The sequence below is a fragment of the Williamsia sp. MIQD14 genome (assembly GCF_051025635.1).
Lineage (GTDB): Bacteria > Actinomycetota > Actinomycetes > Mycobacteriales > Mycobacteriaceae > Williamsia_A.
Window position 1 is genome coordinate 395,829 of sequence record NZ_JBPFDG010000003.1, and the last position, 55,277, is coordinate 451,105.

Annotated in this window: 56 protein-coding genes and 1 pseudogene (2 of these 57 cut by a window edge); 29 read left to right on the forward strand and 28 right to left on the reverse strand. The window is 68.3% G+C overall.

Features of this window, described 5'->3' with window-relative positions:
• Positions 1–889 carry the 5' portion of an MFS transporter gene (locus ACQ7HM_RS13370; RefSeq protein ID WP_434216726.1) on the reverse strand. Its footprint begins 479 nt before the window's first position, so only the first 889 of its 1,368 coding nucleotides appear in the window; its start codon is at positions 887–889; its stop codon lies beyond the left edge, outside the window.
• A 94-nt stretch (positions 890–983) separates the two neighbouring features.
• On the opposite strand from ACQ7HM_RS13370, the gene ACQ7HM_RS13375 reads away from it, so the two are divergent.
• Positions 984–1,568: a TetR/AcrR family transcriptional regulator C-terminal ligand-binding domain-containing protein gene (locus ACQ7HM_RS13375; protein WP_434216727.1), complete on the forward strand. Its 585-nt coding sequence runs from the start codon at positions 984–986 to the stop codon at positions 1,566–1,568.
• A gap of 7 nt (positions 1,569–1,575) precedes the next feature.
• Here the strand turns inward: ACQ7HM_RS13375 and ACQ7HM_RS13380 are convergent, their stop codons facing one another.
• Entirely contained in the window at positions 1,576–2,031 is a 456-nt protein-coding gene (locus ACQ7HM_RS13380) for a carboxymuconolactone decarboxylase family protein (protein ID WP_434216728.1), read from the reverse strand.
• A 107-nt stretch (positions 2,032–2,138) separates the two neighbouring features.
• On the opposite strand from ACQ7HM_RS13380, the gene ACQ7HM_RS13385 reads away from it, so the two are divergent.
• Both ACQ7HM_RS13385 and ACQ7HM_RS13390 read left to right on the forward strand, forming a co-directional pair.
• Positions 2,139–3,155, forward strand: a complete 1,017-nt coding sequence (locus ACQ7HM_RS13385) for a pirin family protein (protein ID WP_434216729.1) — start codon at positions 2,139–2,141, stop codon at positions 3,153–3,155.
• Between the two features lie 5 nt (positions 3,156–3,160).
• The gene (locus ACQ7HM_RS13390; RefSeq protein WP_434216730.1) at positions 3,161–3,535 is read left to right on the forward strand and encodes a GNAT family N-acetyltransferase; all 375 of its coding nucleotides are present in this window, start codon (positions 3,161–3,163) and stop codon (positions 3,533–3,535) included.
• Between the two features lie 4 nt (positions 3,536–3,539).
• Here the strand turns inward: ACQ7HM_RS13390 and ACQ7HM_RS13395 are convergent, their stop codons facing one another.
• Positions 3,540–4,913, reverse strand: a complete 1,374-nt coding sequence (locus ACQ7HM_RS13395) for an NtaA/DmoA family FMN-dependent monooxygenase (protein WP_434216731.1) — start codon at positions 4,911–4,913, stop codon at positions 3,540–3,542.
• A complete protein-coding gene (locus ACQ7HM_RS13400; RefSeq protein ID WP_434216732.1) occupies positions 4,910–6,109 on the reverse strand; it encodes an LLM class flavin-dependent oxidoreductase in 1,200 nt (399 codons plus the stop codon). Before ACQ7HM_RS13400 ends, ACQ7HM_RS13395 begins: the two co-directional genes overlap by 4 nt.
• A 134-nt stretch (positions 6,110–6,243) precedes the next feature.
• On the opposite strand from ACQ7HM_RS13400, the gene ACQ7HM_RS13405 reads away from it, so the two are divergent.
• Positions 6,244–6,423 carry a hypothetical protein gene (locus tag ACQ7HM_RS13405; protein ID WP_434216733.1) on the forward strand — a complete coding sequence of 60 codons (180 nt, stop codon included), beginning with the start codon at positions 6,244–6,246 and terminating at the stop codon, positions 6,421–6,423.
• Entirely contained in the window at positions 6,420–7,538 is a 1,119-nt protein-coding gene (locus ACQ7HM_RS13410; RefSeq protein ID WP_434216734.1) for an LLM class flavin-dependent oxidoreductase, read from the forward strand. The genes ACQ7HM_RS13405 and ACQ7HM_RS13410 overlap by 4 nt, the downstream gene beginning before the upstream one ends.
• 77 nt (positions 7,539–7,615) lie before the next feature.
• Here ACQ7HM_RS13410 and ACQ7HM_RS13415 read toward each other — a convergent pair whose 3' ends face one another.
• Positions 7,616–8,443, reverse strand: coding sequence for a type IV toxin-antitoxin system AbiEi family antitoxin domain-containing protein (locus tag ACQ7HM_RS13415; protein WP_434216735.1), 828 nt, complete (start codon positions 8,441–8,443; stop codon positions 7,616–7,618).
• A 452-nt stretch (positions 8,444–8,895) separates the two neighbouring features.
• Between ACQ7HM_RS13415 and groL the strand changes: the two genes are divergently transcribed.
• The gene (gene groL / locus ACQ7HM_RS13420; RefSeq protein ID WP_045821695.1) at positions 8,896–10,521 is read left to right on the forward strand and encodes a chaperonin GroEL; all 1,626 of its coding nucleotides are present in this window, start codon (positions 8,896–8,898) and stop codon (positions 10,519–10,521) included.
• 37 nt (positions 10,522–10,558) lie between these two features.
• Here groL and ACQ7HM_RS13425 read toward each other — a convergent pair whose 3' ends face one another.
• The 5 genes from ACQ7HM_RS13425 to ACQ7HM_RS13445 all read right to left on the reverse strand — a co-directional run bounded on the left by ACQ7HM_RS13425 (position 10,559) and on the right by ACQ7HM_RS13445 (position 14,966).
• Entirely contained in the window at positions 10,559–11,074 is a 516-nt protein-coding gene (locus ACQ7HM_RS13425; RefSeq protein ID WP_434216736.1) for a hypothetical protein, read from the reverse strand.
• Positions 11,075–11,217: 143 nt separating this feature from the next.
• On the reverse strand, positions 11,218–12,333 hold the full coding sequence (locus ACQ7HM_RS13430) for an LLM class flavin-dependent oxidoreductase (protein WP_434216737.1): 1,116 nt from the start codon (positions 12,331–12,333) through the stop codon (positions 11,218–11,220).
• Positions 12,330–13,367 (reverse strand): ABC transporter substrate-binding protein, encoded by a 1,038-nt coding sequence (locus tag ACQ7HM_RS13435; protein WP_434216738.1) that lies wholly within the window; start codon positions 13,365–13,367, stop codon positions 12,330–12,332. Before ACQ7HM_RS13435 ends, ACQ7HM_RS13430 begins: the two co-directional genes overlap by 4 nt.
• Positions 13,368–13,395: 28 nt before the next feature.
• Positions 13,396–14,115: an ABC transporter ATP-binding protein gene (locus tag ACQ7HM_RS13440; protein ID WP_434216739.1), complete on the reverse strand. Its 720-nt coding sequence runs from the start codon at positions 14,113–14,115 to the stop codon at positions 13,396–13,398.
• Entirely contained in the window at positions 14,112–14,966 is an 855-nt protein-coding gene (locus tag ACQ7HM_RS13445) for an ABC transporter permease (RefSeq protein ID WP_434216740.1), read from the reverse strand. The genes ACQ7HM_RS13440 and ACQ7HM_RS13445 overlap by 4 nt, the downstream gene beginning before the upstream one ends.
• A 174-nt stretch (positions 14,967–15,140) precedes the next feature.
• Between ACQ7HM_RS13445 and ACQ7HM_RS13450 the strand changes: the two genes are divergently transcribed.
• The 3 genes from ACQ7HM_RS13450 (at position 15,141) to ACQ7HM_RS13460 (ending at position 18,319) form a co-directional block, all read left to right on the forward strand.
• Complete coding sequence (locus ACQ7HM_RS13450; RefSeq protein ID WP_434216741.1) at positions 15,141–15,809, forward strand: DsbA family oxidoreductase; 669 nt, start codon at positions 15,141–15,143, stop codon at positions 15,807–15,809.
• An 88-nt stretch (positions 15,810–15,897) separates the two neighbouring features.
• Positions 15,898–17,706 (forward strand): endonuclease/exonuclease/phosphatase family protein, encoded by a 1,809-nt coding sequence (locus ACQ7HM_RS13455; RefSeq protein WP_434216742.1) that lies wholly within the window; start codon positions 15,898–15,900, stop codon positions 17,704–17,706.
• Between the two features lie 46 nt (positions 17,707–17,752).
• Complete coding sequence (locus tag ACQ7HM_RS13460; RefSeq protein WP_434216743.1) at positions 17,753–18,319, forward strand: isochorismatase family protein; 567 nt, start codon at positions 17,753–17,755, stop codon at positions 18,317–18,319.
• On the opposite strand, the gene ACQ7HM_RS13465 is transcribed toward ACQ7HM_RS13460, so the two are convergent.
• On the reverse strand, positions 18,306–19,118 hold the full coding sequence (locus tag ACQ7HM_RS13465; protein ID WP_434216959.1) for a trans-aconitate 2-methyltransferase: 813 nt from the start codon (positions 19,116–19,118) through the stop codon (positions 18,306–18,308). The two genes, ACQ7HM_RS13460 and ACQ7HM_RS13465, sit on opposite strands and share 14 nt — an antisense overlap.
• 150 nt (positions 19,119–19,268) lie before the next feature.
• On the opposite strand from ACQ7HM_RS13465, the gene ACQ7HM_RS13470 reads away from it, so the two are divergent.
• The gene (locus tag ACQ7HM_RS13470; RefSeq protein WP_434216744.1) at positions 19,269–20,003 is read left to right on the forward strand and encodes a hypothetical protein; all 735 of its coding nucleotides are present in this window, start codon (positions 19,269–19,271) and stop codon (positions 20,001–20,003) included.
• Positions 20,004–20,024: 21 nt separating this feature from the next.
• Here the strand turns inward: ACQ7HM_RS13470 and ACQ7HM_RS13475 are convergent, their stop codons facing one another.
• Both ACQ7HM_RS13475 and ACQ7HM_RS13480 read right to left on the reverse strand, forming a co-directional pair.
• Positions 20,025–20,789, reverse strand: coding sequence for an acyl-[acyl-carrier-protein] thioesterase (locus tag ACQ7HM_RS13475; RefSeq protein ID WP_434216745.1), 765 nt, complete (start codon positions 20,787–20,789; stop codon positions 20,025–20,027).
• Positions 20,789–21,556: an acyl-[acyl-carrier-protein] thioesterase gene (locus ACQ7HM_RS13480; protein WP_434216746.1), complete on the reverse strand. Its 768-nt coding sequence runs from the start codon at positions 21,554–21,556 to the stop codon at positions 20,789–20,791. Before ACQ7HM_RS13480 ends, ACQ7HM_RS13475 begins: the two co-directional genes overlap by 1 nt.
• 208 nt (positions 21,557–21,764) lie before the next feature.
• Between ACQ7HM_RS13480 and ACQ7HM_RS13485 the strand changes: the two genes are divergently transcribed.
• The 6 genes from ACQ7HM_RS13485 to ACQ7HM_RS13510 all read left to right on the forward strand — a co-directional run bounded on the left by ACQ7HM_RS13485 (position 21,765) and on the right by ACQ7HM_RS13510 (position 27,246).
• Complete coding sequence (locus ACQ7HM_RS13485) at positions 21,765–22,439, forward strand: DUF4166 domain-containing protein (protein ID WP_434216747.1); 675 nt, start codon at positions 21,765–21,767, stop codon at positions 22,437–22,439.
• A gap of 64 nt (positions 22,440–22,503) precedes the next feature.
• Positions 22,504–22,941: an SRPBCC family protein gene (locus ACQ7HM_RS13490; RefSeq protein ID WP_045821824.1), complete on the forward strand. Its 438-nt coding sequence runs from the start codon at positions 22,504–22,506 to the stop codon at positions 22,939–22,941.
• Positions 22,942–23,103: 162 nt separating this feature from the next.
• Positions 23,104–23,619: a DUF6764 family protein gene (locus ACQ7HM_RS13495; RefSeq protein WP_434216748.1), complete on the forward strand. Its 516-nt coding sequence runs from the start codon at positions 23,104–23,106 to the stop codon at positions 23,617–23,619.
• Positions 23,620–23,702: 83 nt separating this feature from the next.
• Positions 23,703–24,629, forward strand: a complete 927-nt coding sequence (gene ppk2 / locus ACQ7HM_RS13500) for a polyphosphate kinase 2 (RefSeq protein WP_434216960.1) — start codon at positions 23,703–23,705, stop codon at positions 24,627–24,629.
• A 37-nt stretch (positions 24,630–24,666) separates the two neighbouring features.
• Positions 24,667–25,497, forward strand: a complete 831-nt coding sequence (locus tag ACQ7HM_RS13505; RefSeq protein ID WP_434216749.1) for a hypothetical protein — start codon at positions 24,667–24,669, stop codon at positions 25,495–25,497.
• A 288-nt stretch (positions 25,498–25,785) separates the two neighbouring features.
• Positions 25,786–27,246 carry a DUF222 domain-containing protein gene (locus tag ACQ7HM_RS13510; protein WP_434216750.1) on the forward strand — a complete coding sequence of 487 codons (1,461 nt, stop codon included), beginning with the start codon at positions 25,786–25,788 and terminating at the stop codon, positions 27,244–27,246.
• A gap of 167 nt (positions 27,247–27,413) precedes the next feature.
• Here ACQ7HM_RS13510 and ACQ7HM_RS13515 read toward each other — a convergent pair whose 3' ends face one another.
• On the reverse strand, positions 27,414–29,471 hold the full coding sequence (locus ACQ7HM_RS13515; protein WP_434216751.1) for a prolyl oligopeptidase family serine peptidase: 2,058 nt from the start codon (positions 29,469–29,471) through the stop codon (positions 27,414–27,416).
• Between the two features lie 25 nt (positions 29,472–29,496).
• Complete coding sequence (locus ACQ7HM_RS13520) at positions 29,497–30,453, reverse strand: cytochrome c oxidase assembly protein (protein ID WP_434216752.1); 957 nt, start codon at positions 30,451–30,453, stop codon at positions 29,497–29,499.
• A 150-nt stretch (positions 30,454–30,603) separates the two neighbouring features.
• Here ACQ7HM_RS13520 and lpdA point away from each other — a divergent pair, with 150 nt between their 5' ends.
• Complete coding sequence (lpdA, locus tag ACQ7HM_RS13525) at positions 30,604–31,992, forward strand: dihydrolipoyl dehydrogenase (protein ID WP_434216753.1); 1,389 nt, start codon at positions 30,604–30,606, stop codon at positions 31,990–31,992.
• Positions 31,993–32,038: 46 nt separating this feature from the next.
• Positions 32,039–32,935: a DNA-3-methyladenine glycosylase family protein gene (locus ACQ7HM_RS13530; protein WP_434216754.1), complete on the forward strand. Its 897-nt coding sequence runs from the start codon at positions 32,039–32,041 to the stop codon at positions 32,933–32,935.
• Positions 32,936–32,947: 12 nt separating this feature from the next.
• Here ACQ7HM_RS13530 and ACQ7HM_RS13535 read toward each other — a convergent pair whose 3' ends face one another.
• Positions 32,948–33,826, reverse strand: a complete 879-nt coding sequence (locus tag ACQ7HM_RS13535) for a glycosyltransferase family 2 protein (protein ID WP_434216755.1) — start codon at positions 33,824–33,826, stop codon at positions 32,948–32,950.
• A 263-nt stretch (positions 33,827–34,089) separates the two neighbouring features.
• On the opposite strand from ACQ7HM_RS13535, the gene ACQ7HM_RS13540 reads away from it, so the two are divergent.
• The gene (locus ACQ7HM_RS13540; protein WP_434216756.1) at positions 34,090–34,872 is read left to right on the forward strand and encodes a glycosyltransferase family 2 protein; all 783 of its coding nucleotides are present in this window, start codon (positions 34,090–34,092) and stop codon (positions 34,870–34,872) included.
• A gap of 33 nt (positions 34,873–34,905) precedes the next feature.
• Here ACQ7HM_RS13540 and ACQ7HM_RS13545 read toward each other — a convergent pair whose 3' ends face one another.
• The 4 genes from ACQ7HM_RS13545 to ramB form a co-directional block, all read right to left on the reverse strand.
• Complete coding sequence (locus ACQ7HM_RS13545; RefSeq protein ID WP_434216757.1) at positions 34,906–36,219, reverse strand: PucR family transcriptional regulator; 1,314 nt, start codon at positions 36,217–36,219, stop codon at positions 34,906–34,908.
• Positions 36,220–36,318: 99 nt separating this feature from the next.
• Positions 36,319–37,077, reverse strand: coding sequence for a class I SAM-dependent methyltransferase (locus ACQ7HM_RS13550; RefSeq protein WP_434216758.1), 759 nt, complete (start codon positions 37,075–37,077; stop codon positions 36,319–36,321).
• Positions 37,074–37,604, reverse strand: a complete 531-nt coding sequence (locus tag ACQ7HM_RS13555) for a carboxymuconolactone decarboxylase family protein (RefSeq protein ID WP_434216759.1) — start codon at positions 37,602–37,604, stop codon at positions 37,074–37,076. The genes ACQ7HM_RS13550 and ACQ7HM_RS13555 overlap by 4 nt, the downstream gene beginning before the upstream one ends.
• A gap of 18 nt (positions 37,605–37,622) precedes the next feature.
• Positions 37,623–39,086 (reverse strand): acetate metabolism transcriptional regulator RamB, encoded by a 1,464-nt coding sequence (gene ramB, locus ACQ7HM_RS13560; RefSeq protein ID WP_434216760.1) that lies wholly within the window; start codon positions 39,084–39,086, stop codon positions 37,623–37,625.
• 390 nt (positions 39,087–39,476) lie between these two features.
• Between ramB and aceA the strand changes: the two genes are divergently transcribed.
• From aceA to ACQ7HM_RS13575, 3 genes and pseudogenes are all read left to right on the forward strand, one after another.
• Positions 39,477–40,772 carry an isocitrate lyase gene (gene aceA, locus ACQ7HM_RS13565; protein WP_434216761.1) on the forward strand — a complete coding sequence of 432 codons (1,296 nt, stop codon included), beginning with the start codon at positions 39,477–39,479 and terminating at the stop codon, positions 40,770–40,772.
• A 180-nt stretch (positions 40,773–40,952) separates the two neighbouring features.
• Positions 40,953–41,834, forward strand: a complete 882-nt coding sequence (locus tag ACQ7HM_RS13570; RefSeq protein ID WP_434216762.1) for a 3-hydroxybutyryl-CoA dehydrogenase — start codon at positions 40,953–40,955, stop codon at positions 41,832–41,834.
• Between the two features lie 103 nt (positions 41,835–41,937).
• A pseudogene (locus tag ACQ7HM_RS13575) lies at positions 41,938–42,516 on the forward strand (rhomboid-like protein); the annotation flags it as partial.
• A gap of 44 nt (positions 42,517–42,560) precedes the next feature.
• Here ACQ7HM_RS13575 and ACQ7HM_RS13580 read toward each other — a convergent pair.
• Genes ACQ7HM_RS13580 through ACQ7HM_RS13595 form a run of 4 tightly spaced genes read right to left on the reverse strand, consistent with a single transcriptional unit; the run spans position 42,561 to position 45,443 of the window.
• The gene (locus tag ACQ7HM_RS13580; protein ID WP_434216763.1) at positions 42,561–43,433 is read right to left on the reverse strand and encodes a PPK2 family polyphosphate kinase; all 873 of its coding nucleotides are present in this window, start codon (positions 43,431–43,433) and stop codon (positions 42,561–42,563) included.
• A 5-nt stretch (positions 43,434–43,438) separates the two neighbouring features.
• A complete protein-coding gene (locus ACQ7HM_RS13585) occupies positions 43,439–44,287 on the reverse strand; it encodes an SDR family NAD(P)-dependent oxidoreductase (RefSeq protein WP_434216764.1) in 849 nt (282 codons plus the stop codon).
• A complete protein-coding gene (locus ACQ7HM_RS13590) occupies positions 44,284–44,628 on the reverse strand; it encodes a DUF4873 domain-containing protein (RefSeq protein ID WP_434216765.1) in 345 nt (114 codons plus the stop codon). Before ACQ7HM_RS13590 ends, ACQ7HM_RS13585 begins: the two co-directional genes overlap by 4 nt.
• Before the next feature lie 17 nt (positions 44,629–44,645).
• Positions 44,646–45,443 carry a TetR/AcrR family transcriptional regulator gene (locus ACQ7HM_RS13595; RefSeq protein WP_434216766.1) on the reverse strand — a complete coding sequence of 266 codons (798 nt, stop codon included), beginning with the start codon at positions 45,441–45,443 and terminating at the stop codon, positions 44,646–44,648.
• Positions 45,444–45,541: 98 nt separating this feature from the next.
• Here ACQ7HM_RS13595 and ACQ7HM_RS13600 point away from each other — a divergent pair, with 98 nt between their 5' ends.
• From ACQ7HM_RS13600 to ACQ7HM_RS13630, 7 genes are all read left to right on the forward strand, one after another.
• Complete coding sequence (locus tag ACQ7HM_RS13600; protein ID WP_434216767.1) at positions 45,542–46,867, forward strand: DUF445 domain-containing protein; 1,326 nt, start codon at positions 45,542–45,544, stop codon at positions 46,865–46,867.
• A gap of 123 nt (positions 46,868–46,990) precedes the next feature.
• Entirely contained in the window at positions 46,991–47,425 is a 435-nt protein-coding gene (locus ACQ7HM_RS13605) for a helix-turn-helix domain-containing protein (protein ID WP_434216768.1), read from the forward strand.
• Positions 47,426–47,484: 59 nt separating this feature from the next.
• Complete coding sequence (locus tag ACQ7HM_RS13610; RefSeq protein WP_434216769.1) at positions 47,485–48,183, forward strand: heparin-binding hemagglutinin; 699 nt, start codon at positions 47,485–47,487, stop codon at positions 48,181–48,183.
• Positions 48,184–48,289: 106 nt separating this feature from the next.
• The gene (locus ACQ7HM_RS13615; RefSeq protein ID WP_434216770.1) at positions 48,290–48,592 is read left to right on the forward strand and encodes a DUF2516 family protein; all 303 of its coding nucleotides are present in this window, start codon (positions 48,290–48,292) and stop codon (positions 48,590–48,592) included.
• A 150-nt stretch (positions 48,593–48,742) separates the two neighbouring features.
• On the forward strand, positions 48,743–49,663 hold the full coding sequence (locus ACQ7HM_RS13620; protein ID WP_434216771.1) for an AurF N-oxygenase family protein: 921 nt from the start codon (positions 48,743–48,745) through the stop codon (positions 49,661–49,663).
• A 46-nt stretch (positions 49,664–49,709) separates the two neighbouring features.
• Complete coding sequence (locus ACQ7HM_RS13625) at positions 49,710–50,471, forward strand: MerR family transcriptional regulator (RefSeq protein ID WP_434216772.1); 762 nt, start codon at positions 49,710–49,712, stop codon at positions 50,469–50,471.
• Positions 50,472–50,529: 58 nt separating this feature from the next.
• On the forward strand, positions 50,530–51,630 hold the full coding sequence (locus ACQ7HM_RS13630; protein ID WP_434216773.1) for an alpha/beta fold hydrolase: 1,101 nt from the start codon (positions 50,530–50,532) through the stop codon (positions 51,628–51,630).
• Positions 51,631–51,659: 29 nt separating this feature from the next.
• Here ACQ7HM_RS13630 and deoC read toward each other — a convergent pair whose 3' ends face one another.
• From deoC to ACQ7HM_RS13650, 4 genes are all read right to left on the reverse strand, one after another.
• The gene (deoC, locus tag ACQ7HM_RS13635) at positions 51,660–52,346 is read right to left on the reverse strand and encodes a deoxyribose-phosphate aldolase (RefSeq protein WP_434216774.1); all 687 of its coding nucleotides are present in this window, start codon (positions 52,344–52,346) and stop codon (positions 51,660–51,662) included.
• A 99-nt stretch (positions 52,347–52,445) separates the two neighbouring features.
• A complete protein-coding gene (locus ACQ7HM_RS13640) occupies positions 52,446–52,703 on the reverse strand; it encodes a hypothetical protein (RefSeq protein WP_434216775.1) in 258 nt (85 codons plus the stop codon).
• Between the two features lie 123 nt (positions 52,704–52,826).
• Complete coding sequence (locus tag ACQ7HM_RS13645; protein ID WP_434216776.1) at positions 52,827–54,314, reverse strand: cryptochrome/photolyase family protein; 1,488 nt, start codon at positions 54,312–54,314, stop codon at positions 52,827–52,829.
• A protein-coding gene (locus ACQ7HM_RS13650) for an LmeA family phospholipid-binding protein (protein ID WP_434216777.1) crosses the window boundary here: on the reverse strand, positions 54,311–55,277 show its 3' portion. 32 nt of this gene lie beyond the right edge of the window; only the last 967 of its 999 coding nucleotides appear in the window; its start codon lies beyond the right edge, outside the window; its stop codon occupies positions 54,311–54,313. The genes ACQ7HM_RS13645 and ACQ7HM_RS13650 overlap by 4 nt, the downstream gene beginning before the upstream one ends.

Sequence of the window (55,277 nt, forward strand, 5' to 3'; positions counted from 1 at the left end):
CCGACATCGAGATCAATACCCCGCCGGCGAGCGCGCTGTAGCCGATGACGAGCTTCATCGTGGTCGACGCGCGGGAGGCGACGGTCGAGGCGGCCGCGGCGCTGCCGAAGAAGGCGCACAGGATCGCCCCACCGGTCGCGTGGTTGGCGACGCCGAGGATCTGCGCGGTGATCGACGAGCCCAACGACAGGTAGAGCCCACCGAGAGACCACGTCGCGAGCATCGCCGGGACCGCCGAGAAGAAGACCGGACGTACATCGGACGGCACGGCGATACGTGGCGAGATGGTGCTCAGCGCATGCGATCTCGAGTCGAAACCCAGGAGGGGTGAGGTCTCGGGCAGGAACATGGTCGTGGCCAGCAGGGCCGTCAGGGCCACGATGAGGACGACGTAGACGATCACCCGCGGCAGCGGCGCGTACTCCACCAGCACGCCGGCGAGCACCACGCCCGTCGCCAGGCCGAGGGGTGGGGTGGCCGTGCTGACCATCGACCCCAGATGAGGGGTCGGGGCGAGGTCGACGAGGGCGGCGCTCACGGTGCCGACCAGTGCGCCGGTCGCGAGACCCTGCAGCACGCGGGCCACGATGAGCATGGTGACGCCGTCGGCGGTGAGGAACACGACCATGCTGACGATCAGCAGCACGACCGCGCCGGCGAGCACGGGTCGTCGCCCGATGTGGTCGGAGATCGATCCGACGGTGAGCAGAGTTCCCACCAGGGCGACCACGTACACCGCGAACACGATCGTCAGCGTGAACGCGGAGAACCCGAACAGCTGCTGATAGACGGGGTAGAGCGGCGACGGCGCGGCCGACGCCAGGAGCACCACCGTCGAGGTCAGGCCGACCAGCCAGAAGGCCACCGACCGTGGGATCTGTCGCTGCATGTCGTCACTCCTCACTTAAAGCAATGATTGTTGCTTTTGAGAAGGTAGCACCAATCGTCGACTTAAAGCCAGCCGATTTGCAATAATGGCAGACATGTCCTCCACCCGCACCTCTGCCCGTCGCCCCGGTGGCCGCAGCGCGCGTGTGCAGGCCGACGTCTACTCGGCCGTCGGCGCGCTGGTCAGCGAGGGTCATCGCGACACGTTGACCGTCCCGCAGGTCGCCGAACGGGCCGGGGTGAACCCGACCAGCATCTATCGCCGCTGGGGTGGTGTGGCCACCCTGCTCGAAGAGGTTGCCGTCGCCGCGCTGACCGGCGACGAACCGATGCCCGACACCGGCTCGATCCGCGGAGACCTCGAGGCGTGGGCGGGCATCATCGTCGCCGACATCACCCGCCCCGAGCGCATCGTCTACCTGCGGGCGATGGTGAGCGCACGCGAGGGGATGCCGGGCGAATGCCCGTGCTGGGAGACGCGCGACGGTCAGGCCGCGCAGATGTTGGCCCGCGCGGCCGACCGAGGTGAGTTCGTGCCCACCGTCGCGCAGGTGCTCAATCACGTCGTGGCGCCGCTGTACCACCACGTCGTCTTCGGGCTCCATGCCGACGAGGCCTTCGCGCATTCCCTCGTGGCCGACGTCCTGGCCATGGCGCCGGTACGGGTCGTCGCCGGATAGCGGTCCGTCACTGCCGGACGGGGTGTCGGCTGAGGATCGACACGCGGTTGAACGCGTTGATGGCGATGGCGACCCAGATGACCGCGGAGATCTGGTCGTCGGTCAGCGTGGCGCGGGCTCGTTCGTAGTCGATCTCCTGCAGATCGTGCGACGGCAGCGTCGTCACCGTCTCGGCCAGGAGCAACGCCGCCCGCTCGGTCGCGTCGAACAGTTCGGTGTCGCGCCAGGCCGGCAACGTTGCGATCCGCTGCACCGTCTCGCCCGCGGCGATAGCGCGGCGCGAGTGCAACTCGAGGCAGAACGCGCAGCCGTTGATCTGCGACACCCGGAGGTTGATCAACTCCACCAGGATGCGCGGCAGGTCGGCGCCTCGCGCCGTGTCCGACACCGCCGCCGCGACCCCACCCAGCGCCCGGTAGGCCTCGGGGGACTGCTTGTCGATGTAGACGTGCGGGTGGTCCATCGTGGCTCCTGTCGGTGACTCCTGGGTGAACACCGCAGGTGAGACCACCGGCGTATCGTTCACTCACGCATCAACATAGACGTGCGAGCGCGAACGGATGGGCGGCGATGAGCAATCTCGAACAGCACCCGGTGTCCCAGGAGTGCGTGGCCGATCCGCGGGGCGGTGTCGAGGTCATCACCGCACGCGAGGTGCCCTTGGGCGGTCCGCGCGCGATGCGCGTCCGCCGCACCCTGCCGCAGCGCCAACGGTCGCTGATCGGGGCATGGTGCTTCATCGACCACTACGGCCCCGAGGACGTGTCGACCTCGGCGGGCATGGACGTGGCCCCGCACCCGCACACCGGACTGCAGACCGTCAGCTGGCTGTTCACCGGCGAGATCGAGCACCGTGACTCCGCGGGTGTCCACGCGATGGTGCGCCCCGGCGAGCTCAACCTCATGTCGGCCGGGCACGGCATCAGCCACTCCGAGGTCTCGACCCCCGAGACGACGATCCTGCACGGCGCACAGCTCTGGCTGGCCCTGCCCGACGCCGTCCGCGACGACGACCACGGATTCGACCACTTCGCCCCCGAACCGGTCGCCGCGGGTGACGCCCAGATGCGGGTGTTCCTCGGCGAGGTGGGGATGAGTGGCGACGGCGAGCGGGTGCGGGCGGGATCGCCCGTGCGGACCGCGACCGCACTGGTCGGTGCGGAGATCGTGCTGCCCGCGCGCACCACCGTGACGCTCGAGGTCGATCCGACGCACGAACACGGGGTACTCAGCGACCGGGGCGACATCGCCGTCGAGACCGAGTCGCTCGAGATCGGCGAACTCGGCTACGTCGGTGTCGGGGCGCCGACCGTCGTCGTCGCGAACCGGTCCGACGAATCGGGTCGGGTCCTGCTCGTCGGGGGAGCGCCGTTCGACGAGGAGATCATCATGTGGTGGAACTTCGTCGGCCGCACCCACGACGAGATCGCCTCCTACCGCGCACAGTGGGAGGCCGGCGACGCCCGGTTCGGGACCGTCGAGGGCTATGTCGGGCCGCACCCCCGCATCCCGGCACCCGAGATGCCCACCACCACACTGCGACCGCGCGCCAACCCGGCGCCGCACGTCCGATCCCCGAGAGGCTGACGACCATGCCGTTGGACAAGACCGGTGCCCAGGCCGACATCGCCGACAACCCCGCGATGCAGCGATTCGAGATCTCCGTCGACACCGGCGACGGCACCCCGTCGGTCGTCGGCTTCGCGCTGTACCGCGACCGCACCGACGACTCCGGACATGCGCAGCGGATCTTCTTCCACACCGAGGTCGACGACGCCTTCGGCGGACGTGGGCTGGGCACGATGCTCGTCCACGGTGCACTGGAGGCCATGCGCGACAACGGAACCCGCGTGGTGCCGGTCTGTCCGCTGTTCGCCGCATACCTGAAGAAGCACGACGACTTCGCCGACATCGTCGACCGCCCCACCCGGCAGATCATGGACGACCTCCGCGAGCAGACCGCCTGAGAGTTCAGGCCTCGACGCGGGGCCGCACGTCGGCGAGCCCGAGGTGGTGTCGCAGGGTGGTGCCGGTGTAGTCCTCGCGGTGCACGCCACGCTCCTGCAGCAGAGGGACCACCTCGTCGGCGAAGCGGTCGAGACCCCCGGGTGTGATGTGCGGGACGAGGATGAAACCGTCGCACGCCTCGGCCTCGACGAACTCGATCATGGTGTCGGCGACGGTCTCTGCCGATCCGATGAACGACTGCCGGCCGGTGACCTCCACGATCAGCTCGCGAGTCGTGAGCTTCTTCGCCTCGGCCAACTGCCGCCACTCCGCTGCGACATCACGCGGATCGCGGTGGATGCGCACACTCGCCCGCCCCTTCGCGACGGTGTTCTCGCCCGGGATCGGATCGACGGTGGGCAGAGGACCGTCGGGGTCGTGATCGGAGAGATCGCGGTTCCACAGCTGCTCGAGGAACTTGATCGCGGTCTGACCGCTGACCTGCGCCAGGCGCACCTCGTGCGCGAGTTCGGCCGCGTCGGCGTCGGTGTCACCGATGACGAACGTCGTCGCGGGCAGGATGAGCAGCTCGTCGGGCTCGCGACCGAAGCGGGCGAGCCTGCCCTTCACGTCGGCGTAGAACTGTTGCCCCGCATCGAGGGTCCCGTGCCGGGAGAAGATGGCGTCGGCGGTCTCGGCGGCGAAGTCGCGGCCCTCGTCGGAGTCCCCCGCCTGGAAGATGACCGGGCGTCCCTGCGGACTGCGCGGCACCGAGAACCGGCCGGTGATGTCGAACTGGCTGCTCGCGTACGAGAACGCGCCCGCGTCGGGGCGTCGGAGGAACCGGCCCGTGGCCTTGTCGGCGACGATGTCGCTGTCATCCCACGAATCCCACAATCGCTGTGCGGCATCAAGGAACTCGCGGGCGCGGGTGTAGCGGGCGTCCTTGGCGAGGTAACCCCCGCGCCGGAAGTTCTGGCCGGTGAACTCGTCCCACGAGGTGACCACGTTCCACGCCGCCCGGCCGGCGGTGAGGTGGTCGAGGCTCGCGAACTGGCGTGCGACCTCGACCGGCTCGTTGAACGTCGAGTTGATGGTTCCGGTGAGGCCGAGGTGGCTGGTGACCTCGGCGAGGGCCGCGAGGACGGTGAAGGTGTCGGGGCGGCCCACGACGTCGAGGTCGTAGATCTCGTCGTTCTGCTCGCGCAGACGCAGCCCCTCGGCGAGGAACAGGAAGTCGAACTTGGCTCGTTCGGCGGTGCGCGCGAAGTGCACGAAGGACTCGATGTCGATGTGACTGCCCGCCTTGGGATCGCTCCACACCGTCGTGTTGTTGACGCCGGGGAAGTGGGCGGCGAGGTGGACCTGACGGGGATGGCTCTTCTCGGCGATGCTCATGCGGTCACCAGTCCTGCGTAGCGGTTGGCGGGGCGGGGGAGTCGGAGATGCCCGCGGAGGGTCGTCTCGGTGTAGTTCGTACGAAAGAGACCGCGTCGCTGCAGTTCCGGCACGACCCCGGCCACGATGGCCTCGAGATCCAGAGGCACGGCACCCGGTCGGAGGCGGACTCCGGCCACCCCGGTGGCCGGGTCGACGAGTTCGGCGATCCGGTCGGCGACGTCGGAGGGCGTGCCGACGACCACGGCGGCGTCGTCGGCGAACTCGGTGCCGAGCCACTCGTCGAGTAGGTCACGGTGGGCCCGGGCTTGCGCGCGCGTGTCGCCGAGGAACACGGTCAGGTCGGCCAGCACGCGCACGGCGTCGTCGCGGCCGGCCTCGACGCGTGCTCGGTCGATCTCGGCGACGATGTCGTGCGCATCGGTGGCGTCGGTGGGGGTGACGAACGCGAGGTCGGCCGAGCCGCCGACGAAACGGTGCACGTCGGCGGAGTGGCTCAGGGCCGCGATGATCGGCTGGCCCTGAGGTGGACGCGGCGTGATCGACGGTCCCCGGACCGAGAAGAACGCACCCTGGAAGTCGATGTAGTGCAGTTTGTCCCGGTCGATGAAGCGGCCGGTCGCGATGTCGCGGATCTCCGCGTCGTCCTCCCAGCTGTCCCAGAGGCGACGCAGGACCTCGGCGTGATCGGCGGCCTCGGCGAGCAGGTCGGGGATGGGTTCGGCGGTGGGGCGGCGCCCGAACAGCGCGGTGTCGTCGGGACGATTCGTGATCCGCAGGCGCACGCCGGCTCGACCGTACGACGCGTGGTCGAGGCTCGCGATGGCCTTCGAGACGTGGAACGGCTCGGTGTGAGTGGTGACCGCCGTCGGGACCAGCCCGATGCGATCGGTCGCGAGGGCGAGTCGGGCGGCGATCAGCGTCGAGTCGAGATGTCCCACCGCCAGATCCACGCGCCCATCGGTCACCGCGGTCGACGATCCCGACAGTGACGACGAGTCCGAGAGGGAGAACGAGTCCTCGATGGTCACCAGGTCGAGCAGTCCCTGTTCGGCGAGGCGCACCTGGTCGATCCAGTACTTCGCGCTCACCAACTCGGTGGGGCGGGCCGATTCGAGGCGCCAGGCGGCCGGGTGTCGCCCCGCGCCACCCAGCGCGACGCCGACGTGGATCGATTGCTCGGGGCTCGCGGACACGCGGACCTCACCTCCTGATAGCGGTTGTCATCGGGGCAACTCCAGGGTGCTGGTAGCGATTCCGTTCGCGCGAAGAACAAATCACGGTGAACACAACCGTCGCGAGATCGGCCGACCTGGCGCCCACTGGAGCCATGTCTGTCTCCATCGGTGTCCTGCGTCCGTCGTGGCTGACGCGGTTGCGACCGGTCGACCTGCTCTCGGCTGCTGCGGCGCTCAACCCCGACGCGCACGCGGAATGGCCGTCGACGCGAGCCGCCCTGGCCTCGCGCACCGACGAGGACTCCCGGACCGACCGACGAGACGAGCGATGACCGCCATCCCGTTGTCGGTGCTGGACCTCTCGCCGGTCTCTCAGGGCAGCACCCCGGCCGACGCGTTGCGGAACTCGGTACGGCTCGCGCAGCACGCAGAGAATCTGGGCTACAAGCGTTTCTGGCTCGCCGAGCACCACTTCGTCGCCGTCGCCAGCTCGTCGACGCCGACCGCGATCGCCCTCGTCGCCGCGGCCACCGACCGCATCCGCGTGGGGGCTGCGGCAGTCCAGATCGGGTTCCACACGCCGGTGTCGGTGGTGGAGGCCTTCGGCACCATCGATGCCCTGCATCCGGGCCGCCTCGACCTGGGGCTCGGACGGTCGGGTCAGCGGCGCGCCGAGGTGACGGCGGCGCCGTCGACACCGCGCTCGCCGGCTGTGACCGAGGATCGGTTCGTCGACGGGGTGTTGGTGCCCCGGCCCTTCTCCGCGACGAAGCAGCTCGGGTCGCCTCGAATGGCCGCGGCGGCGACCGCCCTGCTGCCGCCGCCGGCGCAACAACCCGATTTCGCCGAGGCCGTCGACGACGTCCTCGCGCTGCTCGCCGGCACCTTCGAGGTCGGGGGCGAGCACTTCTCGGCGGTGCCCGGTGAGCACGCCGATGTCGAGGTGTGGGTGTTCGGCAGCAGTCGGGGCCAGAGCGCCGAGGTGGCCGGCAGACGCGGTCTGCCGTTCGTCGCGAGCTACCACATCACCCCGTCGACGGCCCTCGACGCGGTCGCGGCCTACCGCGAGGCCTTCGTGCCGTCGGAGACGCTCGCCGAGCCCTACGTCGTGGTGTCGGCCGATGTCGTCGTCGCCGACGACGACGCCACCGCCCGCGAACTCGCCTCGAGCTTCGGGCCGTGGGTGCACAGCATCCGCGCCGGTGGTGGCGCGGTGGCTTATCCCGACCCCGCGGTCACCGAACCGCTCTCAGAATCCCGACAGTCCGTCGTCGACGATCGCGTGCGCACCCAGTTCGTCGGCGACGCGGCCTCGGTCGCCGAGCGGCTCCGCACCCTCGCCGCCGCCACCGGTGCCGACGAACTCGTCGTCACCAGCGTCACTCACGGCTTCGACGACCGTCTCCGCTCCCACGAGCTCCTCGCCAAGGAGTGGGGTCTGGCCTGAACGTGACTGAGATGTCGCCCTGAGCGGGCAGGCATCGCCCGATGGGCGATGCTGTGCAGCGGGGTGGCACATCTCGGTCACCGCCGGTGGTCACCCCGGCGAATGAGAGTCAGGATCGCGGCTTGGGTGGCGGGCCAGTCGTGGACGATCTGCCGGTAGCTCAACCGCAGAGGGAGGTAGCCCAGCTCGATGAGCGTCCGATCTCGTGCCCGGTCGTTCTCGTACCGCTCGGTCCCGGTGTGGTGTTCGCGACTGTCGCATTCGATCACCAGGCGATCCCCGACCAGCAGGTCCACGAATCCGACGCCCGCGATGTGGGCCTGCGGGGCGGCGCCGATGTTCCGTGATCGCAGACGCAGTCGCACCATCGTCTCCGTCCCCGATTGCGCGGCGCCGTCACACCGATCGACCAATGCGCGAGTTCGCGTGGGGGCGGGTCTCAGAGCGGTCGTGATCTCCTCGATGGTGGCGCGCCGGGAGTTCAGAGCCGAATCGCACACCACGACAAGCCCCTCGGCATCGAGACACCGCGCCGAGTAGGCGAGTGAGCACAGCAGATCGTCGACGGCTGAGGTCGGCGGCGGGATGGTTCCGTACACACGACATCCTGACGCGAGCCGTGCTCTGCGGTGGGCGGACCTCAGATGCAGCTTCGAGGCGTGCTCGGGAACCCAGAGTCCATGACGCCGCAGGGCGGACACACACGTGAGGACCCCGCCCGCCGACACGGCCTCGACCACCATCGGGTCGGCGTGGTGCGCGGCGAACCATCCGGGGCGGAGGCGGCGAAGGGTGCCGTGGCGCACGAGTCGCCGGATCTCGGGATCGCCCACAGCGAGGTCCGCCAGCTGCCGCCGGGAGACCACGCCGCGTGATGCGTGGATCGCCTGTTCGAGTTCGGACACGACGAGCAGTCTCGGTGACGCCGGACGCCGAAACCGGGCCCGACGGCGGTGACGGGCCTGTTCTGGGGACTCCCGCCGATCTGTGCACAGGCCGATGGCTGAGATATGCCTGTTTCCCGGCCACCATCGCTCCCGGGCCGTCGGCGTGCACGAGAGCGGCACATCTCAGTTGATCCCGTCGCGTACGGGAGGTGTGGATGTGGAGGTCGGGCCGGATTTCGCGTGCCCGTGGCGGGTTCCCGACACCGGTCTCCCCGTCGTCGCGCCGCCCGCCGCGACGACCTTGCACTCGCCATGGGCGAGTGCTAAAAAGGCAGTTGGCACTCTCGAACCGGGAGTGCCAGGTCGGAACGGTGAGATCGGGTCTTCACTGACACCCCCGGTCGTCCGTCGCGGGCACCGAGTCCGGCCAACGAACTTCAGTGTCACCCCCTATCGGAGGATCACTTCGCATGGCCAAGCAAATCGCGTTCGACGAAGAGGCCCGTCGCGGCCTCGAGCGGGGTCTCAACAGCCTCGCCGACGCCGTCAAGGTGACGTTGGGACCCAAGGGTCGCAACGTCGTTCTGGAGAAGAAGTGGGGCGCCCCCACCATCACCAATGACGGTGTGTCCATCGCCAAGGAGATCGAGCTCGAGGATCCCTACGAGAAGATCGGTGCCGAGCTCGTCAAGGAGGTCGCCAAGAAGACCGACGACGTCGCAGGCGACGGCACCACCACCGCCACCGTTCTCGCCCAGGCGCTCGTGCGTGAGGGTCTGCGCAACGTCGCGGCCGGCGCCAACCCGCTGGGCCTCAAGCGCGGCATCGAGAAGGCCGTCGAGGCCGTCACCGAGTCGCTGCTGAAGTCCGCCAAGGAGATCGACACCAAGGAGCAGATCGCTGCGACCGCCGGTATCTCCGCGGGCGACCCGTCCATCGGCGAGCTCATCGCCGAGGCCATGGACAAGGTCGGCAAGGAAGGCGTCATCACGGTCGAGGAGTCCAACACCTTCGGCCTGCAGCTCGAGCTCACCGAGGGCATGCGCTTCGACAAGGGCTACATCTCGGGCTACTTCGTGACCGACGCCGATCGTCAGGAAGCGGTCCTCGAGGACCCCTACATCCTGCTGGTCTCGGGCAAGGTCTCGACGGTCAAGGACCTGCTGCCGCTGCTGGAGAAGGTCATCCAGGCGGGCAAGCCGCTGCTGATCATCGCCGAGGACATCGAGGGCGAGGCGCTCTCGACCCTGGTCGTCAACAAGATCCGTGGCACCTTCAAGTCCGTCGCCGTGAAGGCCCCGGGCTTCGGTGACCGTCGCAAGGCCATGCTGGCCGACATCGCCATCCTCACCGGTGGCGAGGTCATCAGCGAAGAGGTCGGCCTCTCGCTCGAGGGCGCGGGCATCGAGCTGCTCGGCACCGCGCGCAAGGTCGTCGTCACCAAGGACGAGACCACCATCGTCGAGGGCGCGGGCGATTCCGACGCCATCGCCGGTCGTGTCTCGCAGATCCGTGGCGAGATCGAGAACAGCGACTCCGACTACGACCGCGAGAAGCTGCAGGAGCGTCTGGCCAAGCTGGCCGGCGGCGTCGCGGTCATCAAGGCCGGCGCTGCGACCGAGGTCGAGCTCAAGGAGCGCAAGCACCGCATCGAAGATGCCGTGCGCAACGCCAAGGCCGCTGTCGAGGAGGGCATCGTCGCCGGTGGTGGCGTGGCCCTGCTGCAGTCGGAGCCGGCCATCGACGGCCTGTCGCTCGAGGGTGACGAGGCCACCGGTGCCAACATCGTGCGCGTCGCGCTCGAGGCCCCGGCCAAGCAGATCGCGTTCAACGCGGGCCTCGAGCCCGGCGTCGTCGCCGACAAGATCCGCAACAGCCCGCTGGGTACCGGCCTCAACGCCGGCACCGGCGTGTACGAGGATCTCCTCGCCGCCGGCATCAACGACCCGGTGAAGGTCACCCGCTCGGCGCTGCAGAACGCAGCCTCGATCGCGGCCCTGTTCCTCACCACCGAGGCCGTCGTCGCCGACAAGCCGGAGAAGAACCCGGCCCCGGCGATGCCGGGTGGCGACGAGATGGGCGGCATGGGCTTCTGAGCCCCGCCGTCTGACTCACCAGACAACCGGAGGCCGGTCACCGTTCGCGGTGGCCGGCCTTCGGCGTTCCCGGGGCGTGTTCCCGCTCGCGCGACAGCAATCGACTCCCGCGACGGTGATCGCCGTCGCGGGAGTCGATCTCGGTCGCAGAAGCGAGGCGCAGCCCGAGGAGGCGCTGGACGGCGATCACGGCGAGGCGCAGGATCATCCCGGCGATGAGCAACACGGGAGTGGTCACGAGGCTGAGTCCGTAGAGCAGGAATCCAGACCCCAACGACACCACCGATGCGATGACCTTGATCGTCGTCACCGGGATCTGGGTCTCGTACACGCCGAGCAGACCGCCGGTGAGGAGCAGGACGGAGGAGATCGCGAACGAGCCGAGCCAGGCGGCCATCCCGATCGCGAATCCCCAACTGTCGGGCGGACCGTTCCTGATGAGCAGACCCGCGATCACGGCGACGATCGCGACGAGATGCAGTGCGTACCAGCACCGCACGACGCGCAGCCGCCGCTTCTCGTCGATGATCCGCTCGCGTCGTGTCCTGGACATGAACTCAGTTCACGCCGGCGCCCCGCCGAACGGAATACGACATCGGTCACATGTGCAGTTGCTCACCACTCCCACGACCGGTCCCGCCTCGCGCGACCGTTGCGACGGTCGCGGGAGACAGAGACGGTCGCGGGACGGCTCGGTCAGGCCGCGTGACGCGCAGCGGGTGCGGTGATCCCGCGTCGGTCGAGGATCGGGCGGACGCCCTCGGCGAAGTGGTACGCCTCCTCGAGATGTGGGTAGCCCGACAGGATGAACTCCGTGAACCCTGCATCGTGGTACTCGCCGATGAGGTTCGCGACCTCCTCGTGTGACCCGACCAGTGCGGTGCCCGCCCCGCCGCGGATGAGTCCGACACCGGCCCACAGGTTCGGGTAGATCTCGAGTGAATCGGTGCGACCACCGTGCAGGGCGGCCATGCGGCGCTGTCCTTCGGATTGTGATGACGAGTGCAGCCGATGTGCGTCGGCGATCTGGTCGGTCGGCAACTCGTCGAGCAACTTCTGTGCGACCGCCCACGCCTCGGCGGAGGTGTCGCGGCTGATGGTGTGCAGCCGGATGCCGTAGCGGAGCCTGCGACCCTCGGCCGCGGCCAGTGCCTTCACCCGATCGATCTTCGCCTTGGCGTCGGTGGGCGGTTCACCCCACGTGAGATAGGTCTGGACCCGACGCGCCGCGACGGACAGCGCCGGATCCGACGAACCGCCGAACCAGAACTCCGGCAACGGGTCCGGCGCCTGCGACACCTTGGCGTCGGCGACACGATAGAACTCGCCGGAATGGTCGACCGACTCCTGCGTCCAGATGCGGTTAACCAGGTCGAGGAACTCGTCGGTACGGGCGTACCGCCTGTCGTGATCGACCCAGTCTCCGAAGCGGCGTTGCTCGGCGTCGTCGCCACCGGTCACGATGTTGAGCAGCAACCGCCCCTCGGACATCCGCTGCAGGGTGGCGGCCTGCTGCGCGGCCAGCGTCGGCGGGGTCAGCCCGGGGCGGAACGCGACGAGGAACTTGAGTCGGCGGGTCGCCTGCAGCAGTGCGGCGGTCGTCAACCACGCGTCCTCACACCACGTCCCTGTCGGGGTGAGTACGCCCTCGTAGTCGAGGCGGTCGGCGGCCTGGGCGACCTCGGTCAGATAGCGCAGGGTGGGCGGCCGGAAGCCGACGGGCTCGACGCGATGCGACGACGCATGCGAGGCACCGACGATCGACCTCCCGTCACCGGCGGTGGGCAGGAACCAGAAGATGCGTGCGCTCACTGGATGGCCTCCTTCACGGTGGCGTCGTAGCGGGTGTCGACGAAGTCGGAGAACGGCTTGCCGGCGGGGATCTGCTTCGCGGCCACGAAGGCGTCGTACAGCTTCTGCTCGGAATCGATCACGGTCTGATCCAGGGCGACGGCCGGTCGTAGGCTGCGTCGCTGGGCCTGCTCGCCGGCGACCGGATCGATCTTCACCGCCGCCGAATACCTCGCCGACCACTGTTCGGGGTTGGCCACCGCCCACGCCGAGGCCTTGGCGAGCCGGGACACGAGATCGGCCAGCGCGGTGTTCTTCGCCGAATCGTCGAGAGCCTGCTGCGAGGCGATGCCGAATCCGTAACCGTTGGCGACACCCTCCGCGGTGGTCAGCGTCCGCGCACCGGTCTGCTGCTGCGCGAGTGCGGTGAACGGATCCCAGATGGCCCAAGCGTCGACCCGTCCGGCGGTGAACGCGGTCAGTGCGTCGGCGGGCTGCAGGGGGACGAGGGTCACGTCAGCCGGTGTCAGCCCGGCCTTCGTCAACTGCAGCAACAGGTGCCCGTGTGCCGAGCTGCCCTTGCCGAAGGCGATCCGCTTGCCGCGCAGGTCGGCGACGCCATGCGCGGTCGAGGTCCTCGGCACCAGGATCTGATCGCCGCTCGCGTCGTTGGTGTACGCGCTGACGACCTTGATGCGGGCATCGGCCGCGGCGCCGAAGATCGGCGGTGTGTTACCCGTGACGGCGAAATCGATGCGTCCCGCGGTCGCCGCCTCCACCTGCGGTGGGCCGGAGGTGAAGGTGGAGAACGACACCCGATACGGGGTACCGGTCAGCTGTCCCGACGCCTCCAGTAGGGCCTGGGTCCCGCCCTTCTGGTCGCCGACGTTCAGGGTGACCGACGACAACCGGCTCGCGTCCACCGTCGATGGCGCGGCCGACGACCCGGTGTCGGATTCCCGCGAGACGCACCCGGCGAGCGCGGAGACGACGACGACAAGGGTCAGCGACGACGCCGCGACAAGGCGCGAACGAGGTCGAGAGGTGAACAGCATGACTTCCTTTCGGTCGATCAGTGGTGGATCAGTGGACGCCGAGCGCCTCGAGCAGATGTGCCCGGAGCCCCGCGAAGGTCGATGTCCCGCGGTCGCGCGGACGGGGCAGGTCGACCTCGACCCGATCGACGATCGCGCCGTCGTCGAGGACGAGGACACGGTCGGCGAGGGCCACCGCCTCGTCGACATCGTGCGTGACCAGGAGGACCCCGAATCGATGCCGCTGCCACAGGTCGAGGAGCAACGACTGCATCGACAGGCGGGTGAGCGCGTCGAGTGCGCCGAAAGGCTCGTCGAGCAGCAGTAGTTCGGGCTCGCCGACGAGCGCGCGGGCCAATGCGGCCCGCTGCGCCTGTCCTCCCGAGAGCGTGGCCGGCCACGCCTCGAACTTGTCGTCGAGGCCGACCTCGACCAGCGTCGCCTCGGCGGCGCGCAGGGCAGCCGCCCCGGTGACCCCGGAGGGATTGAGTCCATAGGACACGTTGTCGATCACCGTGCGCCACGGGAACAGTCGGGGTTCCTGGAACGCGACGGCCGGTCGTCCGGCGACGTGGCCGGCGCCGGTGTGGTCGTCGGACAACCCGGCGAGGACGCGCAGGATGGTGGACTTGCCGGAACCGGATCGTCCCACGAGCGCGACGATCTCGCCCCGCGTGACGACGAGGTCCACACCGCGCAGGACGTGGTGGTCGGCGTACCACTTGTCGACTCCGCGTAACGACGCGACGACGGTGTCGGTGGCCGTCATCGGTCGGCCTGGTAGCGCACCGCGCGGGCCTCGAGGACGCGCACGACGCCGTCGGTGATGATGCCGAGCAACGCGTAGACGACGAGCCCGAAGATGATGGTGTCGACGCGGAGGAAGTCGCGAGCCTGGTTGATGATGAACCCGAGTCCGGCGTCGGAGTTGATCTGTTCGGCCACGATGAGGGTCAACCACGCGATGGCCAGCGACTGCCGGAACCCGACGAGCAGCTGTGGCGCGATGCTGGGCAGGATGACCCGTGAGAAGCGTTGTCGCCGGGAGAATCCGAGCACGGTGGCCGTCTCGAGATGGCGCCGGTCGATCTGCCGGATCGCGGAGAACGTGTTCAGGTACAGCGGGAACGCGACACCGAGCGCGACGAGCAGGATCTTCGGGGTCTCACCGATGCCGAACCACAGGATGAACAGCGGGATCAACCCCAGGTGCGGCAGCGCCCGCAGCATCTGTAGCGGCGGGTCGACGGTCGCCTCGGCCACACGCGACAGTCCGACCACCGCGCCGAGCGCGACGCCGATCAGGCCGCCGAGCACGAGCCCCTCGACCACCCGCGTCCCCGACACCACCAGCGCGTCGACCAGTTCGCCGGTGCGGACGAGTTCGGCGCCGGCGTCGGCGATCAGAGACGGGGCGGGCAGGATCCTTTCGGGGATGATCCGTAGCGCACTGCCGATCTGCCAGATGACCAGCAACGCGATCGGCGACAGGACGCGGATCACGGTCCAGCGGTGCCGTTGCCATCGACTCGGCGACGTCGGCCTCGGGTTCGGACCCTCCGCGACCGCGGTATCGGTGGTGACCGCCGCGGACGGCCCGGCGTGGGTGATGACGACCATGAGTCGACAGTCGCAACTCGGACATCCTGAGGCGAGTGTTCTTCTCAGCGTGGGCCCATGTCGTCTGCGGATTTGCCCGAGCGACCCCGTGGCGGTTATTCGCGCGACCGGGCGGAGCGAGCCGATGGCCCGGTGGTGCGGAATCGTGGGTGTGTCGGGGTGGTTGAGACGGACATGAGCAAACCCATCGACGTCGAGATCTGGTCGGATATCGCGTGCCCGTGGTGCTACATCGGCAAGCGCCGTTTCGAGCAGGGACTCGCCGGGTTCGACGGGCGTGACGACGTGACGGTGACCTACCGCAGTTACGAACTCGCGCCCGACACCCCGACCGACTTCGACGGCTCCGAGGTCGACTTCCTCGTCGGGCACAAAGGGATGTCGTCGGCGCAGGTCGAGCAGATGCTCGACGAGATGACGCAACTCGCGGCCGTCGAGGGCCTGGCCTACGACTTCGACGGCCTCCACCACACCAACACCCGGCTCGCGCATCGCGTACTCCATCTCGCGCGACGCGAGGGTCGCCAGCGCGAGTTGGCCGAGCGGCTGTTCGCCGCGTACTTCACCGAAGGACGCCATCTGGGCCGCCCCGAGGAGCTGGCCGACCTCGCCGCCGAGGTCGGTCTCGACCGCGCATCGGTGCTCGCGGCGCTGGCCGGCGACGACTTCGTCGCCGAGGTCGACGCCGACATCGCCCAGGCGCGCGCCCACGGCATCGCCGGCGTCCCGTTCTTCGTCCTCGACGGTCGCTACGGCATCTCCGGCGCCCAGCCCGCGCAGACGTTCACCTCCGCGCTCGAGCAGGTCGTCGCCGACCGGACGGATGCATCCGGCCGCAGCTGACGTCGTCGGTGTCGATCGGTCGGGGGCGAGGTGTTGCGTTCTCCGCGTGTTCATCTCGATGTAGTTGGTGAGGCTAATGTTCTCGACCATGCGTCTGACCCGCCTCGTCCCGCCCCTCGCCCTGGCGCTCGCGACCGCCCTCGCGCCCGGCGCGATCGCCGTCGCCGCGCCGGCGACCACCGCCACGACCACGATCGCCGCGATCCAGGGACCGGGGTTCACCTCGCCGCTGGCCGGACAGGCGGTATCCGGGGTGCCGGGAGTGGTGACGGCGGTCCGGACCGGGTCCCCGCGCGGGTTCTGGATGCAGTCGGCCTCACCCGATCGGGACCGGTCGACCTCCGACGGCGTCTTCGTGTTCACGGGATCGACGGCGCCGACGGTGACCGTGGGCGACGCGGTCAGCGTCGCAGCCACGGTGACCGAGTATCGGGCGGCGGCCGACCCCACCGACCTCAGCGTCACCGAGCTGACGTCGCCGACGGTGACGGTGGTGTCGTCGGGTAACGCGCTCCCCGCGCCGGTCGTCATCTCCCCGTCGACGGTCCCGTCCCGTTTCGCGCCGCCGATGGCGGGTGACGTCGAGCAGATCCGCCGCGCGGTACCCGCGCGATCGGCCCAGGAGTTCTGGGAGTCGCACGAGGGTGAGCGGGTGTCGGTGCCGGCGCCGCGGATCATCGCGCCGAGCAACACCTACGGCGACGTCTACATCACCTCGAAACCGAACTCCGACCGCACCATCCGGGGCGGCGCGCTGCTGTCGAGCTACGACCTGCCGACAGGTCGGGTCAAGGTCGCCGCCCTCGACGGCGCCGAGCCTCGCATGAACGTCGGCGACCGGTTCGCGGGTCCCGTTGTCGGGCAGGTGGACTGGTCGAGCTTCGGCGGTTTCACCATCGCCGCCCCGACGCTGCCCGTGGTGGTGCCCGGCGGTCTCACACCGACCGTGGCCTCGAAGCCCGACGCATCGGAGTTGTCGGTGGCGACGTACAACGTCGAGAACCTGGCGCCACGTGACCCGGCCGCGAAATACGCGGCGCTCGCCCGCGGCATCGTCACCAACCTCGCGAGCCCCGATGTGGTGGCCGTCGAAGAGGTGCAGGACAACTCGGGCGCGACCGATGACGGCACCACCGCCGCGAACACCACCATCGCGACCCTGGTCGACGCGATCGCCGCCGCCGGCGGTCCGCGGTATGACCACCGCGACGTCGACCCGAGCAACGACGCCGACGGCGGTCAGCCGGGCGGCAACATCCGAACGGTGTTCCTGTTCAACCCGTCTCGTGTCTCGTTCGTCGACCGCGGAGCCGCGACCGCGACCACCGCGACGACACCGCAGCGCGGGGCGGACGGCGGGGCGGAGCTCTCGGTGTCGCCGGGGCGCATCGCGCAGAGCGATCCGGCGTGGGCGAACAGCCGCAAGCCACTGGTCGGGCAGTTCACGTTCGGTGGTCGCACGGTGTTCGTGGTGGGCAACCACTTCGCCTCCAAGGGCGGCGACCAATCGGCCGACGGCCGTTTCCAACCGCCCACGCGCAGCTCCGAGACCCAGCGCCTCGCCCAGGCCCGTGTCGAGAACGCCTGGATCCGCAGCCTGCAGGCGGTCGACCGGCGCGCGCAGATCGTGGTGGCCGGTGACCTGAACGACTACCAGTTCAGTCCCGCCGTCCGCACCCTCGTCGGGGGCGGCACCGGGCTCGTCGACCTCATCACCACGCTGCCGCGAGACCAGCAGTACACCTACGTCTACTCCGGGGTCTCCCAGGTGCTCGACCACATCATCGTCAGCCCCGGTCTGCGCGCGCGGGCGCGGTACGAGGTCATCCATCTCAACGCCGAGTTCGCCGACCAGACCTCCGACCACGACCCGCAGGTGGTGCGCCTCCGTCCGTAGCCTGCGGAGGGCGGCCTTCGGACACCGCCGTCCGTAGGATCGGGTGATGGTCACCGCGTTGCTGATCGTCGACGTCCAGAACGATTTCACCGAAGGTGGCGCCCTCGGTGTCACCGGTGGTGCCGCGGTCGCGCGCGGTGTCACCGAGTACCTCGCCGACGCCGAATACGACATCGTCGTCGCCTCGCGGGACTGGCACGACGCCGACAACGACAACGGCGGTCACTTCGCGACGACGTCGGAACCCGACTTCGAGATCACCTGGCCGGTGCACTGTGTGGCGGGCACGCCCGGTGCCGAGTACCACCCCGACCTGGTCGCCGACGCGGTCGATCTGCATGTGCGCAAAGGGCAGGGTGTACCCGCGTACTCGATGTTCGAGGGCTCGACCGACGACGGTTCGGCGCTGGTCAACGCCTTGCGTGCCTACGGGGTCACCGACGTCGACGTCGTCGGTATCGCCACCGATTACTGCGTGCGGGCGTCGGCTCTCGACGCGCTGGCCGCCGGGTTCACCGTGCGGCTGCTGACGGATTTCATCGCGGGTGTCGCGCCGGCGACCTCGGCCGACGCGGTCGCCGAGATGGCCGACGCCGGCATCACGGTCGTCTGATCTCGCCGGCGTCGGCACCGGTACGTGCCACCACGAAGATCCGGCGGAACGGGAAGAACGTGGTGCCGTCGCTGCGGCGGGGGTAGGCCGCCGACAGTTCCGGGGCGAGGTCGGCGCGGAACGCCTCCCAGTCGTCGTCGACCAGCGCCGATCGCACCGGGGTCAGCGCGGTGCCGGTGACCCACTCGAGGACCGGATTATCGCCGGTCAGTCGCTGGATGTAGGTCGTCTCCCACGCGTCGACGGCGCAGCCGGCGTCGGCGAGCAGTGTCGCGTAGCCGGTGGGGTCGTCGACGGTGTCGCCGCCGCGGAAGTCGATCTGCGACAGCATGTCCCGCCAGCGGGGTGATCCGGCGACGGATCGGATGATCCGGTGCGACGGGAACTCGAAGTTGCCGGGTACCGCAAAGGCCAGGTGTGCGCCGGGATGCAGTTCGCGGACCCAGCGTCGTAGCAGTTCGCGGTGCTCGGGCACCCACTGCAGGGTCGCGTTGGAGATGACGACGTCGGTGTCGGGTGTGGGGTGCCAGTCACGCACGTCCTGTAGGCGCGCGTCGACGCCGCGATCTCGTGCGGCGGCGACCATCTCCGGGGAGGTGTCGGTCGCCTCGATGAGCGCATTCGGCCAGCGTGCGGCGAGTCCGACGGTGAGAGTGCCGGGGGCCGCAACCGAGATCGACGACCCGCCGCGGGGCGTCGGAGTCGATGCGCGCCAGCAGTTCGCCGTAGGGCCGTCCCCGGTGATCGGCGAATGCGAGGTACTGCGTCGGGTTCCACATGTCGGCCTCCCATCAAACAGTACGTCCGTACTGCTGAATTAACCGTACGCCCATACTGTGAGAATGGTGATGACGATTACGTAACGACACGAAACACTGTCGCTCCCCCCGGCGATCATCACGGTGACGGTACCTGCTGGTACCACGACGACTCGGAAGGGGAGACGATGATGAACACGCGAGCACAGACATCGATCGCGCTGGTGACAGGCCTGATCGCGGTGGCCGTGGGTGTGTCCGCCTGCGGGACCGACGATGCGACGCCGCGGTCGGCGACGGCGACGGTGACCGTCGAGTCCACGAACTCCGTCGACACGCTCTCGCCGGTCGAGTCGGGCAATGCGCCGGCGTCCACGGCCGACGCCACCGCCGAGGTCACCGACCCCGCGGCCACGAACGAGAGCGCACCTGCGAACACCGCAGCGCCGAAGCAGACCCCGGCACCGGCACTCGTCGGGCGGTACCCATCGGATGCGAACGTCGACGCGAACGGCTTCCGCGGAACCGGCGCGGGAGTCACGGCGTACTACTTCCAATCCCCGAGCGGGAACGTCCGTTGCGGAATCCATCCCGACGATCCGAAGCTACCCAGTGGCTGCCAGGCGACGACGTCGGTGTCCGGAGCGAGTGGGATCACCTGTCGCAACGACGGGGGCAGTCAGTACTCGCTGCAGTTGCTCGGCGACGTGGTCCTGAGGAAGTGCCTGAACCAACCGCTGTTCGTCGGTGGCTCCGGATATCTGGGCCAGGGGGTCGTCGGCGGCCGGGTGCTGCAGTACGGACAGATCATCTCCACCGGTGGGATCACCTGCGAATCGACGGTGTCGGGGATGTCGTGCTGGAGCGCATCGGCGGGATTCCTCCTCGCCCGGCAGTACAACGTCTACGAGGGTCAGGGAGTCTGACGGCCGTTCTCGGCTCTGGCCTCAGCGGGGCAGCGCGGTGATCGACGCGTGGGCACGGGAGTCGCCGTCGACCGAGAGCCAGATGAGGATGCCGCCGTCGGTGGGTGCGGTGGTGATGCGCACGTCCTCGCCGAAGGTGATCGGCTTGTTGTACTCGATCACCAGGCGGTAGGGGGTGCTCAGCAGTTCGGTGTTGTCGGGGAACACCTCTCGCAGCGCCTGGAGGTACACCGAGTTGTTCACGTGGTCGAGCCGGTCGGTGTCGGCGTGCCGCAGCACGAACCGCTGATCGGATTCGTTCTCCAGCGGGGTGTTCAGCCACGCCTTCCACCGCAGGCGGTGGTTGTCGGTGGTGGTGGCCAACATGTCGAAGAACTCGTCCTCGAGGCGACCCGGCGACTGGGTCTCCATGTTCATGTTGATCCAGAAGCCCTCGGTCTCGATGAGACCCCCGTTGTCGCTCGTGATGCGCACGCGCATGTTGCACCAGCGGGGCGAGATCCCCGAGCACCAGCGCGACAGGTGTACCTCGTCGGGCCAGGTGATGGGGCGGATGACGTCGATGACCGTGCGTCGCACGATCCAGAACTTGTGGGTCTCGAAGGCGCCGGCGTCGACGAGGTGCTGCGCCCCCGCCTCCTGCAGGTACCGGGCGATGCCGTCGACGCTGAGGCCCTCGTACTGGTCGATGTCGGCGCTCGACAGCGGCCACCCGGTGTCGAAGACGTAACCCTCGGTCGGGCGATCGGTCAGCGGGGTCGCCGCGAGCGGCTCGGTCGTCGACATCAGGACGCCAACGCGGTGATCGAGGCGTGCGAACGGGATTCACCGTCGACCGACAGCCACACCAGCAGTCCGTCGTCGATGGGCGCGGTGGTCAGGTGGACCTCCTGGCCGTACATGATCGGCTTGTTGAACTCGACCACGAGGCGGTGGGGGGCAGTGACGAGTTCGGCGACCTCGGGCGCGACCTCCGCCACGGCCTGCCAGTAGATCGCGTTGGTGACGTGGCCGAATCGGTCGGTGTCGCTGCGGCGGATCTGGAAGGTGCGCGGCGACTCGGCGGGCAGTGGTTCGGTCAGCATGGGTTTCCAGCGTAGGCGGGTGTTGTCGGTGGTCGTCGACAGGCGTGAGATCACGTAGTCGCTCATCCGGCCGATGCCCTCGGTCTCGATGTTGATGTTCAGCCAGAAGCCGACGGTCTCCACCCGGCCCCCGTTGTCGCCGACGATCTGCACGCGCATGTCGCACCAGCGCGACGACAACCCCGAGCACCAGCGCGACACGGTGACGGTGTTCGGCCAGCTGATGGGTTCGATCATGTCGATGACGGTGCGTCGCGCGATCCAGAACTCGTGGTCGCCGAGGGCGTTGCCGTCGGCGAGGTGCAGTGCGCCCGCCTCCTGCAGGTAGCGGGCAGCGGAGTCGTATCCGAGGATCTCGTTCTCGTTCATGTCGCTCGTGCGCACCGGCCACTGCGTGGTGAACACATATCCCTCCGACGGCAGGGGGTCGAGGGTCAGTGCGGACAGCGCATCGCTGGGCGACGACATGGACGGGTACCCCCGGATTCGACAAGACGTGTGGACCTCGCGCTGAAGTTACCCGTCGGCCGGTCGTGGTGGCGGCGGGACCGCTCTGCCGACCGCGTGGTCGACCCTCGTGAACGGTGCGGCCGGCCTGATGGTGTTCCTGTGACGGCTGGGGTGTCGCGGGAGTAGATTCACCAGTCATGTCCGGGTCGGGAGCGGTGGTGCGCGGATGACACCGGTGTATCGCGCCGCGTTGGGCTCGGAGTTCACCAAGCTGCACCCGAACATCCAGTGGCGGTACGGCGTCGATTCGACGTCGGGCGTCGCGCAGGTGACGAGCGGGATCGTCGAGTCGGTGTTCTGTACCTCGAAGCTCACGCCCCCGGTGCTGCGGTTCTTCCGCAAACGCAACGTGATGCCGACGACCACGAGCCGCCTGGTCCCGTTCTTCATGGACAACTACTGCTACGTCGACGAGCGGGGTCGCGAGTCGCTCGCCGTCATCCGTCGCTTCGCGTACTCCAACGGCGAGCAGCGGCTGCACTCCCTCCTCGTGAACGGGTCGTCGGGGCTCGTCGACTACTTCGGTGACGGTCCCGATCTCCTGATCCCGCTCAATCCCCGCGTCGGTCCGGGCGGATCCTTGATCCTCGAGAGCGAGCCGATGAGGATGCTCAGCCGCGGACTACGGATGGGGATGCGCGGTCTGTTCGCCACATCGATGCGCTACGTCGAGGAGTGGGACGACGCCGAGCAGCGTTTCCGTCTCGACGCGACGGTCCGCAACGTGACCCTGGGCGAGATCATGCATTTCCGTGGATGGTTCACCGCGAGCGATCGTCCGTGCACGATTCACGACATTCCCGACGAGGCCTGGCCGCTGCGTCTCGAGGAGACCGAGTAGGCGGTGGGCGCCGGGGGCGGTGATCGGCCACGCGGTCGTGGTCCGGTCGGGTACCTTCGCTGCCATGGCAGTCAGTGGTAACACCGAATTCGATGTCGACGTCGCACCGTCGGTGATCATGGAGATCCTGCTCGACGTGGAGGCGCTGCCCGAGTGGTCGGGCCCGCACAAGAGCGCCGAGATCCTCGAGGAGCACTCCGACGGCAGTCCCAAGCGGGTGAAGGTCGCGGTGACGATGGCGGGCATCACCGACAACGAGGTCCTCGACTACACCTGGACCGAGAACAGCTGCACGTGGGAACTGGTCGAGAGCGACCAATTGTCCTCGCAGAAGGGCACCTACACGGTCACCGAGAAAGACGGTGGGTCGCACGTGGCGTTCGAGCTCGAGGCCGATCTGAAGATCAAGATGCCCGGACTGATCGTGAAGCAGGCCCAGAAGAAGGCCGTCGAGACCGCGAAGAAAGGCCTCACCGCCGAGGCGAAGCGCCGCAGTTCCTGACGGGGGCGGGCACGGGCAGTTCGTGACCTGATCGATGCACGGCGCTGACAGTGATGACGGCGTGTCGGCGAGTACGGTTGGCGCGTGCGAGTCGGTGGCCGCCGGGATCGCGGGTTTCGAGAAGATCAGTTGAGGTTCAGCATGTTTCGGGTTGGTTCGCGGATGGCAGTGCGCACGGTTGCAGCAGGATTCGTCGGCGCGTGCGCCGTGGGCGCGATGTCGCTCGTCGGTACCGGGGGCGCCTCGGCGGCCCCGTTGGTCTGCGATGCGGCCAACAACGGTCAGGTGAATCGTGTTGTGGGCGCCGGGAGTTGTGGTGCACGCGCCCAGGGCGTGGCGACGGCGCACGCCGAGGACCGCTCAGGTGCGGGCACCGCGGTGGCCTCGTCCCTGACCAACGGCCGCGCGAACGCACTCAACACCGCGCCCGGTTCGACCGCTCTGGCCGGTGCGCGCAGCGGCGGCACGAGCTACTCCTTCAGTGTCGGACCCGGCGGGCTCTCCGTCGCGCAGGCACGTACCGGCGGCACGTCGATCTCCGTGGCCGGCATCGGTGGTGCGGCGTACTCCGGCGAGGGTGGCGTCCGCTGCAGCGGTGGCGCGGCCGCGGCCTACGACAGCACCAGCGGCACCTTCTGCTTCGGGACGGGTCGCACGTACTTCACCAACGTGCGCTGAGGGACCCTCGCGGTGACGCCCGCCGTTCACCTGCACGTCACGTGGCGGTTCGACCGTCGTTCTAATCTCGGCGGGTGACCGAACTGGTGAACGGCGTCGACCTCAGCACGTCCATAGGACGCGAGGAACTGGCCCATGTGGTCGACCTCGCGGACACGTCGGGATTCACCGTCGACGACTCCGACGACGACGACCCCCGTCTGATCCTGCGCAGCGACCACTCCGTCGTCGACACCTGGCGTGAGGGTTACCCGTACGACGAGCGGATGTCGCGCGGCGAGTACGAACTCGAGAAGCGTCTGCTGCAGATCGAGCTGCTCAAGCTGCAGAACTGGGCGAAGGACACCGGCGCCCGGGTGGTCATCCTGTTCGAGGGGCGTGACGCCGCGGGCAAGGGCGGCACCATCAAGCGCTTCATGGAACACCTCAACCCGCGCGGTGCGCGCGTGGTCGCTCTGGAGAAGCCGTCGGAGCGCGAGTCGACGCAGTGGTACTTCCAGCGCTACGTGTCGCACCTGCCGGCCGCCGGTGAGATCGTGCTGTTCGACCGGTCCTGGTACAACCGCACCGGCGTCGAGCGGGTCATGGGGTTCGCGACCGACGCCCAGCACGCGCGGTTCGTCCGGCAGGTCCCGCTGTTCGAGCAGATGCTGATCGACGACGGCGTCCACCTGGTGAAGTTCTGGTTCTCGGTGACCGCGCTGGAGCAACGCACCCGCTTCGCGATCCGCCAGGTCGATCCGGTGCGGCAGTGGAAGCTGTCGCCGATGGATCTCGCGTCGCTCGACAAGTGGGACGACTACACCGCGGCGAAGGAGGAGATGTTCTCCCACACCGACACCGATCATGCGCCGTGGACCGTGGTGAAGAGCAACGACAAGAAGCGTGCCCGGGTCAACGCGATGCGTCACGTGCTGAACCTGTTCGACTATTCGGGCAAGGACACCGAGGTCGTCGGCACCCCGGACCCGCTGATCGTCGGACGCGCGCGCGACCTGCTGGGGGAGTAGCGGCGCCCGCTCGCACGGGATCGGTAGCGTGGGGCGCGTGCGGACGTTTGGTGCGGGACTGGCGACCCTGATCGCGATCATCGCCATGGTGGGGGCCCTGCCGTCGCTGTGGGTGCACTACCGCGTGGTCGACAGGGACGGGTTCACGTCGTTCGTGTCGCCGATGGCCCACGACAGGCAGATCCAGGACCTGATGGCCGACGAGATCGCGGCCCAGATCTCCGATCAGACCGACGGGACGATCAGCGCGACGCTCGTCCGTCCGGCGACCGGCGCGTACACACGCAGCGACCAGTTCGTCGCCGACTTCGCCGATGTGCTGGGACAGCAGCACGATTGGCTGTTCACCGAGCCCACCACCGACGCCGAACGCAACGGCGTCCTCACCCTCGACCTCACCGAGATGGTGAACCGCGCGATCCGCGACTTCGGCATCAGTGGTGTGCGCATCACGCAGCCGGTCGAGATCCCGCTGAGCGAGTCCCGCCGCAGCGGTCTCGAGGCGGGACGCTACGCGACGGCCGGCGACCAGGTGACCCGCATCGCCTTCGTCGCCGCCGGTATCGCGGTGGTGTTCGCCCTGCTGGCGCTGATCCTCGCGCGTCGACGCGGGGTCACCCTCTCCGCGCTGGGCGTGGGGCTCGTGATCGCCGGTGCGGTGAGTTGGGTGCTCGGCGTGTTCGCCCGCGGCCGGGCCGACGACGAGGTCGCCGGCGCCCAGAGTTCGGCCCGCCAGATCGCGCGGATCGTCATCGACTCCTCCATCGACGACCTCCACCACATCTCGTTCATCGTCGGCGGCGTCGGCGTGGCAGCGATCGCCGTCGGCATCCTCGCCTCCCTGACCCTGGAGCGCTCCCGCCGCTGAGACGGCCTGGGGTGCTGGTGGTGCTGACTGTGTGGAAACGTTCGGTCGGGTGGTGCTGGTGGTGCTGACTGTGTGGAAACGTTCGTCGAGTGTGCTCACCGCCTTGCGTGAGCCGACGACGGGACAACGCACACTCGACGATCGGCTTCCGCACCGTCAGCGGTGGTAGAACGCAACCAAAAGCGCGAAATACGCCAGCGTGCAACACTATTCACCAAAATCAACCCCCAAAGCATCGAACATCCGTGCTAATCTGAATGTACAGAACCACCTGGGGAGGGGGCAGCGGTGAACGATCTCTTGGCGAATTACGCTGCCATCGAACACGTCCTGGACCAGATGGACGATGCCTCCTCCGACGCCTACGACGAGAAGACCGTCGCCGAGGTGGCGATCCGACACGAACGCATCATCCGGCGCATGGAATCCGCCGGCAACCGCCGAATCCTCGAGGTCTCCGATCGCGATGCGCACCGCGCGGCGGGGTGCGTGACTCTTACCGAGTTCCTGCAGACGAAACTGCGCATCACGCAACCGAAGAAGCGCCTTAAAGAAGTGCAGGCCCTCGAGCCGATGCACGCGATGACCGGCGAGAAACTTCCGCCGGTATGCCCGAACACCGCACGAGAGTTGGCCGCAGGTTCGATCGGTCCCGACCACGTCCACGCCGTGTTGGACGTCATGGCCAAGATCCCCACCGCGGTCGAGCCTGAACGCCGAGCGTTCGCGGAGGAGACCCTCGCTGAGTTCGCGACGACGCTGACGCCGAAAGAAATTGCCGCCGCAGGGGTGCGGATCCTCGCTCACCTCGATCCTGATGGATCCCTGACCGACGATCGAGATCGGGCACGGAATCGGAAACTGTCGCTGGGGTGCCAGGACTCGCAGTTGATGTCGCAGCTCACCGCAACACTGGATCCGATCACGCGAGCACTGTTCGACGTCGTGCTGGCGAAGTGGGCGGCGCCCGGGATGAACAACCCCGACGACGAGCAGTCCCCGAAAGGCGACCACACCGACGTCGCTCCCGAACTCCTACGCGAGGCCGCTGACCGTGATTGCCGCTCGCAGTCCCAGCGCAATCACGATGCGCTGAAAGCCCTCCTCGACGCCGCAGTCAACGGCGGACTCCTCGGCGGATCGCATCGCGGGTTGCCGCCGCAGATCATCGTCTCCATCACCGACGCACAGCTACGTGAACACTCCGGCATCGCACGCGCCGCCACCGGGACCGACCTACCGATCTCGGAGGTGGTGAAACTGGCCGCGACCGCGCAGACCCATCTCGCGGTGTTCAGCGACGTCGCCGGCGAACCCTTGTTCTTCGGTCGCGGCAGGCGGCTGGCGTCCCAGGCGCAACGGCTGATGGCGTTCGCCAAGTACGGCGGCTGCAGCAAAGACGACTGTCCGGTCCCGTTTGCCCATACCGAGATGCACCACGCCGAAAACGACTGGGCCGACGGCGGCGTCACCGATTCCACCGACCTGGCGCCCGCGTGCGGACCGCATAATCGGGCCGTCGGGAGTGAGCCGCATCAGTGGGTAACGAAAAAGATCGCGGATGGTCCCGACAAGGGCAGGTACGGCTGGCGGCGGAACGCTGATCCGCCCGATCGCCTTCGTGCCAACCAGCTGCACCGGATCGATGAACTTCTCGAGCGTTTCCGGAACCCATCTGACGCTGGCCTCACCGCGAGTCGGGCGTTCGACATCACCTGGCCTGGTGTCGAGCTGTATCCCGCCGCTTGATCTGTGGTGGGGTTCTACCGCCGCTGACTGTGCGGAAAGTCGTCGTCGAGTGTGCGTTGTTCGTCTGTCGGCTCGCGTCTGGTGGTGAGCACACTCGACTCGACTTTCCGCACACTCAGCCGTACCACTCGACTCGACTTTCCACACACTCAGCAGTAGCAATACGTTCAGCGGGAACCGATCGTCTGCCAGAGGAATTCGTATGCCAGAGCGGATTTGAAGGCCGACTGCTTGTTGTCGGCCGCGCCGCCGTGGCCGCCCTCGATGTTCTCGTAGTACCGGACGCGGTGACCCAGTTCCTCCATTCGCGCCGTGAACTTGCGGGCGTGCCCGGGGTGCACGCGATCATCGCGGGTCGAGGTCGTCATCAACAGGTCGGGATACCGCGCGTCGGCGACGATCCGCTGATACGGCGAGTACTCCGACAGGAACTCCCACTCCGCCGGATCGTCGGGGTTGCCGTACTCCGCCACCCACGACGCGCCCGCGAGCAGCAGGTGGTACCGCTTCATGTCGAGCAGCGGCACCTGACACACTATGGCGCCGAACAACTCCGGGTACCTCGTCACCATGACACCCATCAGCAACCCGCCGTTCGACCCGCCCTGCGCGGCCAGCCGATCCGGCGACGTGAGACCGCGCGTGACGAGGTCCTTCGCGACCGACGAGAAGTCCTCGAACACCAGGTGGCGACCAGCCTTCAAGGCCTGGGTGTGCCACGACGGTCCGTACTCGCCGCCGCCGCGGATGTTGGCGATCACGTAGATGCCGCCCCGCGTGATCCAGCTCCGCGCGGAGATCGCCGCATAGCCCGGGGTCATCGAGTTCTCGAAACCGCCGTAGCCGTAGAGCAGGGTCGGCCCGTCGGCGACGTCGTCGCGTTTGACCACGAAGTAGGGCACCGAGGTGCCATCGTCGGACGTCGCGAAATGCTGTGTCGCGGAGATGCCCTCGGCGTCGAAGTGGGCGGGGCTCTGCTTCAGAGGCGAGACGCCGTCGACGGTGCTGCCGTGGAGCAGGGTCGGCGGGGTGGTGAAGCTGCTCGCCGACAGGAAGATCTCGTCACCGACATCGGGATCGGTGTCCAGAACCGAGATCGTGGCCAGCGGTGGCAAGCCCGTGAGCTCGCCCCGCACCCAGTCGCCCAGCGTCAGCAGATGGACCTCGGTCTGCACGTCGTGCAACGTCACCAGCACGAGGTGCGACCTCGTGGCGCGCACGTCCTGCAGGCTGGTGTGCGCATCCGGGGCGAACAGCACACGCCCCGTCGACTCCTCGCCCGCGAGGAACCCCGGGTAGTCGAACACCACGAGAGTCCCTGCGGGATGGGTGGTCTCGCCCAGTACCCAGTCCGAGCGGGTCAGCACGAACAGCCAGTCGTGGCGGATCACGGTGTGGGCGTCGTCGGGGACACCGATCTCGATGAGGTCGCCGTCGCGCACCTCGAACGTGACCTGGTGAAAGAAGTCGACCGCCCGCACGAGGAAGTCCCGCTCCCAGCCGGGCGTCGCGTCGTGGCTGATCTGCACGGCGACATCCGTGCGCTCGCCGGCGAACACCGTCTGCGCCTGTGCGAGCGGTGTCCCACGGGTCCAGCGTTTCGCGATACGCGGATATCCCGACTCGGTCAGCGACGACACCTCGTCGGCATCGGGTCCGAAATCGGTTCCCACGAAGACGGTGTCGCGGTCGATCCACCCGATGTCGGATTTCTCCTCGGGCAGGACGAATCCCTGCTCCGGTCCGCCGGGATCGACCCACGTGCGCGCGACGAGATCGAACTCGCGGACGACGGCGGCATCGGCGCCACCCCGCGACAACGACACCAGCGCGCGCTCGTGATCGGGTCGCAGGACGGCCGCGCCCTGCCACACCCAGTTCTCGCCCTCGGCCGCGGCGACGGCGTCGAGATCGATCAGCACATCCCAGTCGGGGCGGTCGGTGCGGTACGACTCGAGCGTGGTCCGTCGCCACAACCCGCGGGTGTTGGTGGCGTCGCGCCAGAAGTTGTAGAGGTGCTCACCGCGCCGGCGTACGTACGGGATGCGGTCGTCGGTGTCGAGGATCTCCAGCGCCGAGGCCTCGAGAGCGGCGAACCGCTCGCCGCCGGTGAGTTCGTCGAGGGTGGGCTGATTGTGTTCGCGGACCCACGCCAGCGACTCGTCGCCCGTGACCTCCTCGAGCCAGAGGTACGGATCGTCGGGGTTGCTCGCCGTGTCGGTCACCCGCCCGATTGTGTCAGGCGCCCGATCACCGGAACCGGTCGCGCAGGGTGGCGTCGGTCTCCCACCAGAGTGCGGGTGGCGCGGCGTCCTCGGCACTCCCATCGGAATCGCCTGTGGCCCCCGCCGCCGGCCGCTTTCCGATCCCCGCATCGATCTCGGCGTCGATCTCGTCGGCCCGGCGGGTCTGTTCGGTCCGGAAGCGACTCATGAGGGTCAGCAGGAACGGCAGTCCGACCACGTCGCCGAGGACCCACAGGATGCCCGCACCGATGATCTGATCGGTGCGCAGCGACGGCCCCCACGTGCGGTCGAGTGCCGCGTAGTAGCCGTGCGCGATGTCGGAACCCTGCCAGATCACGACCCCGAGCAGGCCGTCGCCGATCGTCTCCACCAGCGTGATCAGCAGCGACAGGGCCTGGGGGAACCGGCGTGGCACAGGGTCGACCTGCAGCCGCGACCAGAAGTAGCCGAAGCCGACCAGCACGAACAGCAGGCGGGTGACGACGTCGAGGGCGGTGCCGCGCAGCACTGCCTCGTACCAGCCGGTGAGGTAGAACAGCCACGGCGTGATCAGCACCCCCGCCGAGGTGACGGCCGGATAGGTCAGCACCCGCGCCGCCGTCGAGGCCATGGCCGCGTCGAACCGCCGCCTGCCTCGCGGCCCCAGTGCCTCTCGCGCGACGGTGAGCGGCATCCCCGCGGCCAGCCCGAACGGCACGATGAGCAGCAGGATCACCACCTGCAGCGCACGCACCCAGAACAGCACGTCGGCGTACGCCCCGACGAAGCCGGCCGTCGAGATCACCCACACCCCGACACCCATCACGGTGAACGCCGCGCCCCGGCCCGCCGACACCGTCGCCCGCCGCCACGCCCACCAGTACGCGGCAAGCACGACAAGGCAGACACCGAGCGTGACGACATCGAGATGGCCTGTGGTCAGGGCGGATTCGACGGTCAGCGGACGGTGGACGACAGACATCGTCGGAGTATGTTCCCGGTGCCCGCCGGCCCACAACCACGGCGACCGAAGCGCGGAGAATGTCGGCTCCGCCACCGGCCCCTTGCGCCGTGCGCGAACTTGTGTCGGTCGGCCTGCGTGGGCACACTCGGGCAACGTAGGCTGGCGCTCGTGGCTGAACACTTTGACACAGTTGTCCTCGGCGCAGGTCCGGGAGGGTACGTCGCCGCGATCCGGTGCGCCCAGCTCGGGCAGTCCGTCGCCGTCATCGAAGAGAAGTACTGGGGCGGTGTGTGCCTCAACGTCGGGTGCATCCCGTCGAAGGCGTTGTTGCGCAACGCCGAGCTCGCCCACATCTTCCATTCACAGGCAAAGACCTTCGGCATCTCCGGCGAGGTGACCTTCGATTTCGGCGCGGCGTACGACCGCAGCCGCAAGGTCTCCGAGGGGATCGTCAAGGGCGTCCACTTCCTGATGAAGAAGAACAAGATCACCGAGATCGACGGCTACGGGGTGTTCACCGGCCCGAAGGCGATCACCGTCGGTGACGACCGTAAGGTCACGTTCGACAACGTCATCATCGACACCGGCTCGTACGTGAAGCTGCTGCCCGGCGTGGAGCTCTCCGACAACGTCGTGACCTACGAGTCGCAGATCCTGACCCGCGAGCTGCCGGAGTCCATCGCGATCGTCGGCGCAGGCGCCATCGGCATGGAGTTCGGCTACGTGCTCGCCAACTACGGCGTCGACGTCACCATCATCGAGTTCCTCGACCGCGTGCTCCCCAACGAGGACAAGGACTCCTCCAAGGAGCTCGCCAAGCAGTACAAGAAGCTCGGCGTGAAGATCCTGACCTCGACCAAGGTGAACAAGGTCGACGACCAGGGGTCGAAGGTCGTCGTCAGCTACACCGACGCCAAGGGCACCGACAGCGACCTCACCGTCGACAAGGTGATGATGTCGGTCGGGTTCGCCCCGCGGGTCGAGGGCTTCGGCCTCGACAAGGCCGGCGTCGAGCTCACCGAGCGCGGTGCCATCGCGATCGACGAGTACATGCGCACCAACGTCGACGGCATCTACGCGATCGGTGACGTCACCGCCAAGCTGATGCTGGCCCACGTCGCCGAGGCTCAGGGCGTGGTCGCCGCCGAGACCATCTCGGGTGCCGAGACCATGCCGCTGGGCGATTACCGGATGATGCCGCGCGCGACGTTCTGTCAGCCGCAGGTCGCCTCGTTCGGCCTCACCGAGGAGCAGGCCAAGGACGAGGGCTACGACGTGAAGGTCACCACCTTCCCGTTCACCGCCAACGGCAAGGCCCAGGGACTCGGCGAGCCGGCCGGCTTCGTCAAGCTCATCACCGACACCACCCATGACGAGCTCATCGGTGGACACCTGGTGGGCGACAACGTCTCCGAGATGCTCCCCGAGCTGACCCTGGCCCAGAAGTGGGATCTCACCGCCCACGAGCTCGCGCGCAACGTCCACACGCACCCGACGCTGTCGGAGGCCATGCAGGAGACGTTCCACGGCGCCGTCGGCCACATGATCAACCTCTGAGTCCCACCGCCCAGTCACCCCGACGGTCCCACCCACCCCGACGGTCATGGACGGCGAGCTGACCAGGGACTGGGAACCCCCCTGGCCGCTCGACATCCGCCGCACCCTCGCCCTGCACCGTCGCGGCAGTGGCGACCCGTCGTTCCGGTTCGCCCCGGACGGCTCGGTCTGGAAGGCGAGTCACACCCCCGACGGCCCCGGCACGCTCGCCATCACCCGACGGTCCGGTGTCGTCACCGGGCACGGTTGGGGTCCGGGTGCGGCGTGGTTGCTCGATCATCTGCCGACGCTGCTCGGCGCCGACGACGACCCGTCGGCGCTCGTCGCCCACGACGCTGTCGTCGCCGAGTTCCAGCGACGATCCGAACACGCGGGTGTCCGGCTCGGACGCACCGATCGCGTCTGGGAGGCGTTGGTGCCGGCGATCATGGAGCAGAAGGTGCTGGGTCGCGAGGCGTGGCGTGCGTGGCGTTATCTCCTGCGCCGCTTCGGTGAACCGGCTCCCGGCCCCGACGACGGCCCGTCGGCCGACATGAGAGTGCCGCCCCCGCCGCGGGCTTGGGCTGACATCCCGAGTTGGGAGTGGCATCGCAGCGGGATCGAACCGGTCCGCATGCGCACCATCCGCGGCGCGACCGACCTCGACGTGGAACGTCACCACACCAAGCTCACGCTCCTCCGCGGTGTGGGGCGGTGGACCGAGTCGGAGGTGCGGTGTCGCGCGGTGGGTGATCCCGATGTCGTCCCCGTCGGTGACTACCACGTGTGCAAAACTGTCGGGCAGACGCTCATCGGTGAACCGGTCGACGACGCGGGAATGCTCGAATTGCTCGAACCCTATCGGGGACAACGCTATCGGGTCGTCCGGCTCATCGAGCTGTACGGCACACGCGTCGAGCGACGCGGACATCGTCTCGCCGTCCGCGACTACCGATCGTTCTGACCCCCGACGGGGTCAGTGGAGGCCGGCGCCCACCGGGGGCACCCGGACCTCGGCGGCCGAGTGCCGCAGTCGTCGGAAGGAGTGCCGGCGCAGCGTGGGATCCCACGACCGGGAGCTCGGAAGCTTCAGTGTGTTGATCACCGTCTGCGCCACCACGATCAGCAGGCTCGCTGTCGCCTTCCCGCGCTCACCGTGCATGCGGTAGGTCCGGGGGATACACAATCCGTAGCGCAGGAAATCCCCGGGCCCCGAAAGCATCCGGCGTCCGGAGACCTCGGCGGTCATGCCGGGGACGAGGACGACCGACCAGCCCGCAGCCCGCAGGTTGATACTCAGGTCGAGATCCTCGTACACATCGCGCCGGTAGGACACGGACTCTCTGACGGTCTTCCAGGCCGCGGTCCGCAGAGCCGTGTTCGCCCCGCTGACCTGCGAGAGATTCATCGGCGCACCGGATGCGGCCGCGGCGTCGGCCCGGGCGTTCATCGCTGCGGCGCGCCGTCGGAACCGGTCCTGGCCGGGCATGTCGTAGAACACCGCAGGGCAGGTCCCCGCCCCGACGGAGGCGTGCTCGGCGAACAGGGCGACGATGGCGTCGGCCCATCCCGCGCCGACAGCCGTGTCGGCATCGATTCCGGCGATGATCTCCGAGGTCGCGGCGTCGAACCCGGCATAGCGGGCGTAGGCCAACCCGGCTCGGGGCTCGGCGATCAGTCGGACCTCCGGGTGCTCGCGCGCGAACCCGCGGACGATCTCGGCGGTGCGGTCAGTCGAGTTGTTGTCGACGACGATGATCTCGTTGACCGCGGGGCCCTGCGCGAGGATCGCCCGTAGACAGACGCCGATGGTCGCTTCCTCGTCGAGGGCCGGGATCACCACAGATACCTGCATGCGCGGGATCTTACTGGTAACCGACGGAGAAGGTGATCTGTGAATGCCTGAGCAATGCGTGCAATCGATCGTATTCCGGCACGCATTCCGCACCGGTCCATCGCTGAAAGCTGTTGTCTACACGGGTTATTTGTCTCTCGCCACCCGATGGCGACCGACAGGGTGGTGATGGACACTCAGCGAGAATCGCACGATCGGAGGACATTTCGACGCTTCCACTCGGTCTCCGAGCGATGTTAATTTGAGCTATGGGAGAACTATTGGTGACCGTGCCGGTCTACGGCCATGTGGCATACACACATTCTCTGGTGCGCGACCTCGAGCGTGAAGGGGTCGATTACGTAATCGTCGACAACAAGGGAGATTACACGCCCCTGGGCCATGAGCGGGTGCTCACCCCGGAATCCAATCTCGGTTGGGCGCAAGCGTCGAACCTGGGTTTCCGCCTGGCATTTGCGGAGGGCCACCGCAATGCGATGACCCTGAACAACGACGTCCGGTTGTCTCGTGGTTTCTTCGACGGATACCTCGACAGCCGACTGCCCGACAATGTCGGCGCCGTCACCGCCCTCTATGACGACCGACGCGGCCACCCGGCTCAGCTCGCCGAGTTCCGTGGACCGGCACACGATTACGAGCCGTCGGACCGCTTCCGCGAACTCCGGAGCATCGACGGAACCGCGATGATGATCTGTCGCGAGGCATGGATCAAGGTCGGTGGGTTCGAGGGCCGGTCGTTCGGCACCTTCTCGTGGGGGGCCAACCTGGATCTGTGTATCCGGCTGCGAAACGCCGGGTTTGCCGTGGTCGCCACCGAGTTGTCGTTTCACAACCACTTTCGCGGCAAAACGGCCGCCACTGTCACGAACACCCTGAACTACAACGTTTCCGGGGTACGGCATCTGCGGAAGGGCATGAAGGCGTTTCACGGCAAGAAGTGGCAGGCTCTGATCGACGACAGGTCGTTCACCGTCCGCGACCTCGACGACACATCACATGTCGTCGAGGACTCGGCGAGACGACTGCTGAACGCTACGACTGAGTGAACTCGCCGGCCACCACGACGTGGCGGACAGGTGTCAGGCGATCGACCGCGTGACGCCACCCCGACTGGTGCCGGCCCCTGCTGCGTCGAAGGCGAGGATCGCCGACTGGGTCTGGGCGATGGACCGTGGGCGGCTGAGGTCGAGCCCGATGGCCTCGGACACCTTCGTCATGCGGTTGTCGACGGTGTTCGGGTGGATCGACAGACGCCGTGCGGTCTCGCGACGGTTCAACCCGCACGACATGTGGATCCGCAGCGTCTCGAGCAGCTGCGCGTTGTCCTCGAGCGGACGGATCATCGCCGCGAGCCGGTCGCGTGCGGGTCCGGGCCGGGTGACCTGGTACTCGATGACCAGATCGCTCAGGCCGTAGAGGCCCGGCGGCTTGCCGATCGCGCGGGCGAGTTCGAGCAGTTCGTCGGCGTCGGCCGCGAGGCGGGGGATGTCGGTGGGGCCGCCCACGACCGACGTGCACGTCACGTGGGCGCCCATCGCCTCCCGCAGCGCCTCGACCGTGTCCGCACCGACGACGTCGTCGGGCCGGTGCAGCGGGACGATCACCGTGCCGCCGCGCGCACCGACCAGACACAGGGCCCGGTCGCCGAGGACGTCGGAGGCCACCGTCCGCAGACGCCGCCACGTCGGGGCGCCCGCATCGGCGACCAGCGCCAGAACCTGATAGCGATCGGCAGCCGCGATACCGAACTCCGCGGACTGGTGGACGTGCATCCGTCCGGCCAGGACCTCGGTGACGAACGACTCGCGTGGTGAATCGGCGGGGGGCGTGAGCTCGAGGTCGGCCTCGGCGACGAACGCCCTGGTCACGATCGAGATCACCCGTCCGCGGATGTCGATGAGCAGTGACAGCGCGCGCACCGTCTGCCGGCGGTCGACGGCGGGATCGGGCGCCGAGCCCGCCGAGGGGGCGGTGTCGGATTCGGTCACGGCGCGGACGACGGTGTCGAAGGCGCTGCCCACGACCGAGAGGATCGCCGAGAGATCGATGCCGTCCCGCGTCCACATGGCGACCGCGGAGGTGATGGTCTGCGCGATGTCGTCCTCGTCGACGGCCGGCTCGAACTCCTCGGCGTCGGCGACGGCGGCCATCGCCGCGGCCGCGATGGCGGACTCGAGGTGACCCGGGGTGTGCGCCGGCGCGGGCGCGCGGCGCGACCCCACCAGCGTCATCGCGGCACAGGAGATCCGGACACCGAGATGCTTGATGTCCGCGTCGATCTGGGTGGTGCCGTTGCGGCCCCGCAACAGTTCTCGTACCGCGTAGCCGATCGCGGCCAGTGGACGTGCGTCGGGCCGGGCGAACGCCGTCGCCGTGGGTGTGTGTCCGTACATGTGGTGCCCCTCCCGCAGTGTGCCCTCCCCGGCACGGAGACACGCTAACGCAGCACCGGCCGTCTCATGGCCGAATCCTCACATCGAAGGTTGACACGTTTACATGTCAGATGGCTTGCGGGCCGTCACGAACTGGCCCTGTCCGGTGATCGTCTGCTCGATGTCGGTCAGTCCCGCCGCGGCGAGGCGGTCGGTGATCTCGTGTCGGTCGAAGATGCGGAACCCGGTCGCGCGGTTGAGCAGGCCGGTCCCGGGCACCGAGGTCAGCCGGGTCCGCACGGTCGTGAACACGACGACCTCGCCGCCCGGCGCGACCACCCGCGCGAGCTCGTCGATCACGGTCATCGGGTCGGTGATCAGGTACAGCGCCGCGAGGCAGGCGACGGTGTCGAAGGTGTTGTCGAAGAACGGCAGCGCGTGGGCGTCGCCGCGCACGTAGGCGACCTGCGGGCCGGTGTTGTCGAGGACGGCGCGACCGAGCATCGGGGCCGAGAAGTCGAGCCCCACGGCGAGCCCGCCGCGGTCGAGTCCGGTCCCGAACCGACGTGTGTAGTTGCCCGGACCGCAGGCCACGTCGAGGATCATCCGGTCGCCAGGACGGCTCAGGCGTGCGGTGAGCCGCCGGTCGAACGTGGCGGTGGAGGTGCCGCCCAGGCTGAACAGGCGTGTGAACACCGGTCGCCACGCCCGCTCGTAGACCTCGGCGAAGATCGGGTTCTGCATCATCCGCAGGCTCAGCGACTCACCCGTCTCGGGTGGGGGGAGCACGTCGAGGTACCCGCCGGACTCGTCGCGCACAGGGACCGTCAGCAGGGCGCGGACCCGGTCGGTGGCCGATCCGATCGGCCGCGGTGTCATCGGTCGCGCTCGATGCGCAGGGTCCCGATCGTGGTGGCCAACGAGTCGTACTGGTTGATCAGCATCACGAGGCCGATCTGTTGCTTCGGTGTGAGATGCCCACGCAGGGCGTCCCAGCTGGGGTCGGAGATGTCGCGGTCGCCGACCAGTTCGTCGACCGCGGTGAGGATCACGCGCTCCCGTTCGCCGAAACCGGCGTCGGGGCCCTCCATGATCCGCTCGGCCAGCGCGCGGTCGATGCCGGCGCGCTTGCCCATCCGCAGGTGGTGGTCGAGTTCGTAGGCGCACTGCCGCAGGTGGGCGGTGCGGATGATGACCATCTCGGTCTCCTTGCGCGACAGCGGCCCGAACGGCATGAGACGACCGGAGTAGTGCAGCCATCCCCGGAACAGTCCGCCGGTGCGACCGAGGGTGGAGAAGATGTGCATGTCGCTCACCCCCTGGGTGCGTGCCGCGGCACGGCAGAACACCCAGTTGAACGGACCGAGTTGTCGGAGATTGCCCGGGGCCACGCGAGGTTGGGTCACGCGTCCGAGGTTAGAGGGTCAGTCGATGAGATAGGGCGAGATGGTGCTGCGGTGCTCGTCGATCTGCAGCGTCGCGCCGAGCGCGGGGAACGCCCGCTGCGCGCAGTTGACGCGTTCGCACACCCGGCAGCCCGCCCCGATCGGTGTCACCTGCGCCTGGGGGCCGATCTCGAGGCCATCGGAGTACACGAGCCGACCCGCGTGGCGCAGTTCGCATCCCAGGCCGATGGCGAAGGTCTTGCCGGGCTGGCCGTAGCGGGCGGCGCGGCGCTCCACCGTGCGGGCGACCCACAGGTAGGTACGTCCGTCGGGCATCTGGGCGATCTGCGTGAGGATCTTGCCCGGGGAGGCGAACGTCTCGTAGACGTTCCACAGCGGACATGTGCCGCCGCTGGAGGAGAAGTGGAAACCCGTCGCCGACTGCCGTTTGGACATGTTGCCCGCGCGGTCGACACGGACGAACGAGAACGGGATGCCCCGCAGGTTCGGCCGCTGCAACGTCGAGAGTCGGTGGCAGATCGTCTCGTAGGAGACCTGGTAGAACGCCGACAGTCGCTCGATGTCGTAGCGAAAATCCTCTGCCGCACCGTGGAACTGAGAGTAGGGGAGCACCGCGGCGGCCGCGAAGTAATTGGCCAGCCCGAGGCGGGCCAGACTGCGTGCCTCGTCGTTGGTGAAGTTGCCCTCGTCGGCGAGCTTGTCGAGCAGGTCGCCGTACTCGAGGTAGGCCAGCTCGGCGGCGAGCTTGAAGGTGCGCTGGCCGCCGGAGAGGTGTCGGGAGATCTCGAGCCGGCGGGTGCGGGGGTCGAGGCGGTGCATGAGCGTGTCGCCCATGTCGACGCGCCGGACGATCTCGACGCCGTGCACGGTCTCGAGCCGGTTGTGGATCTCGCGGCGGACGTCGCCGGAGTGCATCCGCATCCGGGTGGCCATCTCCTCGGCCGCGACATCGAGCTCGTGGAGATAGTTGTGGCGTCGGTAGAAGTAGTCGCGCACCTCCTCGTGGGGTGCGGTGATCGATCCGCGCATGCTGCCGTCGACGCGGTCGTCGGTGGCGGCGGCGAGCTGATCGGTGGCGATCCGGTAGCGCCGGTGCAGGTTCACCATCGCGCGGGCGAGGTCGGGGTGCGATCGCACCATCTCCGCGACGTCGGCGGTGTCGGTCTCGCTGTCGAGATCGGGGTCGCCGAGCACCTCGCGCATCTCGGCGATCAGCCGCACGTTGTCCTGCGAGCTGAAGAACTCCGCGTCGACACCGAACACCTCGGTGATGCGGGCGAGCACCGAGTCGGTCAGCGGGCGGACGTCGTGTTCGATCTGGTTCAGATACGACGGTGAGATCCCCAGCGTCCCGGCGAGCGCCACCTGCGACAGGCCGCGTTCGGACCGGAGTGCGCGCAGCCGAGACCCGACGAAGGTCTTGCCCCCGCGGTCGGGGTCCCCGCTCCGGTCGGCATTCCTGACCGCCTTGGGTGTGATCATGGTCACCACCCTCCTCTCGTCCCGGCGACGACCGCCGACCACGGTGCGCACGGCCCGCGCCGGCGGGCGGAGCGACCGCGCGACAAAAACGCAGTACGGGCGTACTTTTTGCCCCGGGCTGTCGGCAGACTTCGCAGATCCATCTTCGCAGAGTTTGCAAATCTGTCACCTGCTGTGGCTCAGATTGGCATGTCCGAGGTGTGGACCAGCGCGTTTGGTGTGTGGCACCCTCGTTGCAGGCGGCGCCTTCGGGCGGCTCACCGGTTGCGAATCCGATCGGCGCAGAGCTGCACGAAACGCCGGGTACTCACACAGTCCCGGTGCCCCCGAACGGCGCACGGCGCCACCGCACAGGACCAAGTAGACGAAGTCGATGAAAGTGAAGTGGGCATGAGCAACACCGGAAAGCCGAGGACCACCGCGGAGATCCAGCAGGATTGGGACACCAATCCCCGTTGGAAGGGCATCACCCGCGAGTACACCGCCGAGCAGGTTTCCGAGCTCCAGGGCTCGGTCGTCGAGCAGAACACCCTCGCCAAGCGCGGCGCCGAGATCCTCTGGGACGGCGTGAACGGCGTCAACGGCGACGAGTACATCAACGCGCTCGGCGCCCTCACCGGCAACATGGCCGTGCAGCAGGTGCGTGCCGGCCTCAAGGCCATCTACCTCTCGGGCTGGCAGGTCGCCGGTGACGCGAACCTGTCGGGCCACACCTACCCCGACCAGTCGCTGTACCCCGCGAACTCGGTGCCGTCGGTGGTCCGTCGCATCAACAACGCCATGCTGCGCGCCGACGAGATCGCCAAGGTCGAGGGCGACAACGCCGTCGACAACTGGGTCGTCCCGATCGTCGCCGACGGTGAGGCCGGCTTCGGTGGCGCGCTCAACGTCTACGAGCTGCAGAAGGCCATGATCGCCGCGGGTGCCGCCGGTACCCACTGGGAGGATCAGCTGGCCTCGGAGAAGAAGTGCGGCCACCTCGGTGGCAAGGTGCTCATCCCCACCCAGCAGCACATCCGCACGCTGACCTCGGCCCGCCTCGCGGCCGACGTCTCCGACACCCCGACCGTCGTCATCGCGCGTACCGACGCCGAGGCCGCCACCCTCATCACCTCCGATGTGGACGAGCGCGACCAGCCGTTCCTCGACGGCAGCCGCACGGCCGAGGGCTTCTACGGCGTGAAGAAGGGCATCGAGCCCTGCATCGCCCGCGCCAAGGCCTACGCCCCGTACTCCGACCTCATCTGGATGGAGACCGGCAAGCCCGACCTGGAGCTCGCGAAGAAGTTCGCCGAGGCCGTCAAGGCCGACTTCCCCGACCAGCTGCTCGCCTACAACTGCAGCCCGTCGTTCAACTGGAAGCAGCACCTCGACGACGAGACCATCGCGAAGTTCCAGAACGAGCTGGGCGCCATGGGCTTCAAGTTCCAGTTCATCACCCTGGCCGGCTTCCACGCCCTCAACTACTCGATGTTCGATCTGGCCCACGGCTACGCCCGCAACCAGATGAGCGCCTACGTCGAGCTGCAGGAGCGCGAGTTCGCCGCCGAGGAGCGCGGTTACACCGCCACCAAGCACCAGCGTGAGGTCGGTGCCGGTTACTTCGACCGCATCGCCACCACCGTCGACCCCAACACGTCGACCGCTGCGCTGAAGGGCTCCACCGAAGAAGGCCAGTTCCACTGAGCTGACCCGCCACTCCGGAACTCTTCACGACCAGTCAGGCGGCCCGCAGCGTCAGCTGCGGGCCGTCTGTCTATCTGGTGAACAGTTCGCTCGTCCCCGATCAGAGTTACCCCCTTCTCGCCAATTCTCATGTTGCGCAGGCATACGCAGCGCGATTCACCTCAAGCAAGGAGCGCGATCGTGGCTACCGAGGTGATCTCGCGGATCGGTGTCATCGGTTCGGGTCAGATGGGGGCCGGGATCGCCGAGGTGTGCGCCCGCGCGGGCGTCGACGTCCTCGTGCACGAGACCACGCGTGACCGCGTCGTCGCCGGACGCACCCGCATCCTCGACTCCCTCGACCGCGGCGTGAGCAGCGGTGCACTCACCGAGCGGGAACGCGAACAGGCCTGCGGTCGACTGCGTTTCACCACCGACCTCGACGAGTTCGCCGATCGGCAGATGGTGTGCGAGGCCGTCGTGGAGGACGAAGCCGTGAAGGCGGCGCTGTTCGCAGAGCTCGACGCCACCGTCACCGATCCCGACGCCGTCCTCGCCTCGACCACGTCGTCGATCCCGATCACGCGCCTCGGCGCGGCCACCACCGGTGGCCACCGGGTGATCGGTCTGCACTTCTTCCACCCTGTGCCGGTGCTCCCGCTCGTGGAGCTCATCACCACGGCGAGCACCGCCGACGCCATCGCCTCCCGCGCCGAACTGTTCGCGTCGGGTGTGTTGGGCAAACAGGTCATCCGCTCCGAGGACCGCTCGGGCTTCGTCGTCAACGCGCTGCTCGTCCCGTATCTCCTGTCGGCGATCCGCATGGTGGAGAACGGCCTCGTGACCGCCGAGGATGTCGACCGCGCGATGATGCTCGGCTGCGCGCACCCGATGGGCCCCATCAAGCTCGCCGACCTCGTGGGCCTCGACACCGTGAAGGCCGTCGCCGACACCCTCTTCGCCGAGTACGCCGAACCGCTCTACGCGCCGCCGCCGCTGCTGCTGAGCATGATCGACGCCGGCCGCCTCGGCCAGAAGTCCGGACACGGCTTCTACCGCTACCCCGCGACCGCCCAGGCGTAGCGGTCTTCTGCCGCTGGGCGGGACTGCCACCGCTCACGCATTGTCAGCAGATGCACAGGGCACGTCCAGCCCCGACGACGGTGTCGCGGCCAGGGTGGACGACATGAGGAAGCGACAGGTGCTCGACGTCCTGCGTTCGGCGCCGGTGTCGGTGAGCTGGCTGGGACTGCTGCTGGTGACCACGGTGCTGCAGCGCACCGCAGCCCCGGCACAGGTCTCGGCGTGGCTGGCCGCGTCGTCGACCGACATCTCCCACCTCGTGTCCGATCCGATCGGGGTGCTCGTGACCAGCCTGGCGTGGCTCGACGGCGCCTACTGGCTGCCCTACGCGGTGATGTTCGCGATCGTGGTGATCCCCATGGAACGACGGCTGGGTGTGCGACGGTGGGCCGCGCTGGGCCTGGCCGGACACGTCGTCGGCACCGGGGTGAGTCAGGGCGCGTTGTGGGTCGTGATCGCGGTCGGCGCGACGTCGTCGTCGCAGATGTCGATGCGCGACATCGGCGTCAGCTACGCGATCTTCGCGTTCGTCGGCGGCGCGGCGCAGTTCATCGAACCGCAGTGGCGGCGGGCGTTCGCGACCACGGTCGTCGGCCTGGCGGGGCTCACCCTCGTCGTCGATCCCTCGGTGACGACGCTCGGGCATCTCGTGGCCATCACCACCGGGTTGCTGCTGGGCCCGGTCATCGCCGGACCGGTGAGCGCCGGTGGGGGCGCCGCCGGGGTTCAGGACTCGGCGAGTCGCTTCTTCTCGTGGTCGACGTCGAAATCGGGAGCGGGCCACTCGAGGTCGAGACGTTCGAGGGCCTCGATCATCAGCTCCGTGACGGCAAGGCGCGCATACCATTTGCGGTCGGCGGGCACGATGTGCCAGGGCGCGGTGTCGACGTCGGTCTCGTCGAACACCACCTGATAGGCCTCCTGATACGCCGACCAGTACTGGCGTTCGTCGATGTCGCCGGGGTTGTACTTCCAGTACTTGTCGGGCCGGTCGAGGCGTTTGGCCAACCGTTCGCGTTGGGCACCGGTCGAGATGTGCAGCATCACCTTGACGATGGTGGTGCCCGCCGCCACGAGGTCGGCCTCGAAATCGTTGATGATCGCGTAGCGGGCGGACCACTCGGATTCGGGGACGAGGTCGTGCACACGCACGGCCAGCACGTCCTCGTAATGGGACCGGTCGAACACGCCGATCTGGCCCGCCGCAGGCACTTTCGCGCGGATCCGCCACAGGAAGTCGTGGGCGAGCTCGTCGTCGGTCGGCTTGCCGAACGACGCGTGCGACACCCCCTGCGGGTCGACCATGCCCATCACGTGCCGGACGATGCCGCCCTTGCCCGCGGTGTCCATGCCCTGCAGCACCAACAGGATCGAGCGCGGGTCGCCGCTGCGACCGTGCGCGTAGAGCCTCTCCTGCAGCCCCGCGAGCAACTCCCCGCGGACCTTGAGGGCCTTCTTGCCCGCGGCCTTGTCGCCGTCGAAACCCGGGGTCGAGCGCTGGTCGATGCCGCGCAGCGGTCCCTGGGCGCGGGCGCGCAGGAGGGCGGGAGCCGAGGCGATTACGGGATCATCCGAGCCGGACTCGGCAGAAGAGGGCACGGGGGTCAACCTACCGGCCCGAACAGCCCACCACCGCCGAATGCCGCACGGTGCGAATCGGGTACGACACCGTCGTCGTTGGCCAGTCCGTACTCGCGACCGAGCTCGGCGGTCACCAGTGTCGCCCCGCTGCGCGATGACACCTCGGGGTCGCGGGCGAGGGCGTCGATCACCCGGCCGATGAAGGTGGGGTCCTCGGCGCGGTCGAGGGAGAACCCCGCGAAGTCGTTGACGCCCAACGACATCAGCAGTTCGGTGCGCACCAGTCCCGGCCACAGGCTGACCGCGGTGACGCCCGTCCCGGCCAGCTCGTGCGCCATGTCGGAGGCCATCTTGTCCAGGCCCGTCTTGCTCATCCCGTAGAGCACCGAGTGCAGATGTCCGCGCGACCCGAACGAGGAGATGCCGGCGATGAGACCCGAACCCTGGTCGACCATCCTCCGCGCCGCGTGCACCGAGGCCACGTAGTGCGCGCGGAGCCCGACGCCGATCAGCGTGTCCCAGTCCGAGATCGGGCGTTCGAAGAACTTCTCCGAGAAGCCCCCGAAACCGCGCGGCGCCGCCCACACGTTGTTGACCAGCAGGTCGAGGCGGCCGTGGTCGGCGTCGATGCGCTCGAACAGCGCGGCCACGGCGTCGTCGTCGGTGTGGTCGCAGCTGATCGGATGCGCCGTCCCGCCGGCCGCGGTGATCTCGGCCGCGACACGACCGAGCCGGTCGTCGGGTCCCACCCCGCCGCGCGCGGTGAGGCAGACCGTCCACCCGGCCGCGCCGAGAGCCCGCGCGACTCCTCGGCCCACGCCGCGGCTCGCGCCGGTCACCAGGGCGACCGGCGGAGCTCCCGCGGAGGTCACCGGTCGACGTCGTCGGGCAGCTGCGCGAACGGTGGCGCGCTCACCCCGCGCACCACGTGTCCGCCGAAGGCGTCCTCCGCCGACAGCGTTCCCTCGCCGGCGCCGTGCGGGGTGCTGATGCGCACTTCCGTGCCCTCGGCGACGGGCGGGTCGGCCGGATCCGACACCGCCGCCAACCCGCGGACACGTCCCTGCCACTGATAGCGGCCGGCGATGGGGTCGAAGTGGCCGATCAGCTGGACGTTCACCTCGACCGGGCGCCGCCCGCCCACAGTCACCGTCGCCGGGCCGGTGTATCCGCCGGCGTCGTCGTCATGGCCGGCGGGTTCGTGATCGCTCATGGCGTCACTGTAGGGAGTCAGGTCGTGGACGTCGACGGTGCGACACCGAACGTCGGCAGCGGATGGTCGCGGGCATTGAACTCCGCCGCCGATCCGCCGACCTCGGCGATGCCGACGAACGCCGTCCACACCAGCATCGTGAGGTGGTCGATGAGCTGTTCCTGGCTCAGGGTGCGTTCGACCATCCACCAGTGGGTGGCGAGCTGCACGCCGCCGACGAGTGCGTAGGCCCACGTCTCGAAACCGGCGGTGTCGAGTCCGCGATGTCCGAGGCGCTCGTTCATCGCGAACGCGACGACCTGCGCGATGAGCTTCTCCGAATCGGCCAGCACCGTGGGGCTGGAGAACTTCGAGCTGGTGACGAAGGTGTAGATCTGCGTCTCGTCGGCGATGGTCTCCACGTAGATGGAGATGACCGCGCGTGTCATCGTGAACTCGTCGACGTCGTCGATGAGGGCATCGGTGAGACGCGGCAGGAGGGTCACCTCGATGAACCGCACCATCGCCGCGGTGTTGAGGTCGTTCTTGTCGGTGAAGTAGCGGTAGAGGACGGTCTTCGAGACGCCGATGTGCGAGGCGATCTCGTCCATCCCGATGTCGGCGCCGAGGGCGCGCACCGCGGTGAGGGTGCCGTCGACGAGCTCGGCGCGACGCTCCTCCTTGTGCTGCTGCCACCGCTGCTTGCGTCCATCGGGCTTGCCGTCGGGGATGTCGTCGGCGGCGCCCCGCAGTGCGGCCTCGAGACCCTTCGTCGCGTTCGCGGCGGCCACGACGGCGGCACGGGCCGCGGCGGCGGTGGTCTGGCGGGCGGGCATGCGCCCACAGTATCCCCGCCGGTGGGCGCCGGATCACCGCAGCTCGTCCGGCGCGGGCGCGGGAGTCGGATTCGGGTAAGACTGGTCAGGTGAATTCGATGTCGACGGCGCAGCGCACCGACCCCGCGCCTGCCCCCAGCGCCGCCCCCACCGGTCTGTCCGGCTTCGACGCCGCCGACGCCGAACGCAGGCGGGCCCTGCGCAAGATGAAGGTCGTGGCGACCGGGCTGCTGGTCTTCGCGGCCGGTGTGTACCTGTTGACCCGCTGGATCGAGAGCCGTGACGGCGCCGACGCCGCGGGCTGGGTCGCCTACGTGCGCGCGGCGTCGGAGGCCGGCATGGTCGGCGCACTCGCCGACTGGTTCGCGGTCACCGCGCTGTTCCGTCAGCCGCTGGGCCTGCCCATCCCGCACACCGCGCTCATCCGCCGCAAGAAGGACCAGATCGGCGATCAGCTCGGCGGCTTCGTCGAGCAGAACTTCATGACGCCGTCGGTGATCGAGAACCAGGTCGGCAAACTCGAGCTGCCGCAGCGCGTCTCGCGGTGGATGGCCGATCCGCGCAACTCCGATCGCATCAGCGAGGAGGCGTCGCGTGCCATCGGTCTGGCTGGGGAGATGCTGCGCGACGAGGACGTCGAGCAGTTCATCGTGGCGGGGATGCGGTGGATGGCCGAGCCCCAGTGGGGACCGCCCGCCGGACGCGTCCTCGAGCAGCTGATCGAGGAGAACCGGCTCGCACCGATCATCGCGATGCTGTGCGACCGTGCCCACGACTGGGCGCTCGACAGCCAGGGCCTCATCGACCGCGTCATCGACAAGGACGGCCCGGCCTGGGCGCCGAAGTTCCTCAACGCCGTTGTCGGCGAACGGATCCACCGCGAGCTCGTGGATTTCACGAACAAGGTCCGCTCCGACCCCGACCACGAGGTGCGGCGGGCGATGAACCAGTTCCTCGAGAACTTCGCGCAAGATCTGCAGCACGACAAGGCCACCATCGAGCGGCTCGAGGAGATCAAGGCCGAGTTCATCGGCCGCGACGAGGTCGCCGGGGCGGCGTCGTCGGCGTGGAAGGCCGCGAAAGCGGTTCTGGAGCAGGCCCTCGACGACCCCGACAGCACGTTGCGCGCGACGCTGGCCGATGCGGTCATCAAGGTCGCGACGCGTGTCAGCAACGACGAGGCGCTGCAGGCGAAGATGAACTTCTGGACCGTGCGCGTCGCCCGTCACGTCGCGGCCAACTACGCGACCGAGATCGTCTCGGTGATCACCGAGACCGTGCGCGGCTGGGACGCCGAGGACACCAGTCGCAAGATCGAACTCCAGGTGGGTCGCGATCTGCAGTTCATCCGTATCAACGGCACGGTGGTCGGCTCGCTCGCCGGCCTCGCGATCTACTCGATCTCGGTGCTGCTCTTCGGCTGACGGCCCCGCGAGATCTCCCCGTGATGTGGCATCGACCACTATCCGGACCGAAAATTAGCTGAGTGCTTGCATTTGCTAGCACTCGGTGCCGATACTGGTCCACGGAGACTCAAGGAGGTACCGATGACATCTGAATCGGTCGATCCACCGGAGAACACATCACCTCTCGTGGATGCCGAGGACGCAGCGACTCGAGCAGTCGAGAACGTTGTGAACGCCGCACAGGACATCGGTGCGTTCATCAGGTCTCAGCGGGTCGCCGCGGAAGTCTCGGTTCGGCAACTGGCCGAACGAGCCGGAGTCAGCAACCCGTATCTGAGCCAGATCGAACGAGGACTGCGCAAACCGTCGGCTGATGTGTTGGCGCAGATCGCGAAAGGTCTGCGTGTGTCGGCGGAAGTGCTCTACGTCCGCGCAGGCATTCTCGAAGAACGTGCGGCCAGTCCGGTGCGCGACGCGCTGCTGGCCGACTCGCAGATCAGCGAGCGACAGAAGCAGATGATGCTCGAGATCTACGAGTCGTTCCGCAAGGAGAACGGCGTCCCCGCCGCTCCGTAGTCCCAGTTGCTCGACAGTCGCGTCGGTTCACCATCGCATCACCCATGAAGGAGACATCAATGAGCAAGAACGACAAGCTTTTCTCGACCCCGATCTACGCCGCGGTCGGCGTGGGCGATCTCGCCCTGCAGCAGGTGAACGAGGTCCTGACCCAGCTGCGTGAGCGCACCGAGGCCGCCACCGAGACCGCCCAGGCGCGCATCGAGGAGACCCGCGAGCGTCTCACCGAGACCCGCGAGCGCATCAACGCCCTTCCCGAGGAGGTGCCTGCCGGTATCGACGACCTGCGTACACGTTTCACCCCCGAAGAGCTCCGCAAGGTCGCCGAGGCCTACATCGAGGTCGCGACCGGCATCTACAACTCGCTCGCCGAGCGCGGCGAGGAGACCGTCGAGCGTCTGCGCACCCAGCCCGAGTTCCAGGAGAACGTCTCGAAGGCGGAGAAGGTCTACAACGACGCCGTCGACCTGACCGAGGACGCCCTGGGCACCATCTCCTCGCAGACCAAGGCCGTGGGTGAGCGCGCCGCCAAGCTGGCCAACCTCGCCTCGGGCAAGGCCGCCGGTGCCGCGGGCACCGTCGAGGCCAAGGCGCGTGGCCGCAAGGACTCGCCCGCCAAGGTGCTCGAGGAGCTCAAGGAGCCGGCCGCCAAGCCCGCCGCCAAGAAGGCTCCGGCGAAGAAGGCCCCCGCCAAGAAGGCTCCGGCCAAGAAGGCCCCCGCCAAGAAGGCTCCGGCCAAGAAGGCCGCCTCGAAGTGAGGCGCTGATCGCTGATCGACCCGACGCCCCCGACGGACACAGTCCGCCGGGGGCGTCGGCGTCTGCGGGGGACCGGTGTCGGTGATGCCCGGATAGGATCGTCGCCATGAGCATCCTCGCGTATGGACAGAGCCTGATCCTGCTGGTCCTCACCGTGGTCGGCGGAGGCGCCGCGATCGTCGCGCTCGTCCACGCGGCGATCCAGCGCCCGGACGCCTTCCCGGCCGTCGACCGTCAGTCGAAGGTGATCTGGGTCGGCATCCTCGTGCTCGCGAGCCTGTTCATCTGGTTCTTCGGGCTGCTGGGCCTGTTCGGCATCATCGGCATCGTCGCGGTGCTGGTCTACCTCGTCGACGTGCGGCCCCGTGTCGACGCGATCCAGAACAAGCGCTGGTTCCGCAAGGTCTGAGCCCTGAGGCGCCCGACAACGGTGCCATCGTGTGGCGTGACAATATTCGTTGTCTCAATACCTTGACAACGGCAGGTGTCATATCGCATCGTTGATTGACAAGGACTTTGTCGTCAACCGAGGGCGTCACGCCCTCGACAGGAGCCCACGATGACCATCGCAGCCGAGCCCCTCACCCGCTTCGATCGGGTGCAGGACCGCCAGGACACCGCACGGCGACTGCTGGCATCGTCGGCGCGCAAGTCCTACGACCCGTTGATCGAGGTCGACTGGGATGCCCCAATCGACCACGAGAGCTTCTACGGGATGACCCCCGAGTGGTGCAGCCTCTACGGCACCGAAATGTGGGATCAGATGACCGAGGCCCAGCGCATCACGCTGACCGAGCACGAGGCCGCGAGCATCAGCGCGACCGGCATCTGGTTCGAGATCATCCTCATGCAGATGCTGATCCGCGACGCCTACAAGCAGGATCCGGCGTCGCCGCACTTCCAGTTCGCGCTCACCGAGATCGCCGACGAGTGCCGGCACTCGACGATGTTCGCCAAGGCCGCCGAGCACTTCGGCATCCCGAACTACGAGCGCCCGAAGTGGATCAACTTCCTGTCGCGTCCGTTCAAGGCGTTGGCCTCGGGTTCGCTGGCCTTCGGTGGGACCCTGGCCGCCGAGGAGATCCTCGACATGATGCAGCGCGACTTCATGAAGGACCCGCGCGTCCAGCCGGTCACCCGCACCGTCAGCAAGATCCACGTGCTCGAAGAGGCCCGTCACATCCGCTTCGCCCGCGAGGAGACGGTGCGCATCGCCGCCGACATGAGCCCGTTGCGTCGCCACCTCACGCGACTCATGCTCGCGATCACCGTCTACATGGTGGTGTTCTGCCTGGTGAACCCCAAGGTCTACGAGGCGGCAGGCCTCGACAAGAAGGCCGCGGTGAAGGCCGCGCGGAACAACACCTACTACAACGACCGCAAGCGAAACGGATGCGCCAAGACCGTGTCGTTCCTCGACGAGTGCGGACTCATCGGCGGCCCAGGGAAGTATCTGCTGCGCCGCGGCGCCATCATCTGAGCGCGACCGACCGAGGACTCGCACACCGCGCGGATAGACTCGCCGCGTGGCTGAATACCGGATCAACGAGCTCGCCGAGGTGTCGGGTGTCAGCGTGCGCAACATCCGGGTCTACCAGGACCGCGGCTTGCTGCCGTCGCCGAAGATCAAGGGGCGCACAGGGTGGTACTCGCAGGAACACCTGGTCCGTCTCAACCTGATCTCCCGCCTGCTCGAACGCGGGTACACCTTCGCGACGATCAGCGAGCTCCTGCAGGCCGCCCACTACGGGATGAAGGTCGAACACGTCCTGCACGGCGTGCCCAAATCGGGTCGGTGGAAGAACTTCAAACGCGCCGCGACCATCACGTTGACGGAGCTGCGTCGCACCCTGGGTGCCGACGAGAAGACCATCGCGATGAGTCAGCGACTGGGACTGCTCGCCAAGGAGGGCGCCCAGTACGCGGTGAAGAGTCCCGAACTGCTCGAGGGTGCCGAGGTGCTGGTGAAGGCGGGGATCGACCTCGAGTCGTTGCTGCGCAAGTGGGAACGCGTGCAGAGCGACATCGAGGACGTCGCCGACAACTTCGTCGCGATCATCACCGACAAGTACTTCGGCGACGACGGCCGCCTGCTCGACATGGAGGAGACCGAGGTCGCCAAGGTCGCCCATCTCATCGGTGCGGTGCGACCCATGGCCCACGAGATCGTGCAGTCGGCCTTCCGGCGCGCACTCGACACCAAGATCTCGATCGCGATCGGCGAGGCGTCGGACATCCTCGAGAGCGACCGCATCCTCGACACCGATCCCCTGACCGGATCGGCCTGACCAGCACCCTGCGCCCGACCGATCGCCGGTCGGATACACCCCGGAGAGGTATCCACCCATGACCAGGACGCATCGACCGTTACGCGAGGTGGCGGGCTCGCATCGAGTGCTCACCGGGACGGCGATCGCCGGCGGTGTCGCGGTCGGCGGGGCCGGCCTGGCGGTGGGGACGATCCTCGGCGCGCTGGTGCGTACCGCCCTGACCGGGCCGGCGCCGATAGACGACGGCCCCGACTCCCTGCTCGCCGAACCCGCCATGGCCCCCGAACGCATCGACGTCCGCGCCTCCGACGGCAACCCGATCAACGTCCTGGCCTACGGACCACCCGACGGTGATCTGCTCGTGATGGCCCACGGGTGGACGTGCAACACACGGCACTGGTACGCGCAGATCAACGCCTTCGCCGCCGACCACCGCGTCGTGGTCTACGACCAGCGTGGCCACGGCAAGACACCGCTCGGTCGCACCAAACTCAGCACCGCTCTCCTCGGGTCGGATCTCGAGGCCGTGCTCCGGGCGGTCGTCCCCGACGGGCGTCGCGCGCTGATCGCGGGGCACAGCATGGGAGGCATGTCCGTGCTGGCGTGGGCCGAACATCACCCGGCGAGCGTCGAGCGTTTCGCGCGCGTCGTCGTGCTGACCTCGACGGCGGCGGTCGAGGTGGTGCAGAACCTCGCGGTGGTCCCCGAAGGCCTGCCGCGGTTCACCCGCCCGTTCGAGCACGCCGTCGGTCGACTCGTGGCGACCACGCCCGCGCCCCTGCCACACACCACCGCCTCACCCAAGGTCGCGCAGTACATCGCGCTCAACACCCAGGCCAAGCTGTCGCACGTCGAGTTCTGCGACCACATGATCAGCGAATGTCCGGCACGTGCCCGTGCGCGGTGGGGGTCGGCGCTGCTCGATCTCGACGTGTGGCAGGGCGTCATCAACCTCACGGTCCCGACCGCGGTCGTCGTGGGCACCGACGATCGGCTCACGCCGCGCAAGCACTCCGACGCGATCGCGTCGACGCTCAAGGCCGCGGGCCATCTGGAGGAGTACCTGGTGCTCGAGCACACCGGGCACATGAGCAACATCGAGGAACACGACCGCTACAACGATCTCCTCACCGAACTGCTCGAGAGGACCCGCGACCGCGTCGAGGACACCGCCTGACCCCTCGCATGTCGGCCCAGTCGGCCGGCTCAGTCGTCGGCGAACCCGTCGAGCACCGCGCGTGATCCCGACAGGCCCAGGCGGGTGGCGCCGGCGGCGATGAGCTCGGCGGCGAACTCGGCGGTCCGGATGCCGCCCGAGGCCTTGATCCCGACCGATGCGGGCACGGCGGCGCGCATCAGTTCGACGGCCTGCACGCTCGCCCCGCCGCTCGGGTGGAAGCCGGTCGACGTCTTCACGAGCGAGGCACCTCCCTGCGCCGCGCGCCGCGACACCTCCGTGACCGCGTCGGGCCCGGCGAGGTCGAGCAGGGCGGCCGACTCGATGATCACCTTGAGCACGGCGTCGGGGCCGATGGCCTCGCGGACGGTGAGGACGTCGGCGAACACCTCGTCGTAGAGCCCGGCGACCGCGGCGCCGACGTCGATCACCATGTCGATCTCGTCGGCTCCGGTGTCGACGGCGAGTCGCGCCTCGGCGGCTTTTACGAGCGAATGATGTTTACCCGACGGGAATCCCGCCACCACGCAGGTGCGCTGCGCCCCGGTCTCGATGGGCAACATCGACGGTGACAGGCACACCGCGAGCACGCCCAGATCGGCGGCCTCGGCCGCGCACGCCAGGGCGTCGTCGCGCGTCGCCTCGGGCTTGAGCAGGGTGTGGTCGACCATCGCGGCGACGCGTCGTCGGGTGAGGCCGGTCGAAGCAGAAGTCATGCCGTCGAGCGTGGCACACCGGAGTCGGGTGGGGTCAATCGAACGGCGCAGAGGGGCCTGTCTCACCGGTCGACGGACACAACTGCCCGATCGACGCGGTCACCTACCCGCTCGGCGGCGGACGTCGGTGAGGAGCACGTGCACGCCCACCAGGAGCACGAGCATGACCCCGGCTGCGGCGCCGCCGGCGATGAACCAGTGATGCAGGGGATAGGTGTACGTCGACCGACCGTCGCCGATGGCGGTCGAGGCGAACAGCGTCACCGCGAACACGGCGATCGCCGCCCACACGACACCGGCGTAGCTGACCAGCGTCACGGCCAGGGGAGTGCGCGACACCGGGGTGTGCGCTGCCAACGTAGGTCCTCGCATGGTGGATCCCACCTCACATCGGTCGATCGTTCGGTGTCGCCGATCGTACCGCTGGGAACTGAGCCGCCGCTGTGGACTTCGCACACTTTCTCAGGTTCGGTCGAGGTCTCAGAATTGCTCGCGCGCGGACTCCTGTTCGAGCAGTGCGTCGAGATCCTTCAGGCGGTTCATCGTCGCCACCGACCGCGCCGTGCGGTTGTTCTTGCGCAGCATCTCCTCGTGGCGATGGGTGAACGCCCAGTAGCCCGCGGTGAAAGGGCATGCGTCGTCGCCGACGCGCTTCTTGGGGTTGAAGTCGCAGGGCTTGCAGTGGTCGGACATCTTGTCGATGTACGCGCCACCGGAGGTGTACGGCTTCGTCGCCATCAGCCCGCCGTCGGCGTGCTGGCTCATCCCGATCACGTTCACCGGCATCACCCAGTCGAACCCGTCGACGAAGTTGGCGCGGAACCACTCCGACAGCTCGGCCGGATCGTAACCGCGTTGCAGTGCATGGCTTCCCAGCAACATCAGGCGCGGGATGTGGTGCACCCACCCCCGGTCGCGCACCCCGCCGAGAGCTTCTGACAGGCATCGCGCGGTGACCGCGTCGGCGTCGAGGTCACGGAACCAGTCCGGCAGCTGCACGTGGGCGTCGAGGCTGTTGTTGGTCATGTAGTCGGGCCCGTAGTGCCAGTAGAGGTGCCAGATGAACTCGCGCCACCCGATGATCTGCCGGATGAAGCCCTCACCCGCGGAGATGTCGACCGACCCGTCGCGGACGGCGGCCTCGGCGGCGTGCACCACCTCGAGGGGATCGAGCAGCGACAGGTTGAGCGGCACCGACAACAGTGAGTGCGACATCGTCCAGTCGGCGTCCATCATCGCGTCCTCCCAGCGACCGAACGTCGCCAGGCGCTGGTCGATGAAGGTGCGCAGGGCCTCGTCGGCCTCGTCGGTGGTCACCGCGAACAGACGTGGCCCGTCGACGCCGGTGAACACGACGCCGTCGGCGGCCATCGCGTCGAGGTCGGCGCGGACCTCGTCGTCGATCTGGTCCTCGGTGGGCCACCACGGCGGGTCGACACCGAGGGTCTCGCGCTTGGGGGGTGCGTCGCGGTTGTCGTGGTCGTAGTTCCAGCTGCCGCCCGTGGGCTTGTCGCCGTCCATGAGGACGTCGAACCGCACGCGCTGGTCGCGGTAGAAGTTCTCCATCCGGAACTTCGTACCGTCGCCGGCCCACTCGCCGAATTCCTTGCGCGACAGCGCGAACGACGGGTTGGGGAGGATCTCCGAGACCAGCCCCTCGTCGGCGAGCCGGTGCACGAACGCCGACGCGGAGTGCGAGGTCGGCTCGTGCACCACGACCGGCCGGCCCAGTTCGACCAGTGCGTCGCGATACCCCGACGCCTGCCAGAACTGTGCGCGGTCACCGAGTTCGGCCGCGAGGTGGCGGATCCCCGACAGCACCAGGTGCGCCTTCTGCCGGTGGCCGCCGCGGCGGGCGATGGCCGCCGACGACTCGACGAGGACCACCTCGCGATCGGCGTGGTCGGGCCCGGAGTGGATGTGGCGACCGAGCTGATCGCCGAAGAGCCACAGCGGATCCGGGCTCACAGGATGGTGCACGCGTCGGAGGTCGATCCCTGCTGCTGCGCCGGTGTCGACCCGAGGGTGTCCTGGTTGAGCGGGACATCGCTGCCGCTCACCCGGAAGTCGACCCCGGTCGAGGTGACCGAGAGCTGCTGGAAGTCGAGCTGGTCGAACAGCGGCGGGAACAGTGACTTCGACACGCCGTCGACGAGGGTCTGGGCGAACCCCGACGGCACACCGAAGACGAGTGCGCTCGCCTTCACGACCTGGAACTCGATCTTGCCGCCGGTGACGGTCGGCTTGAGCTCGACACTCACCGGGATCGGGAAGATCGCGACGGTGACCGTCGCGTCGAGCGACATGGTTCCGGTCGACTGGTTGCCGGTGACACTGTTCAACGTGAAACCGCCGAACAGCCCGCCGAGCCCGCTCTGATCGTTCTGCGTGGTGCCGCCGGAGTTCTGATCGGCAGCGGTTGCCGCGGACTGCTTGCTCAGTTCGACGATGCGCGAGAAGGGCACCGATCCGTTCGCCGACAGCGAGCCCAGGGTGGACCCGTCCGATCGCGCGGTGATGTCGTCGGCGCGGCCGTGGAGCTCGATGGCTGTCCCGTTGTCGCCGTCGGCATCGATCTGTACGTACGGGACCTTCTTGGTGGCGTACTGCAGCAGCATCGGTTTCTTGCTCAACGACACCGACGCCGACGAACCGGTGACGTCGCTGAACGACTTCTCCAGGCAGTCCTTGGTGGCGTTGCGCAGGTACAGCTCACTGCCCACCCCGGCGATCACCAGGACGAGCACCACGACCAGCGCGCTGATCGTCACGATCACGCCGGTGCGTCGCTTCGGTCGGGTCGGTGTCGGCCCCGGGTCGGAGGCGGGCACCTGGTGTGTCTGCGGTTCGGCGTCGAAGGGGCGTGTCTGCGAATACGCCTGGCCACCGACCGGGAACTGCTCGGTCGGCGGTGTGGGGCCGGGCTGCTGC

What these genes read in the sequence shown, in the direction of transcription:
- ACQ7HM_RS13385 (WP_434216729.1), top strand. Translation starts at nt 2,139, where the DNA reads ATGAGCAATCTCGAACAGCACCCGGTGTCCCAGGAGTGCGTGGCCGAT.
- groL (WP_045821695.1), top strand. Translation starts at nt 8,896, where the DNA reads ATGGCCAAGCAAATCGCGTTCGACGAAGAGGCCCGTCGCGGCCTCGAG.
- ACQ7HM_RS13605 (WP_434216768.1), top strand. Translation starts at nt 46,991, where the DNA reads ATGACATCTGAATCGGTCGATCCACCGGAGAACACATCACCTCTCGTG.
- ACQ7HM_RS13595 (WP_434216766.1), bottom strand. Translation starts at nt 45,443, where the DNA reads ATGCCCGCCCGCCAGACCACCGCCGCCGCGGCCCGTGCCGCCGTCGTG.
- ACQ7HM_RS13475 (WP_434216745.1), bottom strand. Translation starts at nt 20,789, where the DNA reads ATGTCGACGACCGAGCCGCTCGCGGCGACCCCGCTGACCGATCGCCCG.
- ACQ7HM_RS13425 (WP_434216736.1), bottom strand. Translation starts at nt 11,074, where the DNA reads ATGTCCAGGACACGACGCGAGCGGATCATCGACGAGAAGCGGCGGCTG.
- ACQ7HM_RS13545 (WP_434216757.1), bottom strand. Translation starts at nt 36,219, where the DNA reads ATGTACGGACACACACCCACGGCGACGGCGTTCGCCCGGCCCGACGCA.
- ACQ7HM_RS13440 (WP_434216739.1), bottom strand. Translation starts at nt 14,115, where the DNA reads ATGACGGCCACCGACACCGTCGTCGCGTCGTTACGCGGAGTCGACAAG.
- ACQ7HM_RS13445 (WP_434216740.1), bottom strand. Translation starts at nt 14,966, where the DNA reads ATGGTCGTCATCACCCACGCCGGGCCGTCCGCGGCGGTCACCACCGAT.
- ACQ7HM_RS13530 (WP_434216754.1), top strand. Translation starts at nt 32,039, where the DNA reads ATGGACGGCGAGCTGACCAGGGACTGGGAACCCCCCTGGCCGCTCGAC.
- ACQ7HM_RS13550 (WP_434216758.1), bottom strand. Translation starts at nt 37,077, where the DNA reads ATGACACCGCGGCCGATCGGATCGGCCACCGACCGGGTCCGCGCCCTG.
- ACQ7HM_RS13610 (WP_434216769.1), top strand. Translation starts at nt 47,485, where the DNA reads ATGAGCAAGAACGACAAGCTTTTCTCGACCCCGATCTACGCCGCGGTC.
- ACQ7HM_RS13620 (WP_434216771.1), top strand. Translation starts at nt 48,743, where the DNA reads ATGACCATCGCAGCCGAGCCCCTCACCCGCTTCGATCGGGTGCAGGAC.
- ACQ7HM_RS13480 (WP_434216746.1), bottom strand. Translation starts at nt 21,556, where the DNA reads ATGTCGTCGCCCAGCGATGCGCTGTCCGCACTGACCCTCGACCCCCTG.
- ACQ7HM_RS13470 (WP_434216744.1), top strand. Translation starts at nt 19,269, where the DNA reads ATGAACACGCGAGCACAGACATCGATCGCGCTGGTGACAGGCCTGATC.
- ACQ7HM_RS13460 (WP_434216743.1), top strand. Translation starts at nt 17,753, where the DNA reads ATGGTCACCGCGTTGCTGATCGTCGACGTCCAGAACGATTTCACCGAA.
- ACQ7HM_RS13495 (WP_434216748.1), top strand. Translation starts at nt 23,104, where the DNA reads ATGGCAGTGCGCACGGTTGCAGCAGGATTCGTCGGCGCGTGCGCCGTG.
- ACQ7HM_RS13590 (WP_434216765.1), bottom strand. Translation starts at nt 44,628, where the DNA reads ATGAGCGATCACGAACCCGCCGGCCATGACGACGACGCCGGCGGATAC.
- ramB (WP_434216760.1), bottom strand. Translation starts at nt 39,086, where the DNA reads ATGATCACACCCAAGGCGGTCAGGAATGCCGACCGGAGCGGGGACCCC.
- ACQ7HM_RS13485 (WP_434216747.1), top strand. Translation starts at nt 21,765, where the DNA reads ATGACACCGGTGTATCGCGCCGCGTTGGGCTCGGAGTTCACCAAGCTG.
- ACQ7HM_RS13390 (WP_434216730.1), top strand. Translation starts at nt 3,161, where the DNA reads ATGCCGTTGGACAAGACCGGTGCCCAGGCCGACATCGCCGACAACCCC.
- ACQ7HM_RS13410 (WP_434216734.1), top strand. Translation starts at nt 6,420, where the DNA reads ATGACCGCCATCCCGTTGTCGGTGCTGGACCTCTCGCCGGTCTCTCAG.
- ACQ7HM_RS13450 (WP_434216741.1), top strand. Translation starts at nt 15,141, where the DNA reads ATGAGCAAACCCATCGACGTCGAGATCTGGTCGGATATCGCGTGCCCG.
- ACQ7HM_RS13615 (WP_434216770.1), top strand. Translation starts at nt 48,290, where the DNA reads ATGAGCATCCTCGCGTATGGACAGAGCCTGATCCTGCTGGTCCTCACC.
- aceA (WP_434216761.1), top strand. Translation starts at nt 39,477, where the DNA reads ATGAGCAACACCGGAAAGCCGAGGACCACCGCGGAGATCCAGCAGGAT.
- ACQ7HM_RS13380 (WP_434216728.1), bottom strand. Translation starts at nt 2,031, where the DNA reads ATGGACCACCCGCACGTCTACATCGACAAGCAGTCCCCCGAGGCCTAC.
- ACQ7HM_RS13435 (WP_434216738.1), bottom strand. Translation starts at nt 13,367, where the DNA reads ATGCTGTTCACCTCTCGACCTCGTTCGCGCCTTGTCGCGGCGTCGTCG.
- ACQ7HM_RS13395 (WP_434216731.1), bottom strand. Translation starts at nt 4,913, where the DNA reads ATGAGCATCGCCGAGAAGAGCCATCCCCGTCAGGTCCACCTCGCCGCC.
- deoC (WP_434216774.1), bottom strand. Translation starts at nt 52,346, where the DNA reads ATGACTTCTGCTTCGACCGGCCTCACCCGACGACGCGTCGCCGCGATG.
- ACQ7HM_RS13455 (WP_434216742.1), top strand. Translation starts at nt 15,898, where the DNA reads ATGCGTCTGACCCGCCTCGTCCCGCCCCTCGCCCTGGCGCTCGCGACC.
- ACQ7HM_RS13520 (WP_434216752.1), bottom strand. Translation starts at nt 30,453, where the DNA reads ATGTCTGTCGTCCACCGTCCGCTGACCGTCGAATCCGCCCTGACCACA.
- ACQ7HM_RS13405 (WP_434216733.1), top strand. Translation starts at nt 6,244, where the DNA reads ATGTCTGTCTCCATCGGTGTCCTGCGTCCGTCGTGGCTGACGCGGTTG.
- ACQ7HM_RS13600 (WP_434216767.1), top strand. Translation starts at nt 45,542, where the DNA reads ATGTCGACGGCGCAGCGCACCGACCCCGCGCCTGCCCCCAGCGCCGCC.
- ACQ7HM_RS13490 (WP_045821824.1), top strand. Translation starts at nt 22,504, where the DNA reads ATGGCAGTCAGTGGTAACACCGAATTCGATGTCGACGTCGCACCGTCG.
- ACQ7HM_RS13535 (WP_434216755.1), bottom strand. Translation starts at nt 33,826, where the DNA reads ATGCAGGTATCTGTGGTGATCCCGGCCCTCGACGAGGAAGCGACCATC.
- ACQ7HM_RS13630 (WP_434216773.1), top strand. Translation starts at nt 50,530, where the DNA reads ATGACCAGGACGCATCGACCGTTACGCGAGGTGGCGGGCTCGCATCGA.
- ACQ7HM_RS13375 (WP_434216727.1), top strand. Translation starts at nt 984, where the DNA reads ATGTCCTCCACCCGCACCTCTGCCCGTCGCCCCGGTGGCCGCAGCGCG.